The sequence below is a fragment of the Escherichia sp. KTE159 genome (assembly GCF_000408805.1).
In the GTDB taxonomy this organism is placed as follows: Bacteria; Pseudomonadota; Gammaproteobacteria; order Enterobacterales; family Enterobacteriaceae; genus Escherichia; species Escherichia marmotae.
In genome coordinates, this window is the sequence record NZ_KE137292.1 from 2,387,305 (window position 1) to 2,444,975 (window position 57,671).

Annotated in this window: 46 protein-coding genes and 1 pseudogene (2 of these 47 only partly in view); 10 read left to right on the forward strand and 37 right to left on the reverse strand. The window is 52.3% G+C overall.

The features are described 5' to 3' along the window. Positions 1–744: the 3' portion of an exodeoxyribonuclease VII large subunit gene (gene xseA / locus A31E_RS10275; protein ID WP_016249069.1), read on the forward strand. The gene continues 633 nt to the left of window position 1, outside the view; only the last 744 of its 1,377 coding nucleotides appear in the window; its start codon lies beyond the left edge, outside the window; it ends in the stop codon at positions 742–744. A gap of 238 nt (positions 745–982) precedes the next feature. Here the strand turns inward: xseA and A31E_RS26600 are convergent. The 12 genes and pseudogenes from A31E_RS26600 to yfhM all read right to left on the reverse strand — a co-directional run. Beyond that, positions 983–1,189 (reverse strand): annotated as a pseudogene (locus A31E_RS26600) (hypothetical protein); the annotation flags it as partial. Between the two features lie 182 nt (positions 1,190–1,371). Then, positions 1,372–1,593 carry a zinc ribbon domain-containing protein gene (locus A31E_RS10270; protein WP_000422354.1) on the reverse strand — a complete coding sequence of 74 codons (222 nt, stop codon included), beginning with the start codon at positions 1,591–1,593 and terminating at the stop codon, positions 1,372–1,374. 67 nt (positions 1,594–1,660) lie between these two features. After that, positions 1,661–3,136, reverse strand: a complete 1,476-nt coding sequence (gene der, locus A31E_RS10265) for a ribosome biogenesis GTPase Der (protein ID WP_016249070.1) — start codon at positions 3,134–3,136, stop codon at positions 1,661–1,663. Positions 3,137–3,253: 117 nt separating this feature from the next. Beyond that, positions 3,254–4,432: an outer membrane protein assembly factor BamB gene (bamB, locus tag A31E_RS10260; protein ID WP_001177078.1), complete on the reverse strand. Its 1,179-nt coding sequence runs from the start codon at positions 4,430–4,432 to the stop codon at positions 3,254–3,256. Positions 4,433–4,442: 10 nt separating this feature from the next. Further along, on the reverse strand, positions 4,443–5,063 hold the full coding sequence (gene yfgM / locus A31E_RS10255) for an ancillary SecYEG translocon subunit YfgM (protein ID WP_016249071.1): 621 nt from the start codon (positions 5,061–5,063) through the stop codon (positions 4,443–4,445). Between the two features lie 17 nt (positions 5,064–5,080). Next, positions 5,081–6,355: a histidine--tRNA ligase gene (gene hisS / locus A31E_RS10250; protein WP_001107164.1), complete on the reverse strand. Its 1,275-nt coding sequence runs from the start codon at positions 6,353–6,355 to the stop codon at positions 5,081–5,083. A 110-nt stretch (positions 6,356–6,465) separates the two neighbouring features. Then, positions 6,466–7,584 carry a flavodoxin-dependent (E)-4-hydroxy-3-methylbut-2-enyl-diphosphate synthase gene (ispG, locus tag A31E_RS10245; protein WP_016249072.1) on the reverse strand — a complete coding sequence of 373 codons (1,119 nt, stop codon included), beginning with the start codon at positions 7,582–7,584 and terminating at the stop codon, positions 6,466–6,468. Between the two features lie 26 nt (positions 7,585–7,610). Continuing rightward, positions 7,611–8,621, reverse strand: coding sequence for a cytoskeleton protein RodZ (gene rodZ, locus A31E_RS10240; protein ID WP_001090818.1), 1,011 nt, complete (start codon positions 8,619–8,621; stop codon positions 7,611–7,613). A 284-nt stretch (positions 8,622–8,905) separates the two neighbouring features. Continuing rightward, entirely contained in the window at positions 8,906–10,060 is a 1,155-nt protein-coding gene (locus A31E_RS10235; protein ID WP_000003330.1) for a dual-specificity RNA methyltransferase RlmN, read from the reverse strand. Positions 10,061–10,209: 149 nt separating this feature from the next. Beyond that, on the reverse strand, positions 10,210–10,641 hold the full coding sequence (gene ndk / locus A31E_RS10230; RefSeq protein WP_000963841.1) for a nucleoside-diphosphate kinase: 432 nt from the start codon (positions 10,639–10,641) through the stop codon (positions 10,210–10,212). Positions 10,642–10,789: 148 nt separating this feature from the next. Continuing rightward, entirely contained in the window at positions 10,790–13,102 is a 2,313-nt protein-coding gene (pbpC, locus tag A31E_RS10225; protein ID WP_016249073.1) for a peptidoglycan glycosyltransferase PbpC, read from the reverse strand. Continuing rightward, complete coding sequence (gene yfhM, locus A31E_RS10220; protein ID WP_016249074.1) at positions 13,103–18,061, reverse strand: alpha2-macroglobulin; 4,959 nt, start codon at positions 18,059–18,061, stop codon at positions 13,103–13,105. 206 nt (positions 18,062–18,267) lie between these two features. Between yfhM and sseA the strand changes: the two genes are divergently transcribed. Both sseA and timP read left to right on the forward strand, forming a co-directional pair. Next, positions 18,268–19,113, forward strand: a complete 846-nt coding sequence (gene sseA / locus A31E_RS10215; RefSeq protein ID WP_000108593.1) for a 3-mercaptopyruvate sulfurtransferase — start codon at positions 18,268–18,270, stop codon at positions 19,111–19,113. Positions 19,114–19,256: 143 nt separating this feature from the next. After that, positions 19,257–19,382 (forward strand): small toxic inner membrane protein TimP, encoded by a 126-nt coding sequence (timP, locus tag A31E_RS26465; protein WP_249415905.1) that lies wholly within the window; start codon positions 19,257–19,259, stop codon positions 19,380–19,382. Positions 19,383–19,413: 31 nt separating this feature from the next. Here timP and sseB read toward each other — a convergent pair whose 3' ends face one another. From sseB to trmJ, 11 genes are all read right to left on the reverse strand, one after another. After that, positions 19,414–20,190 (reverse strand): enhanced serine sensitivity protein SseB, encoded by a 777-nt coding sequence (sseB, locus tag A31E_RS10210; protein WP_010378943.1) that lies wholly within the window; start codon positions 20,188–20,190, stop codon positions 19,414–19,416. Between the two features lie 207 nt (positions 20,191–20,397). Next, positions 20,398–21,681 carry an aminopeptidase PepB gene (gene pepB, locus A31E_RS10205; protein WP_016249075.1) on the reverse strand — a complete coding sequence of 428 codons (1,284 nt, stop codon included), beginning with the start codon at positions 21,679–21,681 and terminating at the stop codon, positions 20,398–20,400. A gap of 58 nt (positions 21,682–21,739) precedes the next feature. After that, positions 21,740–21,940 carry a Fe-S cluster assembly protein IscX gene (iscX, locus tag A31E_RS10200; RefSeq protein ID WP_000523616.1) on the reverse strand — a complete coding sequence of 67 codons (201 nt, stop codon included), beginning with the start codon at positions 21,938–21,940 and terminating at the stop codon, positions 21,740–21,742. Positions 21,941–21,951: 11 nt separating this feature from the next. Continuing rightward, positions 21,952–22,287, reverse strand: coding sequence for an ISC system 2Fe-2S type ferredoxin (fdx, locus tag A31E_RS10195; protein ID WP_001124467.1), 336 nt, complete (start codon positions 22,285–22,287; stop codon positions 21,952–21,954). A 1-nt stretch (position 22,288) separates the two neighbouring features. Next, positions 22,289–24,139, reverse strand: coding sequence for a Fe-S protein assembly chaperone HscA (gene hscA / locus A31E_RS10190; protein ID WP_001516878.1), 1,851 nt, complete (start codon positions 24,137–24,139; stop codon positions 22,289–22,291). A gap of 16 nt (positions 24,140–24,155) precedes the next feature. Then, on the reverse strand, positions 24,156–24,671 hold the full coding sequence (gene hscB, locus A31E_RS10185) for a co-chaperone HscB (protein WP_000384411.1): 516 nt from the start codon (positions 24,669–24,671) through the stop codon (positions 24,156–24,158). 95 nt (positions 24,672–24,766) lie between these two features. Further along, on the reverse strand, positions 24,767–25,090 hold the full coding sequence (gene iscA / locus A31E_RS10180; RefSeq protein ID WP_000028953.1) for an iron-sulfur cluster assembly protein IscA: 324 nt from the start codon (positions 25,088–25,090) through the stop codon (positions 24,767–24,769). Between the two features lie 16 nt (positions 25,091–25,106). After that, positions 25,107–25,493 carry a Fe-S cluster assembly scaffold IscU gene (gene iscU, locus A31E_RS10175; protein ID WP_000331707.1) on the reverse strand — a complete coding sequence of 129 codons (387 nt, stop codon included), beginning with the start codon at positions 25,491–25,493 and terminating at the stop codon, positions 25,107–25,109. 27 nt (positions 25,494–25,520) lie between these two features. After that, positions 25,521–26,735: a cysteine desulfurase gene (iscS, locus tag A31E_RS10170; RefSeq protein ID WP_001295373.1), complete on the reverse strand. Its 1,215-nt coding sequence runs from the start codon at positions 26,733–26,735 to the stop codon at positions 25,521–25,523. A gap of 111 nt (positions 26,736–26,846) precedes the next feature. After that, the gene (gene iscR / locus A31E_RS10165) at positions 26,847–27,335 is read right to left on the reverse strand and encodes a Fe-S cluster assembly transcriptional regulator IscR (RefSeq protein WP_001241357.1); all 489 of its coding nucleotides are present in this window, start codon (positions 27,333–27,335) and stop codon (positions 26,847–26,849) included. Positions 27,336–27,605: 270 nt separating this feature from the next. Further along, positions 27,606–28,346: a tRNA (cytosine(32)/uridine(32)-2'-O)-methyltransferase TrmJ gene (gene trmJ, locus A31E_RS10160; RefSeq protein WP_000940037.1), complete on the reverse strand. Its 741-nt coding sequence runs from the start codon at positions 28,344–28,346 to the stop codon at positions 27,606–27,608. A gap of 118 nt (positions 28,347–28,464) precedes the next feature. Here trmJ and suhB point away from each other — a divergent pair, with 118 nt between their 5' ends. The 3 genes from suhB (at position 28,465) to csiE (ending at position 31,732) form a co-directional block, all read left to right on the forward strand. After that, positions 28,465–29,268 (forward strand): inositol-1-monophosphatase, encoded by an 804-nt coding sequence (gene suhB / locus A31E_RS10155; protein ID WP_000553448.1) that lies wholly within the window; start codon positions 28,465–28,467, stop codon positions 29,266–29,268. Between the two features lie 144 nt (positions 29,269–29,412). After that, positions 29,413–30,261 (forward strand): alpha/beta hydrolase, encoded by an 849-nt coding sequence (locus A31E_RS10150; protein WP_016249076.1) that lies wholly within the window; start codon positions 29,413–29,415, stop codon positions 30,259–30,261. Positions 30,262–30,457: 196 nt separating this feature from the next. Next, positions 30,458–31,732, forward strand: coding sequence for a stationary phase inducible protein CsiE (gene csiE, locus A31E_RS10145; RefSeq protein WP_016249077.1), 1,275 nt, complete (start codon positions 30,458–30,460; stop codon positions 31,730–31,732). On the opposite strand, the gene A31E_RS10140 is transcribed toward csiE, so the two are convergent. Beyond that, positions 31,733–32,872, reverse strand: coding sequence for a 3-phenylpropionate MFS transporter (locus tag A31E_RS10140; RefSeq protein ID WP_000244163.1), 1,140 nt, complete (start codon positions 32,870–32,872; stop codon positions 31,733–31,735). A 236-nt stretch (positions 32,873–33,108) separates the two neighbouring features. Here A31E_RS10140 and A31E_RS10135 point away from each other — a divergent pair, with 236 nt between their 5' ends. Continuing rightward, a complete protein-coding gene (locus A31E_RS10135) occupies positions 33,109–33,531 on the forward strand; it encodes a DoxX family protein (protein WP_001094718.1) in 423 nt (140 codons plus the stop codon). An 85-nt stretch (positions 33,532–33,616) separates the two neighbouring features. Here A31E_RS10135 and A31E_RS10130 read toward each other — a convergent pair whose 3' ends face one another. From A31E_RS10130 to A31E_RS10105, 6 genes are all read right to left on the reverse strand, one after another. Beyond that, on the reverse strand, positions 33,617–34,489 hold the full coding sequence (locus tag A31E_RS10130) for an aldose 1-epimerase (RefSeq protein WP_001516882.1): 873 nt from the start codon (positions 34,487–34,489) through the stop codon (positions 33,617–33,619). Positions 34,490–34,500: 11 nt separating this feature from the next. Then, positions 34,501–35,595, reverse strand: coding sequence for a zinc-dependent alcohol dehydrogenase family protein (locus tag A31E_RS10125; RefSeq protein WP_000700840.1), 1,095 nt, complete (start codon positions 35,593–35,595; stop codon positions 34,501–34,503). 32 nt (positions 35,596–35,627) lie between these two features. Beyond that, positions 35,628–36,626: an ABC transporter permease gene (locus A31E_RS10120; RefSeq protein ID WP_001276671.1), complete on the reverse strand. Its 999-nt coding sequence runs from the start codon at positions 36,624–36,626 to the stop codon at positions 35,628–35,630. A gap of 24 nt (positions 36,627–36,650) precedes the next feature. Then, a complete protein-coding gene (locus A31E_RS10115; RefSeq protein ID WP_001516884.1) occupies positions 36,651–38,162 on the reverse strand; it encodes a sugar ABC transporter ATP-binding protein in 1,512 nt (503 codons plus the stop codon). A gap of 22 nt (positions 38,163–38,184) precedes the next feature. Beyond that, entirely contained in the window at positions 38,185–39,168 is a 984-nt protein-coding gene (locus A31E_RS10110; RefSeq protein ID WP_016249078.1) for a substrate-binding domain-containing protein, read from the reverse strand. 96 nt (positions 39,169–39,264) lie between these two features. Then, the gene (locus tag A31E_RS10105; protein WP_016249079.1) at positions 39,265–42,546 is read right to left on the reverse strand and encodes a DUF5107 domain-containing protein; all 3,282 of its coding nucleotides are present in this window, start codon (positions 42,544–42,546) and stop codon (positions 39,265–39,267) included. A gap of 117 nt (positions 42,547–42,663) precedes the next feature. Between A31E_RS10105 and A31E_RS10100 the strand changes: the two genes are divergently transcribed. Further along, positions 42,664–43,857: an ROK family protein gene (locus A31E_RS10100; RefSeq protein WP_001516887.1), complete on the forward strand. Its 1,194-nt coding sequence runs from the start codon at positions 42,664–42,666 to the stop codon at positions 43,855–43,857. Between the two features lie 199 nt (positions 43,858–44,056). Here the strand turns inward: A31E_RS10100 and glyA are convergent, their stop codons facing one another. Continuing rightward, a complete protein-coding gene (gene glyA, locus A31E_RS10095; protein WP_000919150.1) occupies positions 44,057–45,310 on the reverse strand; it encodes a serine hydroxymethyltransferase in 1,254 nt (417 codons plus the stop codon). 330 nt (positions 45,311–45,640) lie between these two features. On the opposite strand from glyA, the gene hmpA reads away from it, so the two are divergent. Then, a complete protein-coding gene (gene hmpA / locus A31E_RS10090) occupies positions 45,641–46,831 on the forward strand; it encodes an NO-inducible flavohemoprotein (RefSeq protein ID WP_000883084.1) in 1,191 nt (396 codons plus the stop codon). Positions 46,832–46,874: 43 nt separating this feature from the next. Here the strand turns inward: hmpA and glnB are convergent, their stop codons facing one another. The 5 genes from glnB to purL all read right to left on the reverse strand — a co-directional run bounded on the left by glnB (position 46,875) and on the right by purL (position 55,379). Next, complete coding sequence (glnB, locus tag A31E_RS10085; RefSeq protein WP_000717694.1) at positions 46,875–47,213, reverse strand: nitrogen regulatory protein P-II; 339 nt, start codon at positions 47,211–47,213, stop codon at positions 46,875–46,877. Between the two features lie 60 nt (positions 47,214–47,273). Further along, positions 47,274–48,608, reverse strand: coding sequence for a two-component system response regulator GlrR (gene glrR / locus A31E_RS10080; protein ID WP_001516890.1), 1,335 nt, complete (start codon positions 48,606–48,608; stop codon positions 47,274–47,276). Next, a complete protein-coding gene (qseG, locus tag A31E_RS10075; protein ID WP_001215851.1) occupies positions 48,598–49,311 on the reverse strand; it encodes a two-component system QseEF-associated lipoprotein QseG in 714 nt (237 codons plus the stop codon). Before qseG ends, glrR begins: the two co-directional genes overlap by 11 nt. 164 nt (positions 49,312–49,475) lie before the next feature. Continuing rightward, entirely contained in the window at positions 49,476–50,903 is a 1,428-nt protein-coding gene (gene qseE, locus A31E_RS10070; protein ID WP_001516892.1) for a two component system sensor histidine kinase QseE/GlrK, read from the reverse strand. 588 nt (positions 50,904–51,491) lie between these two features. Continuing rightward, positions 51,492–55,379 (reverse strand): phosphoribosylformylglycinamidine synthase, encoded by a 3,888-nt coding sequence (gene purL, locus A31E_RS10065; protein WP_016249082.1) that lies wholly within the window; start codon positions 55,377–55,379, stop codon positions 51,492–51,494. Between the two features lie 257 nt (positions 55,380–55,636). On the opposite strand from purL, the gene mltF reads away from it, so the two are divergent. Further along, positions 55,637–57,193 carry a membrane-bound lytic murein transglycosylase MltF gene (gene mltF / locus A31E_RS10060; RefSeq protein WP_016249083.1) on the forward strand — a complete coding sequence of 519 codons (1,557 nt, stop codon included), beginning with the start codon at positions 55,637–55,639 and terminating at the stop codon, positions 57,191–57,193. Here the strand turns inward: mltF and tadA are convergent. Further along, a protein-coding gene (gene tadA, locus A31E_RS10055) for a tRNA adenosine(34) deaminase TadA (protein ID WP_001516895.1) crosses the window boundary here: on the reverse strand, positions 57,190–57,671 show its 3' portion. It continues 22 nt past the right edge of the window; 482 of the gene's 504 nt are visible here — the last part of the coding sequence; its start codon lies beyond the right edge, outside the window; it ends in the stop codon at positions 57,190–57,192. The genes mltF and tadA overlap by 4 nt on opposite strands.

Below are 57,671 nucleotides of genomic sequence, written 5' to 3' on the forward strand. Positions count from 1 at the left end.
GATTTATGGAGTTTTAATGACGAACGCGTAGCGCGGGCGATTTTTGCCAGTCACATTCCGGTTGTCAGCGCCGTTGGACATGAAACTGATGTGACCATTGCCGATTTTGTTGCCGATTTACGAGCACCCACACCATCGGCTGCCGCCGAAGTGGTGAGCCGTAATCAGCAAGAATTACTCCGTCAGGTGCAATCTGCCCGTCAGCGACTGGAGATGGCGATGGATTATTATCTCGCCAATCGCACCCGGCGTTTTACACAGATTCATCATCGATTACAGCAGCAGCACCCACAGCTACGGCTGGCGCGTCAGCAAACCACTCTCGAACGTCTACAAAAGCGGATGAGCTTTGCACTGGAAAATCAGCTAAAACGTGTCGGACAGCAACAGCAGCGATTAACACAGCGACTAACCCAGCAAAATCCGCAGTCACGTATTCATCGCGCGCAAACGCGGATTCAGCAACTGGAATATCGTCTGGCGGAAGTGTTACACGCACAACTTAGCGTAACACGTGAACGTTTTGGTAATGCAGTAACACACCTGGAAGCCGTGAGCCCGCTGTCAACACTGGCGCGTGGATATAGCGTAACCAGCGCCGCCGATGGCACAGTGCTGAAACAGGTTAAGCAGGTCAAAGCGGGCGATACGTTGACCACGCGGTTAGGTGATGGCGTGGTGGTCAGCGAAGTCAGTTCAGTTATGAAAACCCGCAAACCACGTAAAAAAGCGGCTAATCCGTAGGCCGGATAAGATGCGCCAGTATCGCATCCGGCAATATCACCATGCCAACACCAGATATAATCCGGGCATCACTGAATGTACCCTGGCGTATTACTCATACTTCCACACTGTTTTGCTATATCACATTTGCCTGAATCAACTCAGTGTCCCAACGCCCAGGTTTCGTTGGCGACATTTGGTGCCACCACAACAACTGCACCAGAAGGTAATTCTGTTTTCAACAGAGGTCGATGTGTTTTTCAAACCCTTGTGTTGCAGAGTTGGTGATGTAATCGGCACTGCGTTCTTTAAATGAAGTTCCTTTATTATTTTGTGCTTCTTGTCGGGTCGCTTCGCTGCCGAACTCGAGCTATGGGTCGTTATTTTGTTTAATGTTTGTCTCCGGTGCGGCAATGGCTGCACCAGAGATCAGTATCATTACAATACAGCGCCCCCAATGCACCATCCCTGAATAATATATCAATACAAAAAATTAATAATGACAGGCAGTATATTCCACACATAAAGGAAAAATCACTCAAGCAAATATAAATACAATTTTAATTAAAATGGTCTAACCGATCTGTTTATCGACCAGACACTGATAAATCTAATTTTTATAGTGTGAATATAAATTTTAAATAAAACTTAATATTCAGGAAGGACAAACTCAACACGTTTGCGGGAAATAAGCCCGTGACCATTCTGACAGAAGTAATCTACCGCACCGCAGGCTTTGAGTACCTGCAAAGGCTGATGGCAATCAGGGCACAATGCCTGGAGAGAGAAATTTTTGTCACAGGTTTCACAATGAGCGATGTCACCATTACGCTCGAGAGGTTTCTGACAGATTGGGCAGTTGAGTTCCATATAAACTCCTTCGATAAGTTTCCCCCTACTTACGAGAGGGAAACTATAGATAAGTACTTACCTACTATTACTTATTTTTTTTGATGTGCTTCATCAGACGCTTGCGCTTACGCATCTGGGTCGGCGTCAGGGTGTTACGCTTGTTCGCATACGGGTTTTCCCCTTCTTTGAACTGAATACGAATCGGCGTACCCATCACATCCAGAGATTTGCGGAAGTAATTCATCAGATAACGCTTATAGGAATCCGGCAGGTCTTTTACCTGGTTGCCGTGGATTACCACAATCGGCGGGTTGTAACCACCGGCGTGGGCATATTTCAGCTTCACGCGACGACCGCGAACCAGCGGCGGCTGGTGGTCTTCAACAGCCATAGTCATGATACGCGTCAGCATAGACGTGCCTACGCGACGGGTAGAGCTGTCATACGCTTCACGCACTGATTCAAACAGGTTACCAACGCCACTACCATGCAACGCAGAGATAAAGTGCACGCGAGCAAAATCGATAAAGCCCAGACGGAAGTCCAGCGTCTCTTTCACCTGCTCCTTCACTTCCAGGCTCAGGCCATCCCACTTGTTCACCACAATCACAAGTGAGCGCCCACTATTGAGAATAAAGCCCAGCAGGGAGAGATCCTGATCGGAAATACCTTCGCGTGCATCAATCACCAGCATCACAACGTTGGCATCTTCAATTGCCTGCAACGTTTTGATTACCGAGAACTTCTCTACCGCATCGGTAATTTTGCCACGTTTACGTACGCCTGCTGTGTCAATGAGTACATACTCACGTCCATCACGTTCCATTGGAATGTAGATGCTGTCGCGCGTAGTCCCGGGCATGTCGTAAACCACCACGCGCTCTTCACCGAGAATACGGTTAGTGAGTGTAGACTTACCCACGTTCGGACGACCCACTATCGCCAGTTTGATCGGCAGACTTTGCGGATCGAAGTCGTCTTCCTCTTCTTCTTCCTCGCCATTCTCTTGCGCTTCAAATTGCGCCCAATATTCCGCGTCTTCATCCACTTCTTCTTGCGGCGCGATATCTTCCATCCACGGTAGCAGAACATGCTCAAGCAGACTCAAAACACCACGACCATGCGAAGCGGCAATCGGGTAGATTTCACCTAAACCAAGTGAATAAAAATCAACGATTGCTTGATCCGGATCCAGTCCGTCAGTTTTATTCGCCACCAGGAAGGTTGGCTTTTCGCGGGAACGCAGATGTTTGGCAATGGCTTCATCCGCTGGCATCAGACCCGCGCGTGCATCCACCATAAACAGCACCACATCCGCCTCTTCAATCGCCAGCAGCGATTGTTCCGCCATGCGGGTTTCTACACCGTCTTCTGTGCCGTCAATCCCGCCGGTATCAATACAGATAAACTCGCGGCCTTCAATTTCCGCACGACCGTACTTACGGTCACGAGTCAGACCCGGGAAATCCGCAACCAGCGCATCTCGGGTGCGAGTTAGACGGTTAAATAACGTGGATTTTCCTACGTTAGGGCGCCCGACAAGCGCGACCACAGGTACCATGTTTAAAGCCTCATTTTTATAAATCATCAGACAACGCCCGCAATTTTCGCGTCGTTGTTAAAAACAGGAAAACGGCCCCTGTCCAGGAGCCGTTTTCAAAGTGAACGACAGAGACGATTAACGTGTAATGGAATACACGGTCCCGTCTTTTGCCTGGATCAGCAGTTTGCCATCAGCGGCAACCGGGTCAGTCTGGAAACCGGAGCTATCAACTTTTTGCTGGGCAACGAAACGGCCATCTTCAACGTTAATCCAGTGCAGATAACCTTCGCTGTCACCCACCACCAGATTGCCATTATACAGCACCGGGGACGTCAGCAGGCGATGCAGCAGATCGCTTTGAGTCCACAGTGTAACGCCACCGTCGATGGTCAGCGCCATCACCCGGTCATTTTGATCGACCAGATAGATGCGGTTGCCGTCGACGATGAAATCATTCACCGAACCCAACTCGCGTTTCCACATAATCTGACCACTGCGCAAATCAAGCGCCGTCAGGTTACCATTATAGGCCAGCGCGAAAACAACACCGTTCACCACAACCGGCGTAGTATCAACATCGCTCAAACGGTCGATTTCGGTAGAACCGGTCGCCTGGGAGATACGCTGCTGCCAAATCATCTGTCCCTGCTGCATCAACACAGCACTGACGCGACCATTATCACCACCGACCACTGCCGCACCAAATGCAGTTGCTGGCGCAGACTCGCCACGCAGAGAGAGCGAAGGCATATCGAGGTTAACTGTCCATTTAACAGCGCCGTCAGCTTCGTTCAACGCCTGCAACTGACCGTTGCTGGTGTGAATCAAAACCAGACCGTCACTGACTACCGGACGAGAAAGTGCTTCACCCGCTACTTTGGTTTGCCATGCAACAGTACCATCGCTGGTGTTCAGCGCGTAAACCTGCGCTTTTTCGCTGCCAATATAGACATGACCACCCGCGACGGTCACGCCGCCGGAAAGTAACGCAGGCTCTTTAGATAACCAGCCATCTTTCTCGGCCAGACTGACAGACCAGATTTCTTTGCCGTCATCCGCATTCATCGCTTTAACCAAACCAGCGCGATCGGCAGCATAGACAACGTTATCCGCCAATGCCGGATGAAGATTAGAGTAGAAGTTACCAATGCCGCTACCAACGGAAGTGCTCCACGCCGTGGTCGGCGTAAACTGGTTTTCAACGGTCGGTAATGGGGACATCTTCACCACATCTTCTTCACTGTTAAACAGCGAACAGCCGCTTAAAAGGGTAACGGAAAGCATTCCTGGCAGCAGTAATTTACGCAATTGCATCGGGTCCCTCTCAGATGGACAAATTATTAATTTTCATCTGCATCATTTCACTCAGTGCCGGGGTAACATCGCTTTTCACGCCTGTTTCCCACGCACTACGCGCACCTTGCTTATCACCTTTGCTCAGCAATGCTTCACCACGCAGGTCAGCAACAATAGCAGCCCAACCTTCACCTTTAATGGTATCGAGGGTTTTCAGCGCGGCATCAGCCTGCTTGAGCTGCACCTGAACTCGGGCAAGACGCAGATTTATCACGGCTTTGAGATTTTCATCGCTCGTGTCCGCCAACCCTTGTTGTAATTGGGCGGCAGCTTTCTCTAGTTCATTTTTGTCAACAAATTGCTGCGCAAGTTCCAAAGAAGCCAGCGCGCCATAAGTATTTTTATTTTCAGCAGCGAATTTTTCCGCCGCCGGGATGCTGTCCGGTTTGCCTTCGCTCACTGCGGTAACCGCATTTTGATAAGCAAGAGAAGTGGATCGTGAGGACTCAACCTGATGGCTGTTCCAGTAGCGCCAGCCAATCAGTGCGCCAACACCTAAAATCACCCCAACAGCCAGTGCTTTGCCATTTTCAGCAAAAAAGCGTTTAACTGCTTCAACCTGGTCGTTTTCGTTCTCGTAAATTTCCACGCTGTCCTTCTCCTTCCTTAACCCAGTAACGTGCGCAAATGCGCGGCTACGCTATCCTGCGCAACTGCCGTTTGCTCACCAGAGCGCAAATCCTTCACTACTGCCGTGCCGTTGGCCACTTCGGACTCACCCAGCACCACAGCAACACATGCGCCCCATTTATCAGCACGGGCAAACTGTTTCTTAAAGTTGCCGCCGCCGTGGTTGGTCATCAATTTCACGCCAGGTAATTCATCACGCAGACGCTCAGCTAATGCCATAGCCGCAGATTGAGTATCAGCACCTGAGGCCACCAGGTATATATCGACAACAGGATCGGCTTTAAATTCCGGATTAACTGCCTGAACTAACAACACAAGACGTTCGAGGCCCATTGCAAAACCCACTGCCGGTGTTGCGCGTCCGCCCAGTTGTTCCACCAGACCGTCATAACGACCGCCTGCGCACACTGTGCCCTGAGAACCAAGACTGTTAGTCACCCACTCGAAAACGGTACGGTTGTAGTAATCCAGACCACGAACCAGACGCTGATTTACGGTGTAGGCGATACCTGCGCTCTCCAGCAGTTTGCAAAGACCAGCAAAGTGCTCGCGAGACTCTTCGTCCAGATAATCGCCCAACGCCGGAGCATCGTTAAGTAGCGCCTGCACTTCCGGATTCTTGGAGTCCAGCACGCGCAGCGGGTTGGTATACATGCGGCGTTTGCAGTCTTCGTCCAGCTTTTCTTTATGCTGTTCGAGGAAAGCAACCAGCGCATCGCGGTAATTGGCACGCGCTTCCAGCGAACCAATTGAGTTCAGCTCGAGGGTAACGTGTTCAGAGATACCCAGCGCGCGCCACCAGCGGGCGGTGAGCATAATCAGTTCGGCGTCGATATCCGGGCCTTGCAGACCGAAGACTTCGCAGCCCAACTGATGGAACTGACGATAACGCCCTTTTTGCGGACGCTCGTGACGGAACATTGGTCCGATATACCACAGACGCTGTTCCTGATTGTACAGAAGACCATGCTCGATGCCGGCGCGTACACAGCCCGCCGTCCCTTCAGGGCGCAAAGTCAGGCTGTCGCCATTGCGATCCTCAAAGGTGTACATCTCTTTTTCAACCACGTCGGTGACTTCACCAATCGCACGTTTGAATAGCGGGGTCTGCTCTACAATCGGCAAGCGGATTTCACTGTAACCGTAGCTGCCGAGCACGTTTTTCAGTGTGCCTTCAATGCGCTGCCAGATGGCCGTTTCGCCAGGCAGGTAATCGTTCATGCCGCGAATGGCTTGAATGTTTTTTGCCACGTTTATTCTCTTTCTGAATATAAAAATGAACCCTCAACGCTTCCCTCAATATTTCGGGAGCCATGCGGGTTCAATCATACACGGGAAGCGAGACGCTTCCCATCACGTTATTATTTTTCAACCTGCTGAACGTCAATTCGACGCGCTTCGTCCAGTTGGCTGGCTTTTGCACGAATGCGTGCTTCCAACTGGTCGATCATGTCGTTGTTGTCCAGACGGTCTTTGCGCACGCCATCTTCATAGAGGCCGCTTTTCTTGTTGCCGCCCGTGACGCCAAGCGTGGAAACCAACGCCTCGCCAGGACCGTTCACCACACAGCCGATGATAGAAATGTCCATCGGGGTGATGATATCTTCCAGACGCTGCTCCAGCGCGTTGACCGTACCAATAACGTCGAATTCCTGACGAGAACAGGTCGGACAGGCAATGAAGTTGATCCCGCGCGAACGGATCCGCAGCGATTTCAAAATATCAAAACCGACTTTGATCTCTTCAACCGGATCTGCCGCCAGTGATACGCGCAGCGTATCGCCAATGCCTTCCGACAACAGCAGACCTAAACCAATAGCGGATTTCACTGCCCCGCTACGTGCGCCACCGGCTTCGGTAATACCCAGATGCAACGGCTGATCGATCTGTTTTGCCAACAGACGGTAAGACTCCACGGCCAGGAAGACGTCAGACGCTTTCACGCTGACTTTGAACTGATCAAAGTTCAGGCGATCGAGATGATCAACATGACGCATAGCGGATTCCAGCAGCGCCTGCGGCGTCGGTTCGCCATATTTTTCTTGCAGATCTTTTTCCAACGATCCGGCGTTAACGCCAATACGAATCGGAATGTTTTTATCGCGCGCGCAGTCAACCACCATGCGAATACGCTCTTCATTGCCGATATTACCAGGGTTAATGCGCAAGCAATCAACGCCATATTCCGCCACTTTCAGCGCAATGCGATAGTCGAAGTGGATGTCGGCCACCAGCGGCACATTAACCTGCTGCTTGATAAGTTTGAACGCTTCTGCAGCGTCCATCGTCGGTACAGAGACGCGAACGATATCGGCACCGACACGTTCCAGCGCCTTTATTTGATTGACCGTCGCTTCGACATCCGTCGTGCGCGTATTAGTCATGGACTGTACGGCGATGGGAGCACCATCGCCAATCGGCACATTCCCAACGTAAATACGTGTTGATTTTCTACGTTGAATTGGAGCCTGGTTATGCATGAAAAATCTCCCGCGTTACCCGTCTGTTACTGCGCCGGTGATTGTTCGGCATTTAGGGTCAGACGCGCAACCTGGTTAGTTCTGATAAAACGACTCAGATCGACAGGTTTCCCTTGATACTGGATCTGCACTGCGGCTGGCGCACCAATTTTCAGTTTATACGGTGCCTGACCGGCTAAATTCAAATTACCGCCTTTACGTTGCATCCCGCTGAACAGTTTTTTACCGGTAGCATCGGTAACTTCCAGCCAGCAATCGGCGGTAAAGTTCATGACCAGTGCATTAGGATCAGCCGCTGGCGTTGTTACAGCAGCCTGATCGGTTGGCAATGGTGCTGCGGCATCTGGCGTCGTTGTTGCAACCGGAGCCGCCGGTGTAGTAGTGGCCGCAGTATCAACATTCGCCTGCGAAGGAGGAACAACCGCGTTCTGCTGTGGATCTACAGCAGGAACTGGCGTCGTCACGGCTGGCGCTTGCGTGTTCGTAACGGTGGTCTCCGCCGCCGATGGCGACGTAGTGGTACTGTTCTGATCAGTAGCCGTATCTAACGGTACACTCTGGCTCTGGTTATTATTCAATTCCGCGGTAGATTGATCAGCCATCGTGGTGATCTCTTCCTGCTGGGCTTTGTGATCCTGCCACCACCAGGCACCACTCAGGCCAATCACTACAAACAGAACCAGCCAGGTAAAGGTCATCAACCAGCCATCGCGTTTTTTACGTCGCTTCCCGAGGGAGAAACTCTGCATCGGCGCAACTTTTGCGGCCCGCAGAGGTGCCTGCTTTTCCAGCCCTGGCAGCAGTTCTTCTTCTGGAATATGGACCAGACGCGCATAAGAGCGGATATACCCGCGCAAGAATGTTGAAGCAAGATCGGCTGGTGCCTTATCTTCTTCAATGTCGCGTACCGTGGAAACCTTCAAACAAAGTCGTTCGGCAACGGCTTGCTGGCTAAGTCCAATTTGTTCACGGGCATTACGCAAGCGAGCGCCGGTGGTAAGTGCTTCATTTTGGTCGTGCGTGGCTTCAGTATTCATTCGCTGCAGGTACGTTTAAATGAGAATTGGGATGCCGGTGAACCATCACGCCCACCCACACCGCGAAACATCTGTAAGGTTAACCTTTATCATACAGTATAAGACTGTCTGTGTGCTCGTGACAAAGCCCACGTGAATCAAAGCTAACTTACTGTTGCATCGTTACATACTGCCTTAAAGTCAGCAAAAACGCACCGTTAATATTGATCAGACAATTGCAACTTAATGCGACATTCATAAAACATTACGCCACGGTACATAAAGTAACCGTGGCGTAATGGCTATCAGACCGTTTTAATGTCGATGGTTTCACCCTGCATCCGTTTACGCAGAGTACGTTTAGTACGGTCGATGACATCTCCCGCTAACTGGCCACAAGCGGCGTCGATATCATCACCACGGGTTTTACGCACAATGGTGGTGAAACCGTAGCTCATCAGCACTTTTGAGAAGCGATCGATACGGCTGTTCGAGCTACGACCATACGGCGCACCCGGGAACGGGTTCCACGGAATCAGGTTGATCTTACACGGCGTATCTTTCAGCAGCTCCGCCAGTTGGTGCGCGTGTTCAGTACCGTCATTAACGTGGTCGAGCATCACGTACTCGATAGTAACACGGCCCTGGTTAGCGTTGGATTTCTCCAGATAACGGCGCACCGCGGCAAGGAAAGTTTCGATATTGTACTTTTTATTGATCGGTACAATTTCGTCACGAATTTCATCATTTGGTGCATGCAGAGAGATTGCCAGTGCAACGTCAATCATATCGCCCAGTTTATCCAGCGCCGGAACCACGCCCGAAGTAGAGAGCGTCACGCGGCGTTTAGACAGGCCAAAGCCAAAGTCATCGAGCATGATTTCCATCGCCGGAACCACATTGTTCAGGTTAAGCAGCGGCTCGCCCATGCCCATCATAACAACGTTAGTGATTGGGCGCTGACCGGTGATTTTTGCTGCGCCGACGATTTTCGCCGCCCGCCACACCTGGCCGATAATTTCCGACACCCGCAGGTTACGGTTAAAGCCCTGCTGGGCAGTGGAACAGAATTTACACTCCAGCGCACACCCTACCTGCGAAGAGACACAAAGTGTGGCTCGGTCATCTTCCGGGATATACACCGTTTCGACGCGCTGATCGCCCACGGCAATCGCCCATTTAATGGTGCCGTCAGATGAGCGCTGTTCTTCAACCACTTCCGGTGCGCGGATTTCCGCCACCTCTTTCAGCTTGCCGCGCAACACTTTGTTGATGTCGGTCATCTCATCAAAGTTGTCGCAGCAATAATGATACATCCACTTCATCACCTGATCGGCGCGGAAGGGTTTTTCACCTAACTCTTTAAAAAACTCCCGCATCTGCTGACGGTTGAGATCCAGCAGGTTGATTTTCCCATCTTTCGTGGTGACGTTTTCAGGTGTGACTAATTGTTCAGACATATGCTATTCCGGCCTCGTTATTACACGTTATGGCCCCTGGAGGGTTGAAAAAAGAAACGCCCCGGTGAGCGGCTGCTCGTCCGGGGGCGCTGCATTGTACAAATTCTGGCGCACGGATGCCACGTTTGCACGCGGCATTTACGAAATTATTAACGCGTGCGCGGACACACTTCGCCTTCACCGAAGAAATAAGCGATTTCGCGAGCGGCAGATTCTACGGAATCAGAACCGTGGGTGCCGTTTTCAGTCAGGCTGTCAGCGTAATCAGCACGCAGAGTACCCGCCAGCGCATTTGCCGGGTTGGTTGCGCCGAGCAGATCGCGGTGACGCTGAACCGCATTTTCGCCTTCCAGCACAGAAACCACGATCGGGCCAGAGGTCATGAACTCAACCAGACCATCAAAGAACGGTTTTCCATCGTGTTCAGCATAAAAACCACGAGCCTGTTCAACGGTCAGGTGCAGCATTTTAGTGCCGACAATTTTGAACCCTGCAGCTTCGAAGCGCGCAAAGATACTACCAATGACGTTTTTTGCTACCGCGTTCGGTTTGATGATGGAAAAAGTACGTTCAATAGCCATTTTTACCTCTGTAAATTGTTCTGTTGTTGTCTGTACCAGCGTACGAGATGGCGCGGATTATAATGAGCAACAAGGCCGTTGACTATTGATGAAGGTAACATTTTTTTAAAATAAACCGAGCTTAAGCAACAAACCGTCGTGAAACAGACTACTGCATGGAAAATCTCACCGTCGCTACTTGCCCCATTTCATCCATCACCAGTAATTGATAATCGCCTTTTTCACTCAAACGCAGCGTAACGTTACGCCCACGTTCAGTTAACGGCTCACCATTAAGAAACCACCAGCGTTCACCTGCGCCACCACTGGTTTGCACAGGCAAAGAAGCATCAGCAGTGCCAGGTAATCGCTTAATAATGGTGCCATCACGTACTCCTGTTAGTTGCAACGGGAGTTGGGCATCGCGACCGTATGGCGGGCACATTGTCGATGCCGGAGGCAAACGCACAGCCCGGCGTTCCGGAGCAGGCAGCCAGGGTTCCAGCGGTAGCGGCCAGACATTTATCATTTCTTGTCGCGCCTGTGGACAATCGGCGGCGACTCGTTTGCTATTTTCATCCAGCCAGATAGGGAAACGTATGCCATTAATCCCTTCCTGCTCCGGCAGTAACAGAGTTGGCGGCTGGCTTCCATCCAGTAACCAGGTTGCCAGGCGACGCCGACAGTTACTGTCACCTTCCGGCAAAGACTGCCCGCCCGGCCAGCAGATAACACCACGGCTTACAGAGTTCGGACGTGGGTCTTCTGGCAGATTTGCACTGCGCGACAGTAAGATATTATTGACCTGATTCAACAGCGGTACGGCGCTGGCAAAGCCAAACTGACCAACAACAGGCGTACCGTCCGGCCTGCCGGTCCAGATACCGATGATATAGCGAGCATTTATACCTATCGCCCATGCATCTCGATAGCCATAACTGGTGCCAGTTTTCCATGCCAGTGGTACGACGCGCGGCAAAGCGCCATCCGGCAAGGGTTGCGCTTCATCAGCCATGATCCGGCGGATGATCCACGCAGCCCCCGGCGACATTAAGGGGCGTTCAAGCAGGGGGTCGTCAGGCTGTAAGCGCAATTTACCTGCCTTACCGCGGCGAGCAAAAGCGGTATACGCTGCTGCCATATCTTCCAGTTTTGCACCTGCGCCACCGAGAATGAGCGACAGATTCGGCGCAGCACCGTTGGGCAGAAACAGCGGTAACCCGATGTTACGCAGCTTTGCCGCAAACCGTTTCGGACCATAGGCTTCCAGCACCTGCACGGCGGGTAAGTTCAGCGAGCGCACCAGCGCCTCGCTCATGCTGATCGGGCCATGAAATCCGCTATCAAAGTTACCTGGTCGATAATCGCCGGTGCGTCGGGGGACGTCCTGCAACAACGATGCCGGATGGATCAATCCCTCATCCAGCGCCAGACCATAGACAAACGGTTTAAGCACCGATCCCGGCGATCGGATCGCATTAACCATATCGACATGACCAAAGCGTGAATCATCATTGAGATCAACCGATCCTACCCAGCCGCGAACACGCATATCAGTATGATCAACCACGATCATCGCCAGTGAACTGCGCGGCGGCAATCGTCCTTTCCAGTTTAGCGCCAGTTCTTCCAGACGCCGCTGAAGGCCTGCATCCAGTGTAGTAACGATTTTGTCGCTTTTACTTTTACCGAGCATCATCCGCGAAAACAGCGGTGCCAGTTTTGGCATCTGTCTGGGTGCCAGCCAGACAGGTTCTTCGATTGACTCTTTTACCTGCTCACGGGACCATACACCTTGCACTGCCATCCGTTTGAGCACTTTATTACGCGCAGCCTCGGCACGCTCCGGCCAGCGATCCGGGCGCAGCCGACTGGGTGCTTGCGGTAATACCGCCAGCATTGCTGCCTCGGAATAGCTTAAATTTGCAGGCGATTTCCCAAGATAAGCCCAGCTTGCTGCCCCAACTCCCTGCAACGTACCGCCAAACGGGGCGCGATTAAGATACAAAGTCAGAATTTCACGTTTAGACAGATGCCACTCCAGTTGAAACGCGCGCCAGAGCTGACGAATTTTGCCGCCAAACGTTTTGGGGTGAGGATCAAGCAGACGCGCCACTTGCATGGTGAGCGTGCTACCGCCAGAGATAACCCGACCAGAAGTCAGATCCTGCCAGGCTGCGCGCGCCACCGAGAACGGGTTTACGCCCGGATGCTTCCAGAACCAGCGATCTTCGTAATTAATCAGTGCTTCAATATAACGTGGAGAAACATCTTCGATTGCTACCGGATAACGCCAGATACCATCTGCATCAGCAAAGCGCCACAGTGGCGTACCGTCCTGCGCCACAACCACGCGTGCGGGATTGACTTCATGTAGCGGCAGAGGCCAGAGTTTATCTGCTCCCCACGCCGCCAGAATGATGATAAAAGGCGCGGCTGCCAGCGTTATCCAGCAGCCGCGTTTTGTTAACAGACGAGGCATTTACGGTCTGACAACCAGCAAATCTTCAGTCGCACCCGTCGCCCGCCATTGGGGAACATACATCGATTCCACCATCGGCTGCGGCATCTGATACGTTCCCGGCGTTACCGCCCGCGCCAGATATACCAGCGTTACCGGTTGATATTCATCAACGGCAACCGCGGCCACAAAGCGATCGTCACGGAACTCAATGTGCTTAATGCTCGCTTGCTGCATTTGATTGAGCAAGTTTTGCACTTCGCTACCACTTTGTTCCAGACTGGCGCTGCCGTTCGCCAGGTTCTGGTTTTCCAGTTCCAGACCCGCTGGCAACAAATCAACCACCAGCGCATCCGGCACGCTGTTACTGGCTTTTACCTGCAACCAGACCAGCACCAGATCGCCACTACGCAACGAGTCCAGAGACTTGCTCTTACCATCAGTACCTAATATATGGCGCTCAATTTGCAGAACATTATTCGCTGGAAGCGGTGCGGACTGCGGATAACCGCTGGCATCCACACGCAGCCATAGCGGTTGGTCGCCACTGTTGGTTACCTGCAAAGTTGCAAGTTGATCGCTATTCAGATTGCTGTTTTGCGCTTTCTCGCCTGTCAGCGGTGCGGCAGAGAAAGACGTTTGCGCCTGCCATTTGCCCGGTAAATCCTGAATCGCACGGGCAGCCAGGAACAACGCGTTACTTTCCTGAGTTGATAGCCAACGTTCACCAAACGCCTGCTGCGAAAGCGTGTTCAATAAGGTGTTCTGATCATCTGGCAACAGTTTGTTCTCTTCCAGCAAGGAGAGCATCAACGCGTTGTCGCGCAGTGGGCTACCGTAATCGCCCAGCCATTTCCGCTCATCATTGCGCGGCGTTTTCAGCGCCAGTGCAATCGCTTCTTCACCACGCGTCGCATCGCCCATCGTTTTCAGCGCAACGCCAAGTTGCAACAGTGGCAAACCCGAAGCAGCATCTGCACGACGCTCCCAGATTTCACGCAGTGCACCCAGCGGTGCTTTTTGCTGCCGTGCCAGTACCAGCGCAGCATAAGACTGTATGGCAAACTTGCTGGCTTTGAGGTTATCCGCATACGGAATCGACATCATGCCCGGATCTTGTAAATAGCGCAGCAGACGCTCATTTCCCCGGTTAATGACTTCTGTCGGCACGCTGTAACCCTGCTCACCTGCGCGAACCAGAAAATCCATCACGTAAGCAGTCAGCCAGTACTCTTCGTCACCGTTTTTATCCCACAGCGCAAAGCCGCCGTTATCACGTTGCATTTGCAGCAAACGCGAAATGCCAATATCGACTGCCGCACGGCGTTTATCATCACTGTCGCCTTTGATACCCAATGCCTGTAGCTGGGCGGCGTTGGTATAAAGTGACGGGAACAGGCCGCTGGTGGTTTGCTCCAGACATCCGTAAGGATACGCTTTTAACTCTTTAATATAACGAGCAATGTTCAGCGGTGGTTTGCCGCTCAACAACAACTGTCCTTCCAGCGTAACAGGCGAGAAGTTTTGCAATCCATCAGTTGGCATCGCCCATGTTTCACCAGGCTGCAACGCCGTACCATAATTGACCGTTTGTGCCGGGAATGCCGGACGGACGCCAATTTTCCACTGCTTATGCTGATCGGCAACGGTTTCACCCGGTAACACTAACCCGCTAATGGTGGCCCGAATTTCGCCATCGCCATAGCCCGCCAGTGCGCGTACCGGGATAAACAGCGTAGTTCGCACGCCTGGCGCTAATTCAACGCCTGCGGGCGAGTTACTCACCAGTTCAAGTAAACCGCTGGCGGTCAGAGCAACGTTCAGTTTTTGCGGTTTATCGGTAAGATTAGTGATATCCAGCGTCAGACGCGAGGTATCGCCGCTGGCCATAAAGCGTGGCATATTCAGTTCCGCTATCACCGGTGCGGCAACAACCACTTTACTTTCGCTGCTGCCGAAGTCATCCGCTGTCCAGGCCTGCGCCATGACTCGTAGCTCACCATTAAAATCGCCAATGGGTAGCGTAACCGTACCTTCCCCCTGTTCGTTGAGCGTTACCGGCTGTGCCTGTTGCGCAACAATATTGACGTGGTTCACGGGCGGTTTACCCCCGCGTTTCAGCTCATCGCCATCGCCACCAAAGCGCAGCGCTGCCAGACGTCCCTGACCTTCAATAACCTGACCGTAAATATCGTAAATATCAGCACCATAACGTTTCTGACCAAAGAATGCCTGCCACGGATCTGGTGTAACGTAATCAGTGATATTCAGCACACCACTATCAACGGCCGACACCAGCACATTCACCTGTTTTGGCATCTCACCATTTTTATTGCTGGCTTTGATTTTCACGGTTAATGGCTGATTGGGGCGCATTTTTGTTGGTGTTTCCAACGCCAGATCGAGGCGACGGTTTTCATCGCCAAGCGGCAAATGCAACACGCCAACCGCACGTTTTGGCGTCGCGGAACGAGATTTATCTCCCGGACGAACCACCAGCGTACTTAAATAGAGGTCATGTCGATTCCAGGTTTTATCGACCGGAATCGTCAAATCCAGCCCTTGTGCCGGGACATCAATCTCTTGCCACCACAGCGGCCCTTCACTGGACTCGACCATCGCGTAGCCTTTACCCGCCGTTGGCGCAGCAATATGCAACTTGATCGTATCGCCAGGTCGATAACTGGCTTTATCCAGTTTCATCGTGACACGGTCTGGTCGCACCGCACCGCTACCGTCGCTATTATCCTGCCAGCTATATCCGGCCCAAAAACGCACGCTACTGACCGCTTCATTCGGCGCTTTGACTTCCAGACGATAAGCGCCCCACTCTACCGGGAAACTCACTTTGCCGGTTTCACCCGCTTGCAGATCCAGTGTTTGCTCATTTTCGATCAGATCTTTTTGATCAAACTGCGACCGCCAGCCTTCATCTTCCGACCAGTTCCAGTAGTAATCACGACGTTCACGAATCAGTCTCACCTGCAAGCCCGACACGGCTTTTTTCACGCCCTGTGCATCGCTATAAACGATATCAAAAGCAGCGTTACTGTCTTCATCAACAATGGGCTGTTTTACCGTGCTGTCAGTGCGGTAATCGTAAACCGATTTTGATGAGAACTGCGGGCGGATCCCTGGCAACGCATCCGCAGGCCAGATAGCCTGTTCAACACGGCGCGTCACCGGGCGGCCGCCGGATTCCAGTAAACTCCCCTGGAAAATAACCTGCAATGGAGAATGTGTTTCTTTCCACTGACTTTCTGTAGAAACTTCGCCGCGCCCTTTATCATCCAGCGTCAACTGGACTTCATCCAATGATCGGGAAAGGTTTTCGGCAGCAATATCACCAAATTCGAAACCGGGTAATGCGGCAACCGCTTCACGCAGTGGCCGCAGGAAAAGCTGCCCCTGCAAGGTATTACCGTTAGCAGGCGCTCCGTACAGGTAGTAACCCACCACAGAGAATTTCACCTCATCTTTCGGCGTTAACGGCGTTTTCTCGCCACTCAGATTCAGCGCCATACGCTCAGGCATGAAATCTTCGACGTGGAAATCCCACATTCGATACTGGTTATCGCCCGTGTTAGCGCGGATATGCCACATGCCTGTTGGCGCACTGCTATCGAGTGGCCAGGTAAAGTGATAGAGGCCATTTTGCGGCTGACTAACGACGCTCCTAAGAACCTGCCCGTCGGGTTTAATCACGTCCAGTTTGACAGGTTGATCCGGTAACATTTTACCGTCCGCATCCCGCAATAACCCATTGAGAATTACCGTTTCGCCAGGGCGATAAAGATCGCGCGGGCCAAACATAAAGAACTGCTTGCTGTAGCCTGGCGCGCCTGCAATGTTAAATTCCGCTAAGTCCAGCGCCGGAAGTTTTAAATCAAGCAACGTTGTCTGACCGTCTTTACGCGCCAGCAGCAGTGCCGCGTTTTTGTCATTTTCCAGTTGCACATGGCCCTGTGCATCACTGGTCGCCTGAGTCAGCGTCTGCCCTTCCTCATTTAATAACGAGACTTCAATTCCTTGCTGAGCCGCGCCGTTTTCCAGGCTTTGGGTAAAGATATCCAGACGATTGTGATAACGGTGGGCCGATACGCCAATATCACTTAACGTAAACAACGTAGCCGGATTACTGTAATCGTAACGTCCGGCCTGATTCATCACCGCCAGATACACGCCCGCCTGTTGAAGCGGCTTGATATCGCCCAGCGGCAGCAATAATTTTTCACGGGTGTTACGCGCAGGATTGAGATCAAAACGCCCGGTGTAGACCAGATCAGCCATCTGCAATAGTTTGTCCGATTGCCAGTTCGCCAGCGAATTGCGGTATTCCCACTGGCTAATGAAAGCAGGCAGAGATTCAGGCTTCACACGGAAGAAGTTAACATCGACATTATTAACGTTGAGCGCCATTACCGGCAGCCCTTCAACGACTTTCCCGGGCAGCAGCGAACCACGGCTGGCAAAACCGACGCTGGGTTGGATATCGCGGGTAGAAATCGTTTTTTCGTAATCTTTACTGAAGGTTGCGTTATTGAGAGCTTTGACCTCCTTGCCAATAGTGACGATCAAATCACGTTTAGGTTCAAGGTGGCGCAAGCGTAGCTCTTTGAGATTATCTGATAGCTCCCAGGCACCATCCACTTTGCCGCTCTTTTTATCGACGACATGGATAACACGCGAGAAATCCTGATCCGGGTCGAGGGGGATGGAGAAAGTCAGCACCAGCGTGGCTGCGCCATCGAGTTGTACTTCAGAGAGATCCAGCAATGTCAGTGCTTTACCGGCACTCTGTTGTGCCAGTTTTTGTCGCTCCACCGCGGAGGTTTTTGCAGAATTCGTATTTCCCGACGATGTGTCTTTAGCAACTTCTGAGGACGCGTCTTTTTTCACCTCTATTGGCGCGTTATCGTTGTTGTCGCACCCTGCCAGCGCCAGCATTAACATGCAGGCGGCTATGCGTAACTTTTTCATCTCTCATCCCTGCCACAATGGCCCGTTAGCAACATCGAATAATTATTATGCGTGAGAAATGACGTTATGTAATTCACTATCACGCCTACAGAATCCGAATTTTAGTGAGAAATGTGGCTCAGACAGCCAAATCAGTCTCTTTTGCTTGTCGCTTTTCGGCAAACATCCGACAATTTAGCTTAACCCCGGCAAAAATGGAGATGCCTATGTCCACGACATGGTTTGTAGGAGCCGACTGGCTCGCTGAACATATAGATGATCCGGAAATTCAGATTATTGATGCCCGTATGGCACCGCCCGGACAGGAAGATCGTGACATTGCCCAGGAATATCTCAATGGACATATCCCCGGCGCAGTATTTTTCGATATCGAAGCACTTTCCGATCACACTTCCCCGCTTCCGCACATGCTGCCACGCCCGGAAACATTCGCAGTGGCAATGCGTGAACTGGGCGTTAATCAGGACAAACATCTGATTGTCTATGATGAAGGTAACCTTTTCTCTGCACCGCGCGCATGGTGGATGCTGCGCACTTTTGGCGTGGAGAAAGTGTCGATTCTGGGCGGTGGACTGGCGGGCTGGCAGCGCGATGGTCTTCTGTTAGAAGAGGGCGCGGTGGTATTGCCGGAAGGGGAGTTTAACACCGCGTTTAACCTGGAAGCCGTGGTGAAAGTGACCGATGTGTTATTGGCAAGCCATGAAAAAACGGCGCAAATTATTGATGCCCGACCGGCAGCGCGTTTTAATGCTGAAGTTGATGAACCTCGCCCAGGTTTACGTCGTGGGCATATTCCCGGCGCGCTGAATGTTCCGTGGACGGAGTTGGTGCGCGAAGGCGAACTGAAGACGACCGATGAACTGGATACAATATTTTTTGGACGCGGCGTCAGCTATGACAAACCGATTATTGTCAGTTGCGGTTCTGGCGTAACGGCAGCCGTCGTGTTGCTGGCACTCGCTACGCTGGATGTGCCAAACATAAAACTGTACGACGGTGCATGGAGTGAATGGGGGGCACGGGCAGATTTGCCGGTCGAGCCAGTGATATAAGCTTTTTATTGCTGGTCTGGTTCGCGGCCTTTCCAGCAGATTGACTTGTGTTGCATAAGCAACGCAGGTGCTTCACAGCGCTTGCTATCGCGGCAATATCGCCAGTGGTGCTGTCGTGATGCGGTCTTCGCATGGACCGCACAATGAAGATACGGTGCTTTTGTATCGTACTTATTGTTTCTGGTGCGCTGTTTTCCCAGGTAAATAATAACCGGAGTTTCTCTGGTAATAATTTACTGGTGGCTAACAACCTTCAGCGCAGCAAGTAAGCCCGAATGCCGCCCTTTGAGGCGGCATATTTTATATTATCCGATTCTGTTTAAAATCACGCAGGAATCCACCCCAGCGACGTTCATAGAATGGCGCAATATGTTCGGTAATAAAGTGGCTAATTCCTTTTTCCCCTTTTTTCACCTGACAAATATCGATAGGTTCATCGCCCGGTAACGTATCGGTCGCCACGCTTCCCGCCGCCTGAATAATTTCTTCGATATCGCCATCTGCTTCAATACCAATAAGCAAATTAGGTTGTGCCTCTTCGCTTTCTTTAATTGAACAAATAAAAGCGCGCTTCACCGGCTTAATGGTTTTAAATAAGGTGGTGAGCGAATCAATCATTTGTGCTGGCGGCTCTGCGACTTCCGATAATATCAGCGACTCGCCACCTTCCAGCACTTCCTGACTGCTCAGTGGGTTTCCCTCTTCACCGATCAGCAAACTGATTTCACGCGGCATAAACTCTTTGCCGGTGGGCAGTTTTGCATTAAGGAAGAGCGTTTCACCAAGGGTCATCTCAAACAGCGTGCGAACGGGCATCACGACAAATGCTTGTTCGTCTTCAACCGCCTGTTGAAGTGCTTCTAACGAGGTGAAAAAAGGAATGACGCTGGTGCCATCTTCTTTTTCCCAGTGCTGTAAATCAAGTGCACTATCTTCAGCTACTGCCTCGCCCTGCGCCGCTGTACCCGGCACCCAGACAGTGGATTCCAGTAGAGTGCGGAAAAAGGCCGGACGGTGTGCCGGTTCGGTTGCTGCTTTTTCCAGCAGGTCTTCAAGTTCATTTTTTGTTTCGGACATAAGAACCACAATTCATTCAACGTTCTGGGCGCAAGTGCCTGATGCGCTACGCTTATCAGGCCTACAAGTGAATCGCAATTTGTTGAATTTGCAATACTTTGTAGGCTGGATAAGGCGTTTACGCCGCATCCAGCATGAACAAATGCACTTTGCCAACGGTCTGATAAAAAAACCGGATGTGGCTTGAACCGCATCCGGCATAAAAGATTACGCAGTTAACAGATTGGCAATCGTGCGCACACCCAGCCCGGTCGCGCCCGCAGACCACTGCTCAACCGGCGCTTTACGGTAAGTCGCTGAGCAGTCAATGTGCAGCCAACCTTGCTGATAGTTATCAACAAAGTGCGACAGGAAGCCCGCCGCCGTACTCGCCCCTGCCGGATAAACCGCGCTTCCGGTATTGTTAAGTTCGGCAAAGTTTGACGGTAACTGGTTACGATGGAACTCCGCCAGTGGCAGACGCCAGAATGGTTCATTCTCCTGCGCGGCACTCGTCAGCAAACGCCCTGCCAGCGCATCGTCAAAACTGAACAGTGCGTGATAATCATTACCCAGCGCGGTTTTCGCCGCTCCGGTCAGGGTCGCAGCATCAATAATCAGTTCCGGTTTCTGCGCGCTGGCATCAATCAGGCCATCTGCCAGCACCAGTCGCCCTTCCGCATCGGTGTTCATCACTTCGACTTTTTTACCGTTGCGATAGGTGATGATATCGCCCAGTTTGAACGCGTTGCCGCTGATCAGGTTATCCGCACAGCAGAGGAACAGTTTCACGCGTTTATTCAGACCGCGCGTAATAGCAAATGCCAGCGCTCCGGTAACCGTTGCAGCACCGCCCATATCGGACTTCATCGAGTCCATAAACGCGGTCTGTTTGATACTGTAACCGCCGGAATCAAAGGTGATGCCTTTGCCTACCAGGCAAGCGTATACCGGCGCTTCTTTATCGCCCGTTGGGTTATAGTCCAGCGCCAGCAATACCGGGGAACGTTCTGATCCGCGTCCAACGGTGTGCAGCCCCATATAACCCTGCTCGCGCAGATCTTCGCCTTTAGTGATCCGGTAAGTCACACGATCGCCCGCAACGTTGCTGATCAGATCAACAGCACGCTGCGCCAGTTGTGATGGCCCCAGTTCTTCAGCCGGTGCGTTGATGGTGTCACGCACCCAGTCGATGATCATCAGGCGGTTATCCAGTTCCTGGCGTTGTGCATCGTCCAACTCCGGCCACTCGACTTTACGCGTACCTTTAGGCGCTTTGTAACCCTGCCAGAACGCCCAGCAACGATCCACATCCCAGCCTTCACCGCTTAACTGAACATGCTTAATGCCCAGACCGTCAATCTTGCGCGCCGCACGCTGGATCAGCCCCAAATCGTCAGCCCCGGTCAGGTGCAGGGTAATGCCATCATTATTAATGCTGTAAGTCGCTTTTTCTCCCCAACGCGCATCAGCAGGTTGGGAAGAAAGGGTAATTTTCATCGCTTCTGTCATTTTAGTTATCCTTATTTGTTTAACAGCAAAACGGGCTACCCCCAGGCAGCCCGTTTATTCACTCAGCTTCGTCCAGCCAGACTAACAAAATCGCTTCGAGGATTTTCTCGTTAGATGCCTGCGGGTCGTCGTCGAAATCTTCCAGATCGCAAATCCACTGATGCATATCGGTGAATCGAACCGTTTTCGGGTCGAGATCGGGATACGCATCGTACAGTGCTTCGCCAATTTCGCGGCTATCGGTCCACTTAAGTCCCATACTAACCTCTGTTAATGCTCACGCGCATGGTTGATAGTGTAACGCGGAATTTCGACCACTAAATCTTCATCGGTGACGCGCGCCTGGCAGCTTAAACGGCTTTCCGGCTCCAGCCCCCAGGCTTTGTCCAGCATGTCGTCTTCCTGCTCAGAGCTTTCCGGCAACGAGTCAAAACCTTCACGAACGATACAGTGGCAGGTGGTGCAAGCGCAGGATTTTTCACAGGCGTGTTCAATCTCGATGCCGTTACGCAGCGCAGCGTCGAGAATGGTTTCACCGCTCTTAGCTTCCAGAACAGCACCATCAGGGCAGAGATCCTGATGAGGCAAAATAACAATCTTTGGCATATTAAACCTCGTCCACGGAATGGCCTTTCAGCGCACGACGAACCGACTGGTCCATGCGGCGAGCGGCGAAATCCTGGGTTTGTTTGTCTACGTTTTTAATCGCTTGTTCGATGGCGTCAACATCATCGCCCTGCGCTACTTCACTCAGGTGAGCAGCGGCATCGTCGATGACCTGACGTTCTGCGGTGCTTAACAGCGCGGCATCCGCAGCCAGCGCGCCGTTCAGACTTTCCAGTACGCGCGCCGCTTCGACTTTTTGTTCAGCCAGCATACGGGCTTTTACGTCCTGCTCGGCATAGCTCATTGAGTCTTTAATCATTGAGGCGATTTCGCTGTCGGTCAGACCATAAGAAGGTTTGACCTGAATAGACGCCTCAACGCCGGTGGATTTCTCCATCGCCGTCACACTTAAAAGACCGTCGGCATCGACCTGGAACGTTACGCGAATATGCGCACCGCCAGCCGGTAACGCCGGGATCCCACGCAGCGCAAAACGTGCCAACGAGCGGCAATCCTGCACCAGTTCACGCTCACCCTGCATAACATGGATAGACATTGCCGTCTGACCATCTTTAAAGGTGGTGAAATCCTGGGCGCGGGCCACCGGAATGGTGGTATTACGTGGGATCACTTTCTCCACCAGGCCGCCCATAGTCTCAAGGCCCAGCGACAGGGGGATCACGTCGAGCAGCAGCATTTCACTGTCCGGCTTGTTACCCACCAGAATATCAGCCTGAATCGCCGCGCCAATGGCGACAACTTTATCCGGGTCGATGGAGGTCAGTGGCGGACGACCGAAAAATTCGCCCACCCGTTCACGCACCAACGGCACACGGGTAGAACCGCCAACCATCACCACTTCCAGAACTTCATCAGCCTCAACGCCCGCGTCTTTCAGCGCGCGACGACAGGCCAGTAAGGTTCGTTTAACCAGTGGTGCGATCAGTTCGTTGAATTGTTGACGGCTGATTTCGCCCTGCCAGCCCGCAACATTAACAGTCACGGAATCGGCATCGCTCAGAGCGATTTTGGCCGCAATGGCGGCATCCAGCAGTTCACGCTGAACGCGGTTATCGCTACGGTCAGGAATGCCCGCCTGCTCGCGAATGTAATCCGCCAGCAGATGGTCGAAGTCATCACCACCGAGCGCAGAATCACCGCCGGTCGCCAGCACTTCAAACACGCCGCGACTTAAACGTAGAATGGAAATATCAAAAGTCCCGCCGCCGAGGTCATAAACGGCAATCACACCTTCCTGACCGGAATCCAGCCCGTAGGCGATAGCCGCAGCGGTCGGTTCGTTGAGCAAGCGCAGGACATGCAGGCCAGCCAGACGCGCTGCGTCTTTGGTGCCCTGACGCTGGGCATCGTCAAAGTACGCCGGAACGGTGATAACCACACCATCCAGCTCGCCAGCCAGGGCTTCAGTTGCCCGTGCTGCCAGTGCTTTGAGGATGTCCGCAGAAACGCGCACCGGGTTCAGCAGTCCCGCCGCCGTTTCAATCATCGGCAGACCATTCTCGCTGGCCTGGAATTGATAAGGCAGATGCGGATAGCGTTGCTGGATATCAGCCAGCGAGCGCCCCATCAGGCGTTTAACAGAACTAATGGTGTTGGCGGTGTCAAGCGCTGCATTAGTACGCGCGTCATACCCCACCGAATGCCCTTGCTGTTGATAGTGAACAACAGACGGCAGCAGGTGACGGCCTTCATGGTCGGCTAACGTTTCGGCCTGACCGCTGCGTACTGTCGCCACCAGCGAGTTGGTTGTGCCCAGGTCAATACCGGCCGCCAGACGACGCTGATGCGGCGCAGCACTCAAACCAGGTTCACTAATTTGTAATAAGGCCATGTTTAGCTTCCAGAAATTAAAAATCGAGCAGTTTTTCTTCGAGTTGTTCGGCACTGCTTCGCAGTTTATCGAGAAAACGCAGCTTACGCACGGTATCCGCCGCCGCGTCCCACGCCTCGTTGTCTAACTGTTCAACCATCAACTGATGGCGGGTATCAAACATCTTTTTGACGCGTTTGATAAAGCTTTCCAGCCGCGCTTCGTCTTTCGCCTGTTCGATCTCGTCCAGCTCCTCGCGCAGCTCCAGTTGTTCCATCAGGAACGCGGTGTCGCGCACTGTATGCTGCTCGCTGGCAAGATCAAAACCGTGCAGCGAAAGCAGGTATTCTGCCCGCATCAATGGATGACGCAGCGTTTGCCATGCCTGGTTAATGGTTGCGGATTGCTGGACGGCGGCGAGTTGTTCCGCCTGGCTTCCGCTGGCGAATTTATCAGGATGATACTGACGTTGTAGATCCTGAAAACGCAGGCTCAATGCCTGGGTATCGAGTTGATAACGGGCAGGCAAGCCAAAGAGGGTGAAGTAATCCATAACATTCTCAGGGCTGCGATCCGCCGCAATGACGGCGAATCAGGTAAAACAAACCCCACGCGCAGGCGACCACGGTGGGGTTATCGGTATGCGCATCAGACGTGGAAGCTTTCGCCGCAACCACATTCATCTTTTACGTTCGGGTTGGTGAATTTAAACCCTTCGTTCAGGCCTTCTTTTACGAAGTCCAGTTGCGTACCGTCCAGAAATTGCAGGCTTTTGCCATCGACCACGACTTTCACGCCTTTGTCTTCAAACACGATGTCTTCCGGCGTCGGTTCGTCAACAAATTCCAGTACATACGCCATACCTGAACACCCAGAGGTTCTCACACCCAGACGCAGGCCAAACCCTTTACCGCGGTTAGCCAGAAAGGTATTTACTCGCGCTGCTGCACTGTCGCTCAGTGTAATCGACATAACCAAACCTCAACTCTTATTTTGCTTCACGTTTGCTTTTATAGTCCGCAATGGCGGCTTTGATCGCGTCTTCTGCCAGAATAGAACAGTGAATTTTCACCGGTGGCAGTTCAAGTTCTTCAGCAATATCGGTGTTTTTGATCGCCTGTGCTTCGTCGAGAGATTTCCCTTTCACCCATTCGGTCACCAGAGAACTGGAAGCGATAGCGGAACCGCAGCCGTAAGTTTTAAAACGCGCGTCTTCAATGATACCTTCATCGTTGACTTTAATCTGCAACTTCATCACGTCGCCACAGGCTGGTGCACCCACCATGCCGCTGCCCACGTTTTCGTCGTTGTTGTCGAAGGAACCCACGTTACGCGGATTCTCGTAATGGTCGATAACTTTTTCGCTGTAAGCCATTATAAATTCTCCTGATTCCGATACCGATTAATGATGAGCCCATTCGATGCTGTTCAGATCCACGCCCTGCTTGTACATTTCCCACAGCGGAGAAAGGTCACGCAGACGACCAATGGATTTACGAACTAACTCGATGGTGTAGTCGATCTCTTCTTCAGTAGTAAAACGACCTAAAGAGAAACGGATAGAGCTATGTGCCAGCTCGTCGTTCAGCCCCAGCGCACGCAGCACGTAGGACGGTTCGAGACTTGCCGACGTACAGGCGGAACCTGAAGAAACCGCGAGGTCTTTCAGCGCCATAATCAGCGACTCACCTTCAACGTAGTTAAAGCTGACGTTGAGAATGTTCGGCGCACCGTGTTCCAGGTCACCGTTCAGGTAAACTTCTTCGATATCTTTGATGCCGTTCCACAGACGGTTACGCAGGCCGCGCAGACGTTCCATCTCGGTCGCCATCTCTTCTTTTGCGATGCGATAGGCTTCGCCCATACCCACGATCTGGTGAACCGGCAGTGTACCGGAACGCATACCGCGCTCGTGACCGCCGCCGTGCATTTGCGCTTCAATGCGCACGCGTGGTTTACGACGCACATACAGCGCGCCAATACCTTTCGGACCGTAGATTTTGTGACCGGAGAAAGACATCAGGTCAACTTTCAACTGGCTCAGGTCGATAGGCAGTTTACCCACGCTCTGGGTTGCATCAACGTGATAGATAATGCCGCGGGCACGGCACATTTCACCGATAGCCGCGATATCCTGTACCACGCCGATTTCGTTATTCACGTGCATGATAGAAACGAGGATGGTGTCATCACGCATCGCCGCTTCGAGTTCTTTCAGATCGATAATTCCGTTACGCTGCGGCGCCAGGTAGGTGACTTCAAAACCTTCACGCTCAAGCTGACGGCAGGTGTCCAGTACCGCTTTGTGTTCGGTTTTGCTGGTGATGATGTGCTTGCCTTTTTTCTGATAAAAGTTGGCTGCACCTTTAATTGCCAGGTTGTCAGATTCGGTGGCGCCAGAGGTAAAGACGATTTCACGCGGGTCAGCACCGACCAGATCGGCAATCTGATTACGGGCGATATCTACTGCTTCTTCAGCCTGCCAGCCGAAACGGTGAGAACGGGAGGCCGGGTTACCAAAGGTTCCGTCCATCGTCATAAACTGCATCATTTTCTCGGCAACACGCGGGTCCACCGGCGTGGTTGCGGAGTAATCGAGATAAATCGGTAATTTCATTGCTCTATAAACTCCGTACATCACTCAATGCAAGGAATCAGGCTACCGGCTGGATGTACGACCGTGTTTACGAAGTGATAAACACTCCGGCCTGACTCTGAATTCTTTTTATTAAGCGCGTAACTTAACGTCGATCGCGTCTTGTGTGCGGGTACGTGGCGCGTCGTGAGTATGTTGACGACCAGACACATCCAGCACTTCCTGGTTATTGACCAGTTCGCCTAAAGTAATGTTGTTGAGAAAACCGGTGAGACGGTCGCTCAAATCACGCCACAGCGCGTGGGTCAGGCATTTATCGCCGCCCTGGCAGCCGCCTTTACCCTGACAACGGGTGGCATCTACAGATTCGTCAACGGCGCTAATCACTTCACCAACGGCGATGCTGCTGGCATCTTTGCCCAACAGATAACCACCGCCAGGTCCACGTACGCTGGAAACCAGACCATTTTTACGCAGACGGGAAAACAGTTGTTCCAGATAAGAAAGGGAAATTCCCTGACGTTCAGAAATATCAGCCAACGGAACCGGGCCTGCTTCGGAGTTGAGCGCAACGTCCAGCATTGCGGTCACGGCATAGCGCCCTTTAGATGTCAGTCTCATGTCTTACTTCACCTCAAACTCGCCCCTGCCCGGGGTTTTTTATTGTAAAAGTGGGGGTATTGCATAGCAGGGTCAAGTCTGACATTCCCGAGTAAATTGGTCAACTATTTACTTGACTGATTTAGTCAGGTATTTAGCCTTCAGTGCCATTTTCTTATCGTGGCATTTGTACCTGTTGTCGGATGCGGCGTAAACGCCTTATCCGACCTACGGTTCCGCGCACTTGTAAGCCTGATAAGACGCGTTAAGCGTCGCATCAGGCAATGACTGTTATTCGGCCTTGTTGCCTTTATTCTGCTGCTCAATAGAAGCCAGAATCCCACGCAGGATATTTAACTCCTGACTTTCCGGACGCGCACGCGTAAACAGACGACGCAATTTATTCATCACCTGCCCCGGATGGTTTTCACGAATAAAACCGGTTGCCAGCAACGTTTGCTCCAGATGACCGTAAAAACGTTCCAGATCATCCACCAGCGGATACGGCGTCTCTGCATGCTCAACCTGCTCGCCGTTTTCCTGGGTCGCCAGCCAGGCCATACGCACTTCATAGGCGATAACCTGTACTGCCATCGCCAGGTTCAGCGAGCTGTATTCCGGGTTCGCGGCAATCGCGACATGATAATGGCATTTCTGCAGCTCTTCATTGGTCAAGCCGACGCGCTCGCGACCAAAGACCAGCGCCACCGGCGTGTTTGCCGCTTCAGCGACGCTTTTCAAACCGCATTCGCGCGGGTCGAGCATCGGCCACGGCAGCGTACGGGAACGCGCGCTGGTGCCAACGACCAGGCTACAACCAGCCAACGCTTCGTCGAGTGTATCGACAATCTGCGCATTACCAATCACATCACTGGCTCCCGCTGCCAACGCGATCGCCTGGGAGTCAGGTTTCACCAGAGGATTAACCAGCCACAGATTGGTTAATCCCATTGTTTTCATGGCTCGGGCAACAGAACCCATATTGCCGGTGTGTGACGTCTCCACCAGCACAATTCGAATATTTTGCAGCATTGTCTTTCTTCGTCTAAAGATTATTCGCGCATCTTATCATAAAACGAAGACAGATGCCGATCTCGCTGCTATACTCTGCGCCGTTTTCCCGTTCTTTAACATCCAGTGAGAGAGACCGATGCATCCGATGCTGAACATCGCCGTGCGCGCAGCGCGCAAGGCGGGTAATTTAATTGCCAAAAACTATGAAACCCCGGACGCTGTAGAAGCGAGCCAGAAAGGCAGCAACGATTTCGTGACCAACGTAGATAAAGCTGCCGAAGCGGTGATTATCGACACGATTCGTAAATCTTACCCGCAGCACACCATCATCACCGAAGAAAGCGGTGAACTTGAAGGTACTGATCAGGATGTTCAATGGGTTATCGATCCACTGGATGGCACCACCAACTTTATCAAACGTCTGCCGCATTTCGCGGTATCTATCGCTGTTCGCATCAAAGGCCGCACCGAAGTTGCTGTGGTTTACGATCCTATGCGTAACGAACTGTTCACCGCGACTCGCGGTCAGGGCGCACAACTGAACGGCTACCGTCTGCGCGGCAGCACCGCTCGCGATCTCGACGGTACTATTCTGGCGACCGGCTTCCCGTTCAAAGCAAAACAGTACGCCACCACCTACATCAACATCGTCGGCAAACTGTTCAACGAATGTGCTGACTTCCGTCGTACTGGTTCTGCGGCACTGGATCTGGCTTATGTCGCTGCTGGTCGCGTTGACGGTTTCTTTGAAATCGGTCTGCGTCCGTGGGACTTCGCCGCAGGCGAACTGCTGGTTCGTGAAGCTGGTGGTATTGTCAGCGACTTCACTGGTGGTCATAACTACATACTGACCGGTAACATCGTTGCGGGTAACCCACGCGTAGTAAAAGCCATGCTGTCAAACATGCGTGACGAGTTAAGCGACGCACTGAAGCGTTAATTTCTCTGGCGGGTGATTTCTCTCACCCGCCCTCGCCTTTCAGGCGCTATTCCGAAATACTTTCTCGCCGCTTTACTTTCCCTCACCGCTCTCCCACCATCTTTCCCCGATTAATGGATTACAAAAAAGTCGCAAGGAAAGGTTATGGTCCTGCCAGTAAACAAGCGCGTTTTCAAGATTCTGTTTATTCTCTTTGTTGTTGCCGTCTGCGTTTATTTAGTGCCGCGCGTCGCTATCAATTTTTTCTATTATCCTGATAACAAAATTTATGGCCCTGACCCCTGGTCAGCAGAATCCGTAGAGTTTACCGCTGAAGATGGCACACGCCTGCAAGGCTGGTTTATTCCATCATCGACTGGCCCCGCTGAAAACGCCATCGCTACGGTGATCCATGCTCATGGCAATGCCGGAAATATGTCTGCACATTGGCCACTGGTCAGTTGGTTACCCGAACGCAATTTCAACGTGTTTATGTTTGATTATCGTGGGTTTGGTAAGTCTAAAGGAACGCCTTCGCAAGCCGGATTACTGGACGATACACTGAGCGCCATCAACGTGGTGCGCCATCGCAGTGATGTAAACCCGCAGCGACTGGTACTGTTTGGTCAGAGTATTGGCGGTGCGAATATTCTTGATGTTATTGGTCAGGGCAATCGTGAGGGCATCCGCGCGGTGATCCTCGACTCCACATTTGCCTCTTACTCAACCATCGCCAACCAGATGCTCCCCGGCAGTGGTTACTTACTTGATGAAAGTTACAGCGGTGAAAATTACATTGCCAGCGTCAGCCCCATTCCGCTTTTACTGATTCACGGCAAAGCCGATCACGTTATCCCCTGGCAGCACAGTGAAAAGTTATATGCTCTGGCGAAAGAGCCAAAACGGCTGATTCTGATCCCCGATGGCGAACACATTGACGCTTTTTCCGATCGTCATGGTGATGTTTATCGCGAACAAGCGGTAGATTTTATCCTCAATACGTTGAGCCCGTAGAATTAACCTTAAGATTAAAACCCGATAAAACAGCATGAAATCACCTTAAGACATGGCATTCAACTGGCCATTGCTGTTTATATCGATAAAAATTCTGTGACGCCTGCCCGCATTTCTGATAAATAGCGTTCCATTCACCATTTCCCTAAGCAAACTTTAGCTATCCTTATCAATTATGCTTATGGGAGATCAACAGATGATGTCTACACTTGCTCCACCATCTGCCCTTTCTGCTCCCCAGCGCCGCTGCCAGATCTTGTTAACGCTATTTCAGCCGGGGTTGGCCGCTACCACGGCAACGTTTAGCGAGCTTAATGGTGTGGATGATGATATTGCCAGTTTTGATATCAGCGAAACAGGACGGGAGATCCTGCGCTATCATCAACTCACGCTCACTACTGGTTATGACGGTAGCTACCGGATTGAAGGTACAGTACTTAATCAACGTTTATGTTTATTTCACTGGCTACGACGCGGTTTCCGTTTATGCCCGTCATTTATCACCGGTCGTTTCGCCCCTGCCATAAAGGAAGAATTGAAGCGTCGGGGGATTGCTCGCAACTTTTACGACGATACCAACCTACAAGCTTTAGTTAATCTGTGTTCGCGACGATTGCAAAAATGCTTTGAAGCTCGTGATATTCATTTTCTATGCCTGTATCTGCAATATTGCCTGCTACAACATCATGCCGGGATCACGCCACAATTTAACCCACAGCAACGTCGATGGGCTGAATCCTGCCTTGAATTTCAGATAGCACAAGAAATTGGCCGCCACTGGCAACGCCGGGCGCGCCAGCCTGTACCACCAGATGAACCGTTGTTTATGGCATTGCTCTTTTCCATGTTGCGGGTTCCCAATCCGCTGCAGGATACCCATCAGCGCGATCGGCAATTGCGTCAGGCTATTGTCCGTCTGGTACAACATTTTCGTGAGCTGGGAAATGTCCGTTTCTATGATGAACAGGGGTTATGCGATCAGCTTTATACTCATCTCGCTCAGGCATTACGCCGCAGTTTGTTTGCCATCGGTATTGATAACACCTTGCCAGAAGAGTTCAGCCGACTTTACCCACGCCTGGTTCGTACAACCCGCGCGGCGCTGGCCGGGTTTGAAAGTGAATACAATGTCCGTTTTTCCGATGAGGAAAGTGGTCTGGTGGCGGTGATTTTCGGCGCATGGCTGATGCAAGCAAATGAAGTTAACGAAAAACAGATTGTTTTACTGACGGACAATGACAGTGAAAGAGAAGCAAGTATTGAGCAACAATTGCGCGAAATTACGCTACTGCCGCTCAATATTAAACATATATCGGTGAAGGCCTTTTTACGAAATGGCGCACCGAGAAACGCTGTGCTGATTATTGCACCTTATACCATCCCGTTACCGCTCTTTTCGCCGCCGCTGATTCATACGAATCAGACCCTGACCGCACACCAACAGGAGCAGATCCGTAAAATGCTGGAATAATCAGCATGAGGGAACCACTTTTGGGCGCAGAAACATTGCCGGAAGCGCCACCAATGCCATCACCCAGAACACGCCGTGCCCCAGATATTGATACAAGAATCCGGCGAAGACGGTCATGATAGCGATACTGCCGCCCATCGCGACGGCAGAGTAAACCGCCTGCAAACGGATCACCTCACTACCCTGACGAGCGGCGATATAGCGCATGGCGGCCAGGTGGCACACGGTAAAAGTGCCGCAATGCAGGATCTGCACCAATATCAACCACGGTAACTCAGTGGTTGCCCCCATAATGCTCCAACGCGCCACTCCGCAAATCGCTGAGATCAACAACATATCGCGAGCGCTACAGCGACGGAAAAGTTTGTTACTCAGCGCAAAGATGATCACTTCCGCCACCACCCCAAGTGACCACAAATAGCCCACCGCCGAAGCCGAGTAACCCGCTGCCTGCCAGTAAATGGCGCTAAAACCGTAATACGCCGCGTGCGCTCCCTGCAATAGACAAACACAAGCCAGAAAGCGCCAGTTCTGGCGAACCAGCGCCAGCCAGGCCGGCCATCCCGTGCTCTCCTGCTGGCGGCTTACCCCTTGTGGTTGAATGGTCGGGCGAATGAGAAAACCAAGTAGCATGGATGCCACGCCCAGCGTCAACATCGCGAGGATCACCCGATAATCAAACACCGTGACCAGTTTGCCCGTCAGCGCCGAACCAATGACAAATGCCACCGAGCCCCACAGCCGCACTTTGCCGTAATCAAGCGGAAACTGCTTTTGCCAGGTATTCGCCAGCGCGTCAGTCAACGGCACCAGCGGTGAGAAAAAGAGGTTAAAACCGACCATTACCACCATCAGCCACGCGACATGCGCGCCAGCCCAGAAGGCGACGGCAAACAGCAGCGTCAGCAACGCCAGCACCCGCAGCGCGGAAATCAGACGAGAAGGATCGCTGACGCGGGGCGCGATTATCAAACTACCGAGAAAACGGGCAACCAGACCGGCCCCTAACAACAGACCAATGGTTTCTGGCGTTAAGCCAATCCCCTCAAGCCAGACGCTCCAGAAAGGTAGAAAAATGCCGTAGCTAAAAAAGTACGTGAAATAACCGAGCGCCAGCCAGCGCGTGGATTGCAAAACCATGAGTCCCTCCCGTCAGGAGGCGTTAGTCTGGAGTTAATCGAATGTTGTTGCAAGTTGGAAAATAAGAATATTCGAGCGAGCTTCCCGGCATGAAGCAGCAAGCACATTGTCAGCGACCTGCGCTATGCCGTTATAGCAAACCAGGATAATTAGCGAATATCTCAACGCCTGGGGCGTGGCGAGGTGCCAGAGTGTGTATTACGTTTAAATCACATCTTTTTGCAAAGGGATTGGTTATGAACACACTACGTTATTTTGATTTTGGCGCAGCCCGCCCCGTTTTGTTATTAATTGCCCGTATTGCCATCATCTTAATTTTCATTATTTTTGGTTTTCCCAAAATGATGGGCTTTGACGGTACGGTCCAATATATGGCCTCGCTGGGCGCGCCAATGCCGATGCTGGCGGCAATTATTGCGGTAGTTATGGAAGTGCCTGCCGCGATATTAATCGTGCTTGGTTTTTTCACTCGTCCGCTGGCGGTGCTGTTTATTTTCTACACGCTGGGTACAGCGGTGATTGGCCATCATTACTGGGATATGACGGGGGATGCGGTCGGGCCAAATATGATTAATTTCTGGAAAAATGTCAGTATTGCAGGCGCATTCTTGCTGCTGGCGATTACCGGACCGGGGGCGATTTCTCTCGATCGGCGTTAAAAACATGCCGGATGCGGCGTGAACGCCTTATCCGGCCTACCGCTCCGGCACCCATTGTAGGCCTGTGCATCCGGCATTTTATAAATTACAGCAACTCAACCCGCAACGACATCTCTAAGGTTGTTGACTCCCCCGGTGCAAGCGCAATGAGATCTCCGCCTTCGGGACGATGATGGTCATCCGGCGCATGACTCATCGGCTCCAGGCAGAAGAAATCAAACGCATACCCTTTATCAAACGTCGGGTCCGAAACAAAGATGAAATAACACGGTGCGGGCGGCGTCGTTTCCATAGTGATGGCGTAACCCTGCTGTGGCTGCTCAATGCGTGCCTGACCATTCCATCCGGAAAAACCATTGTTCACCCACTGACGCGGCAACGGCGCGAGCTGATTGAAATCCAGCTCCAGCGGTAACTGCGCGCAAAACGCCCCCGCCAGCCACTGTTCCCGCTCCAGCCAGTAACCGCTCGCCTGCGCCTGAATCCGCGTTTGCGACGACAACGGAAAATAAGGATGCCAGCCCGTACCAAACGGCAGCGTCTCTGCACCTTCATTGGTGACAGAGAGCGTGACCGTCAGCGCATCTGCCGTTAAATGAAACGTCTGACTTACCCGATAATGATAAACGCCACCGCGATGTTCATACTCCAGACATAAACTATCATCGCTGCGCGTTACACATTGCCACTGGCCCAGCCAGCCATCGCCGTGCAGATAATGCGCGTCCCATTCAACGTTAGGATGTAGCGGATACTCACGCCCTTGCCAGACAAAGCGGTTGCCGCTCACCCGGTTAGCAAACGGCACCAGCGGAAAACAGGAGGCATCGGTTGCCACACCGTTTTTTTTACCCGGACGTAGCAACGCCGTCGTGTCGTGCCAGAAGCCTTCTATGACTCCGCCCTGGTCAGAGATATCCAGCTTTAGCGCCCCATGAAATAAGGTATAGATGGTCATCCGCTAACTCCTTAATCCGGGAAATTAATCACAACTTTCCCACATTTGCCACTTGCCATCAGCGCATACGCCTCACCCGCCTGTTCCAGTGAGAAGCGGTGGGTAATGGCGTTACGCGGCCACAGTTTCCAGTCCGTCAGATCGTGAGCGCATTTTTCCATATGGAACAGGCTGGTCACCCAGGAGCCAATAATCCGCCGTTGATGGTGCATCAGATCGGCGCTGACCTCGAACTCCACTTTTCCAGTTTCCCCGATGTAAACCACGCGTCCCCAGTCGGCGGTGGATTGCAATGCCAGCAAGCGCCCCGCAGCATTACCGGAACAATCGAGCGCAACATCCGCGCCGCCGTGGGTGAGCTCGGCAATTATCTGCGGCAGACCTTCAGTGGTTGCTAAATAACCGTGATCCATCACACCTAACTGTTTCGCCATCGCCAGACGTTCCGGCAACATATCAACGCCGATGATCCGTTTCGCACCGCGACCTTTCGCCAGCATCATCGCCATCATCCCGACCGGCCCCAGACCGACCACCAGCACGTTATCGCTGCCGGAGACTTCGCCGCGCAAAATCCCTTCATACGCCGTGCCAACGCCGCAACTGATAAACGCTCCATCTTCGTAGCTCAGTGCGTCTGGCAGGAGGATCAGATCTTTTTCTTCCGCCAGCAGATATTCGGCATGACCGCCATCACGCTGCCAGCCGTAAGCCGCTTTTCCTTTACCGGTACAGGAGATAGGAAAACCACGACGACAGTTCTGGCAAAAACCACAGCCGGAAATGTGATACACCAGCACACGATCGCCCTCTTTAAAATGTCGACAGCCTTGCCCCATAGCCACAATCTGCCCGCACGGTTCATGACCGTTGATAAATCCCTGATACAACGGTTTATCGGGCGCCGCCGCCGTGGCGCGGTGTTGATGATAGATATAGTGGACATCGCTTCCGCAAATCCCGGAGGATTTCATTTTGATCAGTACCTGGTTAATCCCCGGCGTCGGCACCGCAACTTCCCGTAGATCAACGGTCGAATTTCCTGGTAAGTAAGCTGCCAGCATCGTTTTCATAAGTCCCTCATTAACAATACGATTAATTTTCATCCCTGCCGCACCCGCGCCAGGGGCGTTAATATTTAGCGTTTCGCTTTACTGCTTCGCTGGGTCAGCAAGATATTCGCCAGTACCGCCACCACGATGATGACGCCGCGAACCACCTGCTGGAAAAAGGAGTTAATTCCGAGCAGCACCAGACCGTTACCGATTAGCGTAATGACCAGAACGCCAAGCAGCGTACCGAACAGGGAGCCGCGACCGCCGGAAAGCGCCGTACCACCAACTACCACGGCTGCGATCACGTCAAACTCCAGACCGTTTGCCGCGCCTGCGTTACCAGAACCGAGGCGCGCCGCCAGTAAAATGCCGGTCACCGCCGCTAATAATCCTGAAAGGGTAAAAATAAGAATGCGTACTCGCCGGACGTTAATCCCGCACAACTGCGCCGCCGTGGCATTACCGCCCACAGCAAAAACCGAACGCCCGAAGGCAGTTTTACGGCTGATGAACACAAACAGCGCAAACAACACCATCATGATCAGCGCGGATACCGGCACGCCGAGAAATTGCCCACCCAGCCAGTCCAGTACCTCGTTTTCGTCAATCGGCACAGGCAGGGCGTTAGTCATAAACAGCCCCATACCGCGCAGGGCGCTCCACAACCCCAGCGTGGCCACAAAACTTGGCACGTTAAACACGCCACGTAACACCCCGGCGAGCGTTCCCATCAGCGCGCCTAACAGCAACACCAACAAACACGCCACCGCCAGAGGAACCTCAAATTGCAGTAAAAATGCCAGGCACACCGAGACAAAAGCGACCATTGGCCCAACGCTGACATCAATTTCACCGGAGATAATAATCAGCGTCATCGCCCAAGCGGCAATACCGATGGTGGCGGCATCGCGTAGCACGTTCATTTGGTTATTTAATGAGATAAAGCCTGGCGCGTTCAGGGAGAAGACCAGATATAGAATGGCTATCACCACCAGCAAACCGATCTCATTAATGTGGCGACTGACAAATTGTTTGAGCGAGACGCTCTTGCCCTGCGGCAATGGTAATGACGAAGCAGACATCTTCAGGTTCCTCGGTAAAATTCATCAGTGCACAGACAGAATGGCGGACATCAGCTCATCCACATTGACCGGCGAGTGAAACTCCTGCGAGAACGTGCCGTGCTGTAACAACAGGATGCGGTCGCACACCAGCGGCAACTCCTCCACTTCACTGGAGATAAACACCACGCTTTTTCCTTCGGCGGCCAGCTCGCGGACAATACGGTAAATCTGCTGCTTGGCTTCGATATCGACGCCGCGCGTTGGCTCGTCGAGCAACAGAATCTGGCTGGCGGCATAGACCCAACGACCGATCACCACTTTTTGCTGATTACCGCCGGAAAGCGTACCAATCGGCGTTTCGCTACTGGCAGCCTTGACTGTCATCCGTTGCATCACCTCTTCGGTCAGGCGGCGGATGGTGGACCATTGCAGCACGCCGTTAGCGCTGATTTTTTGCCGGTTGGTCAGCACTGTATTTTCGTCAACGCCCAGCCAGGGAATGATCCCCGCTTCTTTGCGATTTTCCGGGGTATAGCCGATGCCGCGTTTCAACATGTCGCCGTAATCCGGGCGCGTGATTTTCTCGCCGTTGATAACAATTTCGCCCTGCTCAAACGCTTCCAGTCCAACAATCGCTTTCAGCAATTCACTGCGCCCGGCTCCCAGCAGGCCAGCAATACCGAGCACTTCACCACGACGCAGTGAAAAATTGATCTCCGCAAGTTTTGGTCTGTGGCGTAACGCACGAACATCCAGCACGATCTGGTCAGCAATTTCCTGGGCGGCAACCGGCGCAATATCAACGTGATCGCGTCCAAGCATCAGCGACACAATATGACGGGTGGAGGTGTTTTCGAGCATCACATCGCCCGCCACCTGACCATCGCGCATGACGGTGGCGCAGGAAGCGATACGGCGGATTTCTTCCATCCGGTGGCTGACATAAATCACCGCCACGCCCAGTGCCGACATCTTTTTCACGGCGCTGATCACCAGTTCAACTTCCGCACTGGCAAGCGAACTGGTGGGTTCATCAAGAATGACCACGCGCGGCTCGCCCTTCATCACCCGCGCAATTTCCACCAGTTGCTTTTGCGCCGGACTTAGCGTCGAAACAAGTTGTTCAGGGCTAACGTCGACACCCAGCGCCTGTAAGCAACATTGGGCATCCTGCGCCATTTGCGGGTAATCAATCATGCTGTTGCGGCGTGGCCATTGACCAAGGCAGAGGTTTTCCGCCACCGTCAGCCCCTCCACCAGACTTAACTCCTGATAAACCGCGCGTACCCCCAGTTCAGCGGCACGGCGAGTCAGCGTAGCTTCGTCACCTTCCAGCCGCGTCTCGCCAATCCAGATATCGCCGCTGTCCGGGCGTTCGCTGCCGGTGAGCATTCGAATGAGGGTCGATTTGCCCGCGCCGTTTTTACCTAACAGCGCGCGAACTTCGCCTTTATTGAGCGTGAAATTAACGTTATCCAGCGCAACGACGCCGGGATAACGCTTATTTCCTGCCACCACTTTTGCTACCGGGACTGCCTCTGTTGCCGTGAACATAGGGACCTCTGCGAATCAGCTATTAGGGCAGACCATCAACATGCGTTGCCAGCCACTGCTTACCGTCTTCCGTTTTGGTATAGAGATCGATAGGCACCTGAATCACTTTTTCACCGTCGGCTTTTTTATCGATAACCTTCAATGTTTGCGCAAAAACAGCGTTACCCATTTTCTTACCGGAAATATCCACTACCGCTTTCAGCACCTGGTTGTTTTCCAGTTCCTGGGCAATTTCAGTCGTCATATCTGAACCAAAGACGGCAATTTTCCCAGCCTGATTTTGATTACGTACTGCTTTAACTGCGCCGAGTGTCGCGCCGCCCGATTCTCCCATAATGGCGTTGAGATCCGGCGTGGAGATAATCAGTTTTTCACCGACAGAAATCGCTTTATCTAAAACAGTACCTTCCTGATTCGCGACAATTTGCGCTCCGGGAACACGGGCTTTTAATACTTCTTCAAACCCTTTACGCCGCTGCACACAAACTTCAAAAGCTTCGCAATTTATGACGGCAATTTTTGGTTGCTCAATTTTGTTGGCAATAAAATAATCGGCGGCGGCATTACCCAGTTTTTTACCGAATTCCAGAGGATCGCCCACCAGATACGCCGAGACATATTTATCGACCCCTTTCTGATTAATACAGGTGTTGTAGCAAATCACTGGAATACCCGCCTCACTGGCGCGTCGAACGGTGCGGCTACTGCCATTTTCAGACACTGCCGACAAAATAATGGCATCAACATTACGCGCCACGAGGGTATCAACAAAAGTACTTTCTTTTGAAATATCCCCCTGTGCGTTGGTTTCTATTAACTGTACCTGTACTGAGGAATCTTTTGCCGCATCCTGAACACCCTGACGTACACCGGCGTAATATCCCTGAGTATCAAGATATATTGTGCCAATGGTCATTTCTTTTTCCGCAGCCCTGGCGAATAGTGCGCTACCCAAAAGCGTAGCTATTAAAATTATATTACGGGTTGCTCTCATTTTTTCAGGCATAGTGCCTCCTGTAGGGTTTTTATTTACAACGGCTTATTTTAATTATTTAGTGATGAGCGGCAGCGCATACCGCTCAAATATTACAGTTAATAGGGTTTAGTGAACGTAGTTAAAAATAAAAGGCATCACGGTGGTGAATAATGCCGCTTTCGGCCAGGCCGGATTAATCGCCGTCAGTTCAGCGCGCACAGATTCATATTGCGCAATCTCCCCTAATCCCGCAGCCGCCAGCATCGACACCATCAGGCATTTTTCTTTATGCTGCTGTTGTAAATCGCCATACAGCGACAACAAGTCCGGTTGTGAAACAGCAAAGAAATCCGCTTCGATACTGGTTTTCGCCATCTGTTGCGCCCACTGTTTCATTTCACTGAACAGTTGCTGTGCCGTTTGTTGTTCGCCCAGCAATCGCAGTGCCATCCCTTGCCAGAAGAGATAATCGACCGGCTGATCGTTGTAATAACTGTGGATGTTAATGGTGCGATCGCCGGTCGCCGCCATTCGTAAGCAGCGCGTCGCCTCAGCTTCATCGCCCTGCGTTTTCGCGCATACTGCCTGCCAGAACCAGATGTCGTTATCAGTCTGCCCAGGTAAACGACCTTCGCTTAAATTCTCCGGATAATGCAACGCGGCATGAAGCAGTTCGCTTGCCTGCTGCGGCTGTCTGGCATCAAGGTGTTGCCAGGCGCGTAACAACTGGTTGAGGATAAACTGGCAGGTAACTTTCCCTTCCCCGCCTTCCCACGGATGGAATTTGCGCGTGGCGAGAATGTCCGCCGCTTTGTCTGCCTGACCGGTGAGATGCCACAAATTGAGCAGTTCTGCGGTCATGTCGTCGCGTTTCAGGGCAATTTCCAGATTATTTTCCAGACGCGCCAGTCGTTTCTCCGGCGAAGATCCGGTTAACTTATCCAGCAAATCGCGTTCGAAAAGCAGACGTGCATCCTGTGGCGCAAGCTGATAAGCATTATCAAGATAACGCGCGGCCAGTTCATCATCGTGCTGCTTATTCCACGCATGAATCGCCAACCCGCGCCAGCCGTCGGCAAACTCCGGCGACATCTCTACGCAACGCTGCCATAAGGCAATGGCTTTGTCGTAGCAACGCTTGTTGTAGTAGAAGCAGGCCAGTAAATGACGGGCGAACCAACACTCTTCAATGCTCTCCAGTGCCGCCACTTCCTCCAGCGTATTCGGGAAACGGACAAACTGCGGAAAGACATCAATGGCTTTTGTCACCAGTTCGCCACGATCAGCTTTCGGCAATAAGCTCGCTTGCAGATAAAGCGGCAACGTGCGTTGGCAGTCCAGTGCGTTCAGCATCTCTGCCGCCAGGGCGGGCATTCCCCAGTTAATCAACTGCCCGGCAGTCATCAGGGCGTTCACGTCGCGCCCCTGACACAGACCTCGCCACTGCGTGAAGGCAGATTCAGAACGACCATCGAACCAGTTCAACCACCACAGGGTGGCGTTCAGCGGATAATCGCGCAGCAGTTTCTCGCGCTGTAAACGCGCATTATCCTGACGGCCACTTAATACCAGCAGCAGATTATGCAGGCAAAGCACTTCCTGATTAGTTGGGCAGGCGCGCAGGCTTTGTTGGCAAAAATCCAGCCCTGCCTCGAAGTTGCCATTACGCGCCGCCAGTCGTGCCAGACCGTAATAGCCGCCCGCTTTACTGTTGCCGCTCCAGACTGCACGCCAGAAATCCTCTTCGGCTTGTTGATATTGCCCCTGACGTTCGTAAGCACTGGCGCGAATCAAACTTGCCTGTCCGCACTGCGGGTTTTTATTCAGCGCATGTGCGCGTTTTAGCGCCTGACTGGCATATGCCACCGCTTGCGGGAAATCTGCGCGGTTATATTCCAGCATCGCCAGCGCCAGGTTGCAGCGATAATCGAGCGGATCCAACGCCACGCCGCGCAGGTAGTAATCGAACGGCGAACGGCTGGCGTGATGGTATTGCTCCAGATGCTGACCGACAAACCAGGCTTCATCTGTACTGGTAATGTCTTGTGCTGCCAGTGGCGCTTTAGCAACGTCCGGCAACGGTAGTTCTTGCGGCTGATGTTCCTGATAACTCAGTACAATATTGCCGTCAGCATCGGAAAGTTCGATAGTCAATCTGCCCGGATCAATACCGTGTAACACGCCCTGGATGGCGGTCGCTGGTGTCAGGGCTACGGCATCGTCAAGTAACACGTTGCATTTGCCGATTTCGCGGATCGCCAGACGATATCCACTCAACGGGGAGATGGCATACAGCCCCCACTCAATCCCCCGCTCGCTACGCTCTAATTTAATCACCGCGTCGCGGGAGGCGTTTTGCACCATGCCCAGAGAATGATAAGGCAGGAAATACTGCTCGAAACGCTTCTCTTCGTAAGCATCAAGCCAGGTAAAATCGGGCTGGTTGTCAGCAAAAATGCCAGTCATCAGTTCGATATACGGGCCGTTATTGTCGGTCAGGCTCTTATCCCACGCCTGACCAAATTCACTGTGTCCCCAGCTCCACTGTTTTTTACCTGGTGCAATATGGTGGTTGGCAACGTGAAGCAAACCGCCATCTTCATCGTGACACCACGCGCCAACAAAATCGTACTGTGATTTTTCGGCCATATATGATGTTGGAACGGGTACATTTTTATAACGAGAAATGTCCACTCCGGCGGAGTAGTCCACTTTGTAATAGGTTCCGGTGGCAATGGGGAAAGCTGAAACGGCCCGTTTGCCATGATCGAATACCGCAGTCACATCCGGTGGGAAAACACTCTGATGCCCTTCACCACCTTTCACCGCCGGATTGGCCCACCACAAAAAATGACGCGGCGTAGCATTGCCGTTATAGACGCGGCTGGCGATTTCCAGTGCGGCACGGTCAGGGCGCAGCGTGAAACCGGTCATCACCTGTAAACCGTGCATCGGCTCCGTTTCGCCAACCCATACAGTCTGTGCGCCATCTTCATGTGCTTCGATGGCGAAATCAACGGGCATAAAGGTGGTCGGGCGATGGTGTTGCGGCCAGTTAAACTCAATCCCGCCCGAGATCCACGGCCCCAGCAGCCCTACCAGCGCCGGTTTTATCACCTCATTGTGATAGACAAAATCGCGCTGTTTTACTTTATCCCACGCGCGATGCACACGACCGCCCAGTTCCGGCAGGATCATCACTTTGATGTAGTCGTTTTCCAGCCATACCGCCTGCCACGATTTCAGGGTTTTCTGCTCGCTCAGCGTATCCGTCACGCCATAGGGATAAACCGCGCCGGACGATCCCTGATAAACGCGATTTTCCAGAAACATGGGATGTATATCCTGCGGCCCGGTTTCATAGGTCGGGATCTCAACGCGCTCTTGCCACACTTTTACTGGAGTCATGGTGCCCTCAATATTAACAAGACATACTGAATTAAAAGATTTGTGGCAGTGTATTGAACAATCTGGCAATGTTTTCGCGGAATAATCACGCAATTAACTAAACAAGGTTTAGTGAAGATGAGAGCCTGCATTAACAATCAACAGATCCGCCACCATAACAAATGCGTGATTCTGGAACTGCTGTACCGGCAAAAACGTGCCAATAAATCGACGCTGGCCCGACTGGCGCAAATTTCGATTCCGGCAGTCAGTAATATTTTGCAGGAGCTGGAAAACGAAAAGCGGGTGGTGAATATCGACGATGAAAGCCAGACGCGCGGGCATAGCAGCGGCACATGGCTCATTGCACCGGAGGGTGCCTGGACGCTGTGTCTGAACGTTACGCCCACCAGCATTGAGTGTCAGGTCGCTAATGCCTGTTTAAGTCCGAAAGGTGAATTTGAACGCTTTCAGATTGACGCTCCGACACCGCAGGCGCTATTGGCGGAGATCGAAAAATGCTGGCATCGCCATCGCAAACTGTGGCCAGAGCGCACTATCAATCTGGCGCTGGCAATTCACGGCCAGGTTGATCCGGTCACCGGCGTATCACAAACCATGCCGCAAGCGCCGTGGACAGCGCCGGTTGAGGTGAAATATCTGCTGGAAGAAAAGCTCGGCATTCGGGTAATGGTCGATAATGACTGCGTGATGCTGGCGCTGGCGGAGAAATGGCAAAAAAATTCGCAGGGGCGTGATTTCTGCGTGATCAACGTTGATTACGGCATTGGCTCGTCGTTCGTGATTAACGAGCAAATTTATCGCGGCAGTTTGTATGGCAGCGGACAGATTGGTCACACCATCGTTAACCCCGATGGCGTCGCCTGTGATTGTGGACGTTACGGCTGCCTGGAAACCGTCGCCTCGTTAAGCGCATTAAAAAAGCAGGCGCGGGTATGGCTAAAATCACAGCCGGACAATACTCAACTTGATCCCGAAAAACTGACTACCGCGCAATTAATCGCTGCCTGGCAAAGTGGAGAACCGTGGGTCACCAGTTGGGTTGACCGCAGTGCTAACGCCATTGGTTTAAGTCTGTATAACTTCCTCAACATCCTCAATATTAATCAGATTTGGCTGTATGGTCGTAGCTGCGCCTTTGGCGAGAACTGGCTTAATACCATTATTCGCCAGACAGGGTTTAATCCGTTCGACCGCGATGAAGGGCCTGGCGTGAAAGCGACGCAAATTGGCTTCGGGCAATTAAGCCGCGCGCAACAGGTGCTGGGGATTGGCTATTTGTATGTTGAAGCGCAGTTACGGCAAATTTAATGCCGCGATAACGTAACAAGGCTTCCCGAAGGAAGCCTCGCGATGATCACAAACGTAAGATTGCCTGATGCGCTACGCTTATCAGGCCTACACGGATATTGCAATGTATTGAATTTGCAAAGTTTTGTAGGCCGGATAAGGCGTTCATGCCGCATCCGGCATGAACAACGAGCACATTGTCAGCAAACCACCGTTTCGCTTATGCGTAAACCGGGTAGCGAGCGCAGATGTCGAGAACTTTACCTTTGATGCGCTCGATAACCGCTTCATCATTGATGCTGTCCAGCACGTCACACATCCAGCCAGCCAGTTCTTTCGCTTCTGCTTCTTTAAAGCCGCGACGGGTAATCGCCGGAGTACCCACACGAATACCGGAGGTCACAAACGGGCTCTTCGGATCGTTCGGTACACTGTTTTTGTTCACGGTGATGTTAGCACGGCCCAGAGCGGCGTCAGCTTCTTTACCGGTCAGGTTTTTATCAACCAGATCAACCAGGAACAGGTGGTTATCAGTACCGCCGGAAACCACTTTGTAGCCGCGCTCGAGGAACACTTCTACCATCGCTTTGGCGTTTTTCGCGACCTGCTGCTGGTAAGTTTTGAACTCCGGCTCCATCGCTTCTTTCAGCGCTACTGCTTTACCGGCGATTACGTGCATCAGCGGACCGCCCTGCCCACCCGGGAAGACAGCAGAGTTCAGTTTTTTGTACAGATCTTCGCTACCACCTTTCGCCAGGATCAGGCCGCCGCGCGGACCCGCCAGGGTTTTGTGAGTGGTAGTAGTGACAACGTGAGCATGAGGAACCGGGTTCGGATAGACGCCAGCAGCAACCAGGCCCGCAACGTGCGCCATATCAACGAACAAGTAAGCACCGATGCTGTCAGCGATTTCACGCATTTTCGCCCAGTCAACCACGCCGGAATATGCTGAGAAGCCGCCGATGATCATTTTCGGTTTGTGTTCTTTCGCTTGTTTTTCCAGATCTGCGTAGTCGATATGACCTGTTGCATCGATACCGTAAGGAACGATGTTGTACAGTTTACCGGAGAAGTTAACCGGAGAACCGTGAGTCAGGTGACCGCCGTGTGCCAGGTTCATACCCAGAACGGTATCGCCTGGTTCCAGCAGCGCGGTGTAGACCGCAAAGTTAGCCTGGGAACCGGAGTGCGGCTGAACGTTAGCGTAGTCAGCGCCGAACAGCTCTTTCGCGCGATCGATCGCCAGTTGTTCGACGATATCAACATACTCGCAACCGCCGTAGTAACGTTTACCCGGATAACCTTCAGCATATTTGTTGGTTAGCTGAGAGCCCTGTGCTTGCATTACGCGCGGGCTGGTGTAGTTTTCGGAGGCGATCAGTTCGATGTGCTCTTCCTGACGTACTTTTTCCTGCTCCATAGCCTGCCACAGTTCGGCATCATAATCGGCAATGTTCATTTCACGCTTTAACATCCGCATCTCCTGACTCAGCTAACAATAAAATTTTTTCGCCTAATTTTGGCGGTCCTGATGGACAACGGCGAACAGTATAACCGAATCATTCTGCGATAACAGGTCTTGACAAAGGAATTTACGCAAACGATTACCTTCAAGCACGTCAAGGATTTGGTGAATAAAGGACTTACTCCCGGAAACGGATTTCTTTTCAGGTTTGTGATGCAAATTTTTCACTTCATCACATTCCTAATGAAAAACACCAAGGAACCATTTACAGGACAGGGTTATTTTTTATAAGATGCATTTGAGATACATCAATTAAGATGCAAAAAAAAGGAAGACTCTATGCTTGACGCTCAAACCATCGCTACAGTAAAAGCCACTATCCCTTTGCTGGTGGAAACAGGGCCGAAATTAACCGCCCATTTCTACGACCGTATGTTTACTCATAACCCAGAACTCAAAGACATTTTCAATATGAGTAACCAGCGTAATGGCGATCAACGTGAAGCCCTGTTTAACGCCATTGCCGCCTACGCCAGTAATATTGAAAACCTGCCTGCGCTGCTGCCGGCAGTGGAGAAAATCGCGCAGAAACACACCAGCTTCCAGATCAAACCGGAGCAGTACAACATCGTAGGCGAACACCTGCTGGCCACCCTCGACGAAATGTTCAGCCCGGGTCAGGAAGTGCTGGACGCATGGGGCAAAGCGTATGGCGTACTGGCAAATGTGTTTATCAATCGCGAAGCAGAAATTTATAACGAAAACGCCAGCAAAGCCGGTGGCTGGGAAGGTACGCGCGATTTCCGCATTGTGGCTAAAACACCACGCAGCGCATTGATCACCAGTTTCGAACTGGAACCGGTCGACGGTGGCGCAGTGGCAGAATACCGTCCGGGACAATATCTCGGCATTTGGCTGAAGCCGGAAGGTTTCCCGCATCAGGAAATTCGTCAGTACTCTTTGACCCGTAAACCGGATGGCAAAGGCTATCGTATTGCAGTGAAACGCGAAGATGGCGGACAGGTATCCAACTGGCTGCACAATCACGCTAACGTTGGCGATGTCGTGAAGCTGGTGGCTCCGGCTGGTGATTTCTTTATGGATGTAGCGAATGACACGCCAGTGACCTTAATCTCTGCGGGTGTCGGTCAGACGCCAATGCTGGCGATGCTCGACACGTTGGCAAAAACAGGCCATAGCGCCCAGGTGAACTGGTTCCATGCTGCAGAAAATGGCGATGTTCACGCCTTTGCCGATGAAGTTAAGGAACTGGGGCAATCGCTGCCGCGCTTTACCGCGCATACCTGGTATCGTCAGCCGAGTGAAGCCGATCGCGCGAAAGGTCAGTTTGATAGCGAAGGTCTGATGGATCTGAGCAAACTCGAAGGTGCGTTCAGCAATCCGGCAATGCAGTTCTATCTCTGCGGCCCGGTTGGCTTCATGCAGTTTGCCGCAAAACAGTTAGTGGATCTGGGCGTGAAGCAGGAAAACATTCATTACGAATGCTTTGGCCCACATAAGGTGCTGTGATTTGATATTGCCGGATGGAGACATCCGGCAACCCCGACGCGGTTTAAATTGCCGCGTCGTCCTCTTCACCGGTACGGATACGAATGACCCGTGCCACGTCAAAGACGAAGATTTTACCGTCACCAATTTTACCGGTTTGCGCTGTGCGAATAATGGTGTCTACACAGGTATCCACAATGTCGTCGGGTACGACGATCTCAATTTTCACCTTCGGCAGAAAATCCACCATATACTCCGCGCCGCGATACAGCTCGGTATGGCCTTTCTGGCGGCCAAAACCTTTCACTTCGGTTACCGTCATACCGGTAATGCCGACTTCAGCCAGTGCTTCGCGGACATCGTCCAGCTTGAAGGGTTTAATAATCGCATCAATCTTTTTCATGCTATTCCTTGAAAAGGTCGCCTGTCTTTTGATCTGCTAAACGTAACACATTACGCCAATTCATTCCTTGAAATCGTTTGCATCCAGTTCGTGTCGGGAAAGCAGTTTATAAAATTCTGTCCGGTTGCGCCCCGCCATTCTCGCCGCGTGGGTGACATTGCCTTTGGTGATTTGCAGCAGCTTGCGCAAGTAGTTGAGTTCAAACTGATTACGCGCCTCAACAAAGGTAGGTAGCGCCGTGTTTTCTCCTTCCAGCGCCTGCTCCACCAGCGCATCACTAATCACCGGAGATGACGTCAGCGCCACGCACTGTTCAATCACATTCACCAACTGGCGCACATTGCCCGGCCAGGTGGCGGTCATCAGGCGCTTCATCGCATCGGTGGAGAACGCACGGACAAACGGTTTATGTCGCTCTGCCGCCTGACGCAATAAATGGTTTGCTAACAACGGAATATCTTCCGTGCGCTCCGCCAGTGCGGGGATCTTCAGACTAACAACATTGAGGCGGTAATAGAGATCTTCGCGGAACTCACCTCGCGCCATCGCTTTTGGCAGGTCGCGATGAGTGGCGGAAATAATCCGCACGTCGATATCAATATCGCGGTTGCTGCCCAGCGGACGGACTTTGCGCTCCTGCAACACGCGCAGCAATTTTACCTGTAACGGCGCGGGCATATCGCCAATCTCATCGAGAAACAGCGTACCGCCTTCCGCCGCCTGGAATAAACCTTCGCGATTGCTGACGGCACCAGTAAACGCGCCGCGTGCATGACCAAACAGTTCTGACTCCAGCAACTGTTCAGGCAATGCGCCACAGTTAATGGCAATAAACGGTTTGTTGTTGCGTGGGCTGGCGTTGTGGATCGCCTGGGCGAAAATCTCTTTCCCCGTGCCGCTCTGGCCGTTAATCAGCACACTAACGTCAGACTGCGCTACCAGCCTCGCCTGTTCCAGCAAACGCAGCATCAGCGGACTGCGGGTGACAATAGCCTCGCTCCAGCGTCCGTCGGTGGCTGGCGCGGATTGCTCCAGCGCATCGTCAATTGCCTGATACAACGCGTCTTTATCGACGGGTTTGGTGAGGAAACTAAACACGCCTTGCTGTGTCGCGGAAACGGCATCGGGAATGGAACCATGCGCGGTGAGGATGATAACCGGCATCCCCGGCTGCACTTTCTGGATTTCGGCAAACAGTTGCATACCGTCCATTTCATCCATCCGCAGGTCGCTGATGACTAAATCTATTTTTTCGCGATTCAGTACCCGCAACCCTTCAGCGCCACTTTCCGCCGTGACCACGCTGTAGCCTTCGCTGGTCAGGCGCAGACCAAGTAATTTCAACAATCCGGGATCATCATCGACCAATAATAAATGCGCAGGTTTATGGCTCATCAGGGGTGACCTCATTGGTAGATGGCGCGGGCTTTTCACTCTCGTGCGTCGCGTCCGGCGCGAAATTTCCGGCAGGTTTACGGGTCGAGAGCTGACGTTCAATATCGGTCAGATTTTCCAGTTTACGGGTGGTAAGCTCCAGTTGCTGCTGTAGAACGTGATGTTGCTGGCGCAAAGCATCCAGCTCGCTATCGCTGGACTGCTGGAGTTTACTGTAGCGTTGACGCTCTTCCGCCAGTTGCAATTGTAACGCCTGACCATCGCGCCAGAGCTGATACAGCGGGCGAACCTGCGCCGGGATCTCGGTACTTAACGCGTCAATGCGCGCAACTAACTGGCGGCGTTCAAAAGGCGTAATTTTAGCGTCGGCCAGCAAAATTCCCTGTTTAAAGGTATTTTGCCAGCTACCGTCGCCATACTTGCGGGCTTCCTGACGCGATTGCGCTGGCATTAAGCGGTTGGCACAATCCATCGCCCGTAGCCAGTAAAGCGGGTTAGTTTCGGTTGATTTCCCTTGCAGCGCCCAGATGTCACTACATTCAGTAGGAAGATAATCAGCCAGTTGATAAACCGGAATTTTTTCTTCTGCTGGCGTATTAAGAGCTGGTTTATTGTAACTCTGCACACAGCCCAGCAATGCCAGACAAGGCAACCCCGCCAGCCATAGCCGCCGGGGCAAAATTTGTTGAAAAATGTGTCGCATATTCACCAGACTTAGAGCCTTTCCCAGTGGGCGTAATTGTTGCAGGAAGTTTGGACATGGACAGCGCGGAGAAACCGGAGCGTACACGTAGTACGTGAGGATTTCGAGCACTGCCCGGGGCCAAACTGGCAAATAAAATAGCCTAATGGGATAGGCTCTTAGCATTATTTCGTGTTTTTTGACGCAGGCAATTCAATACGGAAACAAACGTCTTGCCCGCTCTCATCGACCAGATACAGTTCCCCTTGCATACGGCGAATACAATCCCTGGCAATGCTTAATCCCAGACCGCTGCCCTTCACCGCCCCTTTTCGCTGGTGACTTCCCTGAAAAAAGGGTTCGAAGATCATGGCGCGTTCCTCTTGCGGAATGGGCGTACCTGTATTGATGACATCAATGTAAACCCGCGCACCATGTAAGCTGCTGTGAAGGCAAATGTTACCGGATTCAGCCCCGTAGTGCACCGCATTGGAGTAAAGATTATCCAGCACGCTCATCAACAACATTGGCTCTGCCTGGCAAACTGTTGCCTGCAGATCGACGTCGGTATGCATCATTTTAGCCCGTGCAGGCAAGCTGTGAGCGGAAACTACCATCTCCACCAGTGGTGCAAGCTCGACGTTCTCCAGTGCCACCGCGCCGTCCGCCTGTTTACGGTTGTAATCAAGCAGTTGTTCGATCAGCTTTTGCAGATTGCGACTGCTGTTATCGAGAATGCTCACCACCTCTTTCTGCTCTGCCGTGAGCGGCCCAACAACCTGATCAGCAAGTAATTCAGTACCTTCGCGCATACTCGCCAGCGGCGTTTTTAATTCATGAGATAGATGTCTTAAAAACTGATGGCGTTGAGATTCCAGCCATGACAGGCGCTCGCTTAACCAGATAATTCGTTGCCCGACCGAACGTAATTCACGAGGGCCGCTGAACGAAACGCTATTCCCCAGAGAACGCCCTTCCCCCAATCGGTTGATCATCCGTTCAATATTTTTTACCGGACCGATAATCATCCGTGTGAAAAGCAGCACCATTACCAGGCTTACCAAAAACAGTACCAGCGATTGCCAGCCGAAATATTGCCCACGTTCGGCAATTTCTCGTTGCAGTTGCTGCCCACGAGAGAACACCACGGTGCGCGTGGCCTGTACCATTTCAGTATTCGCGTTGGCGAAGGCTTCCAGACGCGCAGCAGCGGCGGCATCGGGGCCGCTGTTGTTGCACTGAAGTTGGGCGAGATTGTTCAAATCCTGACGCAATGCCTGGTAGAGTTTATCGTCCGGCAGCACGCCTGCGTGGGCGTCGAGCATTTCGCTGTAACGCTTGCGCTGGCTTTGGTAGACCTTCGCCAGGGTGGGATCGTCCAACACGCAATACTGACGGTAGCTACGCTCCATCTCCAGCGCCGCGTTGGTCATCGCTTCACTGCGCCGGGCATCGATAAGCGTCGTGCGGTTGACCAGCGCCGCCTGATCGCTAAGTACATTCAGGCTTTGCCAGGCTTGCCATGCCAACACTAACAAGGGCAGCAGGATCAGCAGGAATGCCAGCGTTACCAGTTGTCGTAATGAATGGGGAAAAACGGGCCAGCGTTTCAAGGCATTACTCTCGTCAGACGCGAATAACGTGATGCTAACCGAGGGGCTGTTCAGATACAACAAAGCCGGGAATTACCCGGCTTTGTTGTGGAATAAGGCGGTGCCTAACTCGACGTTTCGCCCGATGGTTGATATAGCTACGCTGATATCAGAAGTTGGACGGCAGGCACCTTGTTGTGCGTCATTCGGTTTTTATGTAGCACGTCCCGAAGGGGCTGACATAAGTGGGTGAATGAGCCACTGGTTACTATTATGCATTAACTGTGCCAATAAACAAAATAGTTTGATAACGTACTGATTGTACGTTGTTTTGATAGGTTTATGAGTGCTTCACGATTTGACTATAAATCAGCCGTTGTGTCGCCTAAAAGAGACGGTCAAAGATAAAATTATTAGTCTTAAATAAAATCAATAGGTTAAATGTCGCCAATGAGCGACACGGTAAACCACCTATTGTCGTGATTTACAGACACAAAAAAGCTCCCGGAGTTGGGAGCATATGATAGTGGTTGGTGTTTAATGCCGGATGCGGCGTAAACGCCTTATCCGGCCTGTAAAACCAATGCGTTGCGTAAAATACCCGCAGTCTTACCCCAACTGCTTACGCGCATTGCGGAAAATACGCATCCACGGGCTATCCTCACCCCAGTTTTCCGGGTGCCAGGAGTTGCTGACAGTGCGGAAAACACGTTCCGGGTGCGGCATCATGATGGTGACACGACCGCTTTCAGTCGTGACCGCCGTAATGCCGTTCGGGGAACCGTTAGGGTTAGCCGGGTAAGTTTCAGTGACTTTACCAAAGTTATCAACATAGCGCAGCGCCACCAGCCCTTTGCTTTCCAGTGCCGCCAGATGCGCAGCGTCACGCACTTCCACGCGCCCTTCACCGTGAGAAACAGCTATCGGCATCTGTGAACCCACCATCCCCTGCAACAGCAGCGACGGGCTTTGGGTCACTTCAACCAGGCTGAAACGCGCTTCAAAGCGATCGGAGGTGTTACGCACAAAACGTGGCCACAGGTCGCTACCAGGGATCAATTCACGCAGATTAGACATCATCTGGCAACCGTTACATACCCCCAGCGCCAGCGTTTGCGGACGATGGAAGAAGGTTGCAAACTCATCGCGCACACGGTCGTTGAACAGGATAGACTTCGCCCAACCTTCACCTGCGCCCAGCACGTCACCGTAGGAGAAACCACCGCACGCGACCAGGGCGTGGAAATCCTCCAGGCCAGTGCGTCCAGCCAGCAGGTCGCTCATATGCACGTCGATAGCATCGAAGCCCGCACGGTGGAACGCTGCCGCCATTTCAACATGCGAGTTCACACCCTGCTCACGCAGCACAGCAACTTTCGGGCGCGCGCCAGTGGCAATAAACGGTGCCGCCACATCTTCGTTGATATCGAACGACAATTTCACATTCAGACCCGGATCGGCATCGTTAGATTTCGCCTGGTGTTCCTGATCGGCACACTCCGGATTGTCACGCAGACGCTGCATCTGCCAGGTGGTTTCTGCCCACCAGACACGCAACGTGGTGCGACTTTCGCTGAATACAGCCTGCCCGTTGGCCGTAATCACAAAACGGTCACCAGAAACAGCCTGACCGACATAATGGACACAATCAGCAAGTCCGTGCTGTGCCAGTACGCCTTCTACGGCTTCACGGTCTGCAGCGCGTACCTGAATCACCGCCCCCAGCTCTTCGTTAAACAACGCGGCCAGGCGATCTTCACCCAGAGTTGCGATATCTGCTTCAATGCCGCAATGACCGGCAAACGCCATTTCCGCCAGCGTCACCAACAGGCCACCGTCAGAACGATCGTGGTAGGCGAGCAGCTTACGTTGGGCGACCAGCGCCTGAATGGCGTCGTAGAAACCTTTCAGTTGAGCAACATCGCGCACATCTGCCGGTATATCGCCAAGCTGACGATATACCTGCGCCAGCGCCGTTGCGCCCAGCGCGTTATTGCCTTTGCCGAGGTCAATCAGCAGCAGTGCGTTATCTTCGGTAGAAAGCTGCGGCGTAATGGTGTGACGCACATCTTCCACACGGGCAAATGCAGAGATTACCAGCGACAGCGGGGAGGTCATTTCGCGCTCTTCATTACCTTCCTGCCAGCGGGTTTTCATCGACATAGAGTCTTTACCGACCGGGATCGTCAGGCCGAGCGCCGGACAAAGTTCTTCGCCCACCGCTTTCACTGCTTCATACAGGCCCGCATCTTCACCAGGGTGACCTGCCGCCGCCATCCAGTTGGCGGAAAGTTTGATGCGTTTAATATCGCCAATCTGCGTAGCAGCAATGTTGGTTAACGCTTCACCGACCGCCAGACGAGCAGAGGCGGCAAAATCCAGCAGCGCAACCGGCGCACGTTCACCAATTGCCATTGCTTCACCGTAGTAGCTGTCGAGGCTGGCGGTAGTAACCGCACAGTTAGCTACCGGTACTTGCCACGGACCGATCATCTGATCGCGCGCCACCATGCCGGTTACGCTACGGTCGCCAATGGTAACGAGGAAGGTTTTCTCTGCCACGGTCGGCAGATGCAGCACGCGTTTCACCGCGTCAGCAATAGTAATCCCTTCACGAACCAGCGCGTCGCCTTTCGCTTTCAGCGTTTGTACATCGCGGGTCATCTTCGGCGTTTTACCAAGCAACACGTCCAGCGGCAGATCGATCGGCTGATTATCAAAATGACTATCGTGCAGAGAAAGATGCAGTTCTTCGGTTGCTTCACCAATCACCGCATATGGCGCGCGTTCACGCTTACACAGTTCGTCAAACAACGGCAACTGATCGGCGGCAACAGCCAGCACGTAGCGTTCCTGGGATTCGTTACACCAGATTTCCAGCGGACTCATCCCCGGTTCGTCGCTAAGAATATCGCGCAATTCGAATTTACCGCCACGCCCGCCGTCACTCACCAGTTCCGGCATAGCGTTAGAAAGACCACCTGCACCAACGTCATGGATAAACAGGATTGGGTTTGCATCGCCCAACTGCCAGCAGCGGTCGATCACTTCCTGGCAACGACGTTCCATTTCGGGGTTGTCGCGCTGTACAGAAGCGAAATCGAGGTCGGCATCAGACTGACCGGAAGCCATAGAAGACGCTGCTCCGCCGCCAAGACCGATGTTCATTGCCGGACCACCGAGGACGACGAGCTTAGCACCAACGTTGATTTCGCCTTTCTGCACATGATCGGCGCGGATGTTGCCGATCCCGCCCGCCAGCATGATCGGCTTGTGATAACCACGCAGCTCTTCGCCATTGTGGCTGTTCACTTTTTCTTCATAAGTACGGAAGTAACCGTTCAGTGCCGGACGGCCAAATTCGTTGTTAAACGCCGCGCCGCCCAGCGGGCCTTCGGTCATAATGTCCAGTGCGGTAACAATACGTTCCGGTTTACCAAAATCTTCTTCCCACGGCTGTTCAAAGCCTGGAATACGCAGGTTGGAAACGGAGAATCCAACCAGGCCGGCTTTCGGCTTCGCGCCGCGTCCGGTTGCGCCTTCATCACGGATTTCACCACCGGAACCGGTCGCCGCACCCGGCCACGGAGAAATTGCCGTCGGGTGGTTGTGGGTTTCCACTTTCATCAGGATGTGAGCCGGTTCCTGATGATAATCGTAGCGCCCCGTTTCATGGTCGGCAAAATAGCGGCCTACTTCGGAACCTTCCATCACGGCAGCGTTATCTTTATATGCAGAGAGAACGTGATCTGGTGTGGTTTCGAAGGTGTTTTTAATCATCTTGAACAGCGATTTTGGCTGTTGTTCACCGTCGATAATCCAGTCGGCGTTAAAAATCTTGTGACGGCAGTGCTCAGAGTTCGCCTGGGCGAACATATAAAGCTCGATGTCGTTCGGGTTACGACCAAGCTTTGTGAAAGCGTCTTGCAGATAGTCAATCTCATCTTCTGCCAATGCCAGGCCAAGACGCAGGTTAGCGTCGATCAGGGCCTGACGACCCTGTCCCAGCAAATCAACGCTGGTAACCGGAGCCGGTTGATGATGAGCAAACAACTGCTTTGCATCATCTAACGCAAAAAAGACCGTTTCCATCATGCGGTCGTGTAGTTCAGCGGTAATCTGCTGCCATTGTTCGTGAGTCAGCGTACCGGCTTCAACATAGTAAGCAACGCCACGTTCAAGACGGTTTACCTGTTGCAGCCCGCAGTTATGGGCAATATCGGTCGCTTTCGAAGACCAGGGAGAGATGGTGCCAGGACGCGGGGTCACCAGCAGTAGTTTGCCTTGCGGGGCATGGCTGGCGAGTGCCGGGCCATATTTCAGCAGGCGTTCAAGTTGCGCGTGCTCATCATCGTTTAACGGTGCATTGAGGTCAGCAAAATGGACATACTCGGCGTAAATGTTGTGAACCTGGAGCCTGGCAGCCTGAAAACGTGCCAGCAGTTTATTGATTCGGAATGCCGACAGTGCAGGCGAACCACGCAGAATTTCCATCATAAGTCTCTCGTCTTCTAAGCTTTCGGTGTACCCAAAGGGGGGAAACGGGCGTCATTATAAAGAATCTGGCGTGCTGACGAAACCGTTTGCGTGGAAATAAAATCGCCGCCGTGGATTAGCAACGCGTGCCGCCAATATCTGTAATAAGTTGCCAACTGGCGCGGGTTTACGCAAAATGCCGCTCATTTATGATGAAACCTTTCTACATTATTACGATTTTTCAGGCAGGGAAAAGCACGACGCAGAGAATTAACTAATTGAAAAAATTAAAGATTAATTATCTGTTCATCGGTATTCTGGCACTGCTTCTCGCGGTCGCTCTCTGGCCATCCATTCCCTGGTTTGGTAAAGCCGACAACCGTATCGCCGCCATACAAGCGCGGGGAGAGTTGCGCGTGAGTACTATTCACACACCTCTCACCTGGAACGAAATCAACGGCAAACCCTTCGGGCTGGATTATGAACTGGCCAAACAGTTTGCTGACTATCTTGGCGTTAAACTGAAAGTCACCGTGCGGCAGAACATCAGCCAGTTATTTGACGATCTCGATAACGGTGATGCCGATCTGCTGGCTGCAGGGCTGGTCTATAACAGCGAAAGGGTTAAAAATTATCAACCCGGCCCAACCTATTATTCCGTTTCACAACAACTGGTCTATAAAGTGGGTCAGTATCGACCACGTACGCTGGGTAATCTGACGGCGGAAAAGTTGGCCGTCGCACCTGGGCATGTTGTCATTAATGATCTGCAAAAACTGAAAGAGACTAAGTTCCCGGAATTAGGCTGGAAAGTGGACGACAGAAAAGGGTCTGCGGAGTTAATGGAAGATGTTATCGAAGGTAAGCTGGATTACACCATTGCCGATTCTGTCGCTATCAGCTTGTTCCAGCGCGTTCACCCGGAACTCGCCGTGGCGCTGGATATTACCGATGAACAACCCGTGACCTGGTTTAGTCAATTAGATAACGATAATACGCTTTCTGCTGCCCTGCTCGATTTCTTCAATGAAATGAATGAGGACGGCACACTGGCGCGTATTGAAGAGAAATATCTCGGGCATGGCAATGATTTTGATTATGTCGATACGCGCACGTTTTTACGCGCCGTTGATGCTGTTCTGCCACAGTTAAAACCGCTATTTGAGAAATACGCCGAGGAAATTGACTGGCGTTTGCTGGCAGCGATAGCTTATCAGGAATCGCACTGGGACGCGCAGGCGACTTCTCCGACTGGCGTGCGCGGCATGATGATGTTAACCAAAAATACCGCGCAAAGCCTGGGCATTACCGACCGTACTGATGCCGAACAAAGCATCAGCGGCGGCGCGCGTTACCTGCATAATATGATGAGTAAAGTGCCAGAAAGCGTGCCAGAAAATGAGCGGATCTGGTTTGCGCTCGCCGCCTATAATATGGGCTATGCACACATGCTGGATGCCCGTGCCCTGACGGCAAAAACTAAAGGTAATCCTGATAGCTGGGCCGATGTTAAACAACGTCTGCCTTTGCTTAGCCAGAAACCCTATTACAGCAAGCTGACTTACGGCTATGCACGTGGGCATGAAGCCTATGCTTATGTAGAAAATATTCGTAAGTACCAGATTAGCCTGGTGGGTTACTTGCAAGAAAAAGAAAAGCAGGCAACAGAAGCGGCGATGCAGTTGGCTCAGGATTATCCGGCGGTATCGCCAGCGGAATTGGGTAAAAAAAAATTTCCCTTTCTCTCATTTCTTTCGCAGTCGTCATCTAATTATCTGACGCACTCCCCTTCTCTACTGTTTTCCAGGAAGGGAAGTGAAGAGAAACGAAATTAATCTGTCGCGGATTGCGCTTTTTTCTGCGCTTTGATTTCCTGACGGCGCATTCGGAAAAAATCGCTGAGTAGCGCCGCGCACTCATCCGCCAGTATTCCTTCCGTAATTTCCACTCGATGATTCATGCCCGGGTGGTGAAGTACATCCATTAATGATCCGGCGGCGCCAGTTTTCGCATCACGCGCGCCAAAGACCACGCGACCAATACGGCTGTGGATCATCGCTCCGGCGCACATCACGCACGGTTCCAGCGTGACATATAATGTCGCGTCGATCAGGCGATAGTTTTGCAGCACCAGCCCTCCCTGCCGCAGCGCCATGATTTCTGCATGAGCTGTAGGATCATGGCGACCAATAGGTCGGTTCCAGCCTTCACCGATTACCCGGTTGTTATGCACCAATACCGCGCCGACCGGCACTTCCCGCTCGTCCCAGGCACGTTTCGCCAGCGTCAGCGCATGACGCATCCAGTATTCGT

Coding starts and splice junctions, on each gene's coding strand:
- A31E_RS10235 (WP_000003330.1), bottom strand. CDS start 10,060: ATGTCTGAACAATTAGTCACACCTGAAAACGTCACCACGAAAGATGGG.
- purL (WP_016249082.1), bottom strand. CDS start 55,379: ATGATGGAAATTCTGCGTGGTTCGCCTGCACTGTCGGCATTCCGAATC.
- qseG (WP_001215851.1), bottom strand. CDS start 49,311: ATGCGACACATTTTTCAACAAATTTTGCCCCGGCGGCTATGGCTGGCG.
- A31E_RS10100 (WP_001516887.1), top strand. CDS start 42,664: ATGAGAGCCTGCATTAACAATCAACAGATCCGCCACCATAACAAATGC.
- bamB (WP_001177078.1), bottom strand. CDS start 4,432: ATGCAATTGCGTAAATTACTGCTGCCAGGAATGCTTTCCGTTACCCTT.
- csiE (WP_016249077.1), top strand. CDS start 30,458: ATGATGTCTACACTTGCTCCACCATCTGCCCTTTCTGCTCCCCAGCGC.
- yfhM (WP_016249074.1), bottom strand. CDS start 18,061: ATGAAAAAGTTACGCATAGCCGCCTGCATGTTAATGCTGGCGCTGGCA.
- suhB (WP_000553448.1), top strand. CDS start 28,465: ATGCATCCGATGCTGAACATCGCCGTGCGCGCAGCGCGCAAGGCGGGT.
- A31E_RS10125 (WP_000700840.1), bottom strand. CDS start 35,595: ATGAAAATTAATCGTATTGTTAATGAGGGACTTATGAAAACGATGCTG.
- A31E_RS10110 (WP_016249078.1), bottom strand. CDS start 39,168: ATGCCTGAAAAAATGAGAGCAACCCGTAATATAATTTTAATAGCTACG.
- iscX (WP_000523616.1), bottom strand. CDS start 21,940: ATGGGACTTAAGTGGACCGATAGCCGCGAAATTGGCGAAGCACTGTAC.
- A31E_RS10135 (WP_001094718.1), top strand. CDS start 33,109: ATGAACACACTACGTTATTTTGATTTTGGCGCAGCCCGCCCCGTTTTG.
- timP (WP_249415905.1), top strand. CDS start 19,257: ATGAAGATACGGTGCTTTTGTATCGTACTTATTGTTTCTGGTGCGCTG.
- fdx (WP_001124467.1), bottom strand. CDS start 22,287: ATGCCAAAGATTGTTATTTTGCCTCATCAGGATCTCTGCCCTGATGGT.
- A31E_RS10140 (WP_000244163.1), bottom strand. CDS start 32,872: ATGGTTTTGCAATCCACGCGCTGGCTGGCGCTCGGTTATTTCACGTAC.
- pbpC (WP_016249073.1), bottom strand. CDS start 13,102: ATGCCTCGTCTGTTAACAAAACGCGGCTGCTGGATAACGCTGGCAGCC.
- glrR (WP_001516890.1), bottom strand. CDS start 48,608: ATGAGCCATAAACCTGCGCATTTATTATTGGTCGATGATGATCCCGGA.
- A31E_RS10270 (WP_000422354.1), bottom strand. CDS start 1,593: ATGGAACTCAACTGCCCAATCTGTCAGAAACCTCTCGAGCGTAATGGT.
- trmJ (WP_000940037.1), bottom strand. CDS start 28,346: ATGCTGCAAAATATTCGAATTGTGCTGGTGGAGACGTCACACACCGGC.
- hscA (WP_001516878.1), bottom strand. CDS start 24,139: ATGGCCTTATTACAAATTAGTGAACCTGGTTTGAGTGCTGCGCCGCAT.
- A31E_RS10130 (WP_001516882.1), bottom strand. CDS start 34,489: ATGACCATCTATACCTTATTTCATGGGGCGCTAAAGCTGGATATCTCT.
- iscA (WP_000028953.1), bottom strand. CDS start 25,090: ATGTCGATTACACTGAGCGACAGTGCAGCAGCGCGAGTAAATACCTTT.
- der (WP_016249070.1), bottom strand. CDS start 3,136: ATGGTACCTGTGGTCGCGCTTGTCGGGCGCCCTAACGTAGGAAAATCC.
- A31E_RS10105 (WP_016249079.1), bottom strand. CDS start 42,546: ATGACTCCAGTAAAAGTGTGGCAAGAGCGCGTTGAGATCCCGACCTAT.
- sseB (WP_010378943.1), bottom strand. CDS start 20,190: ATGTCCGAAACAAAAAATGAACTTGAAGACCTGCTGGAAAAAGCAGCA.
- rodZ (WP_001090818.1), bottom strand. CDS start 8,621: ATGAATACTGAAGCCACGCACGACCAAAATGAAGCACTTACCACCGGC.
- ispG (WP_016249072.1), bottom strand. CDS start 7,584: ATGCATAACCAGGCTCCAATTCAACGTAGAAAATCAACACGTATTTAC.
- glnB (WP_000717694.1), bottom strand. CDS start 47,213: ATGAAAAAGATTGATGCGATTATTAAACCCTTCAAGCTGGACGATGTC.
- iscS (WP_001295373.1), bottom strand. CDS start 26,735: ATGAAATTACCGATTTATCTCGATTACTCCGCAACCACGCCGGTGGAC.
- A31E_RS10150 (WP_016249076.1), top strand. CDS start 29,413: ATGGTCCTGCCAGTAAACAAGCGCGTTTTCAAGATTCTGTTTATTCTC.
- ndk (WP_000963841.1), bottom strand. CDS start 10,641: ATGGCTATTGAACGTACTTTTTCCATCATCAAACCGAACGCGGTAGCA.
- glyA (WP_000919150.1), bottom strand. CDS start 45,310: ATGTTAAAGCGTGAAATGAACATTGCCGATTATGATGCCGAACTGTGG.
- A31E_RS10115 (WP_001516884.1), bottom strand. CDS start 38,162: ATGTTCACGGCAACAGAGGCAGTCCCGGTAGCAAAAGTGGTGGCAGGA.
- A31E_RS10120 (WP_001276671.1), bottom strand. CDS start 36,626: ATGTCTGCTTCGTCATTACCATTGCCGCAGGGCAAGAGCGTCTCGCTC.
- iscU (WP_000331707.1), bottom strand. CDS start 25,493: ATGGCTTACAGCGAAAAAGTTATCGACCATTACGAGAATCCGCGTAAC.
- pepB (WP_016249075.1), bottom strand. CDS start 21,681: ATGACAGAAGCGATGAAAATTACCCTTTCTTCCCAACCTGCTGATGCG.
- iscR (WP_001241357.1), bottom strand. CDS start 27,335: ATGAGACTGACATCTAAAGGGCGCTATGCCGTGACCGCAATGCTGGAC.
- hscB (WP_000384411.1), bottom strand. CDS start 24,671: ATGGATTACTTCACCCTCTTTGGCTTGCCTGCCCGTTATCAACTCGAT.
- sseA (WP_000108593.1), top strand. CDS start 18,268: ATGTCCACGACATGGTTTGTAGGAGCCGACTGGCTCGCTGAACATATA.
- hmpA (WP_000883084.1), top strand. CDS start 45,641: ATGCTTGACGCTCAAACCATCGCTACAGTAAAAGCCACTATCCCTTTG.